Origin of the sequence: Sphingopyxis sp. Root1497 (genome assembly GCF_001427085.1) — a bacterium.
Taxonomy (GTDB): domain Bacteria; phylum Pseudomonadota; class Alphaproteobacteria; order Sphingomonadales; family Sphingomonadaceae; genus Sphingopyxis.
Map to the genome: position 1 here is coordinate 178,498 of NZ_LMGF01000003.1, position 49,736 is coordinate 228,233.

At 67.5% G+C, this 49,736-nt stretch carries 49 protein-coding genes (1 of these 49 running past the window's edge); 31 read left to right on the forward strand and 18 right to left on the reverse strand.

All coding sequences use genetic code 11. The features are described 5' to 3' along the window. Positions 1-859, forward strand: the 3' portion of a protein-coding gene (locus ASD67_RS04370; RefSeq protein WP_056343946.1) for a DUF979 domain-containing protein. It extends 80 nt beyond the left edge of the window; 859 of the gene's 939 nt are visible here — the last part of the coding sequence; its start codon lies off the left edge, out of view; its stop codon occupies positions 857-859. Positions 860-956: 97 nt separating this feature from the next. Then, positions 957-1,946, forward strand: a complete 990-nt coding sequence (locus tag ASD67_RS04375) for a DUF2891 domain-containing protein (protein WP_056343950.1) — start codon at positions 957-959, stop codon at positions 1,944-1,946. Here the strand turns inward: ASD67_RS04375 and ASD67_RS04380 are convergent. Genes ASD67_RS04380 through ASD67_RS04395 form a run of 4 tightly spaced genes read right to left on the reverse strand, consistent with a single transcriptional unit; the run spans position 1,943 to position 6,663 of the window. After that, entirely contained in the window at positions 1,943-3,175 is a 1,233-nt protein-coding gene (locus ASD67_RS04380) for a nucleotidyltransferase family protein (RefSeq protein WP_056343953.1), read from the reverse strand. The two genes, ASD67_RS04375 and ASD67_RS04380, sit on opposite strands and share 4 nt — an antisense overlap. Continuing rightward, positions 3,172-4,902, reverse strand: coding sequence for an ATP-binding cassette domain-containing protein (locus ASD67_RS04385; protein WP_156377567.1), 1,731 nt, complete (start codon positions 4,900-4,902; stop codon positions 3,172-3,174). Before ASD67_RS04385 ends, ASD67_RS04380 begins: the two co-directional genes overlap by 4 nt. Then, complete coding sequence (locus tag ASD67_RS04390) at positions 4,895-5,383, reverse strand: lasso peptide biosynthesis B2 protein (RefSeq protein WP_056343956.1); 489 nt, start codon at positions 5,381-5,383, stop codon at positions 4,895-4,897. The genes ASD67_RS04385 and ASD67_RS04390 overlap by 8 nt, the downstream gene beginning before the upstream one ends. Then, positions 5,380-6,663 carry a cupin domain-containing protein gene (locus ASD67_RS04395; protein WP_056343959.1) on the reverse strand — a complete coding sequence of 428 codons (1,284 nt, stop codon included), beginning with the start codon at positions 6,661-6,663 and terminating at the stop codon, positions 5,380-5,382. Before ASD67_RS04395 ends, ASD67_RS04390 begins: the two co-directional genes overlap by 4 nt. A gap of 195 nt (positions 6,664-6,858) precedes the next feature. On the opposite strand from ASD67_RS04395, the gene ASD67_RS04400 reads away from it, so the two are divergent. The 13 genes from ASD67_RS04400 (at position 6,859) to ASD67_RS04455 (ending at position 17,645) form a co-directional block, all read left to right on the forward strand. Next, a complete protein-coding gene (locus ASD67_RS04400; protein WP_056343962.1) occupies positions 6,859-7,461 on the forward strand; it encodes an aspartyl/asparaginyl beta-hydroxylase domain-containing protein in 603 nt (200 codons plus the stop codon). Continuing rightward, complete coding sequence (locus ASD67_RS04405; RefSeq protein ID WP_056343965.1) at positions 7,458-8,384, forward strand: hypothetical protein; 927 nt, start codon at positions 7,458-7,460, stop codon at positions 8,382-8,384. The genes ASD67_RS04400 and ASD67_RS04405 overlap by 4 nt, the downstream gene beginning before the upstream one ends. Before the next feature lie 6 nt (positions 8,385-8,390). After that, complete coding sequence (locus ASD67_RS04410; protein ID WP_056343968.1) at positions 8,391-9,245, forward strand: sulfotransferase domain-containing protein; 855 nt, start codon at positions 8,391-8,393, stop codon at positions 9,243-9,245. 53 nt (positions 9,246-9,298) lie between these two features. Continuing rightward, positions 9,299-9,589 carry a PqqD family peptide modification chaperone gene (locus tag ASD67_RS04415; protein ID WP_056343972.1) on the forward strand — a complete coding sequence of 97 codons (291 nt, stop codon included), beginning with the start codon at positions 9,299-9,301 and terminating at the stop codon, positions 9,587-9,589. A gap of 130 nt (positions 9,590-9,719) precedes the next feature. After that, the gene (locus ASD67_RS22905; RefSeq protein WP_156377568.1) at positions 9,720-9,863 is read left to right on the forward strand and encodes a hypothetical protein; all 144 of its coding nucleotides are present in this window, start codon (positions 9,720-9,722) and stop codon (positions 9,861-9,863) included. Between the two features lie 160 nt (positions 9,864-10,023). After that, positions 10,024-11,835 carry an asparagine synthetase B family protein gene (locus ASD67_RS04420; RefSeq protein ID WP_056343975.1) on the forward strand — a complete coding sequence of 604 codons (1,812 nt, stop codon included), beginning with the start codon at positions 10,024-10,026 and terminating at the stop codon, positions 11,833-11,835. After that, complete coding sequence (locus ASD67_RS22910) at positions 11,832-12,464, forward strand: hypothetical protein (protein ID WP_056343978.1); 633 nt, start codon at positions 11,832-11,834, stop codon at positions 12,462-12,464. Before ASD67_RS04420 ends, ASD67_RS22910 begins: the two co-directional genes overlap by 4 nt. Beyond that, on the forward strand, positions 12,461-13,306 hold the full coding sequence (locus tag ASD67_RS22915) for a glycosyltransferase (RefSeq protein ID WP_056343981.1): 846 nt from the start codon (positions 12,461-12,463) through the stop codon (positions 13,304-13,306). Before ASD67_RS22910 ends, ASD67_RS22915 begins: the two co-directional genes overlap by 4 nt. Continuing rightward, complete coding sequence (locus tag ASD67_RS04435; RefSeq protein WP_156377569.1) at positions 13,303-14,103, forward strand: sulfotransferase; 801 nt, start codon at positions 13,303-13,305, stop codon at positions 14,101-14,103. Before ASD67_RS22915 ends, ASD67_RS04435 begins: the two co-directional genes overlap by 4 nt. Continuing rightward, positions 14,100-14,858 carry a sulfotransferase family 2 domain-containing protein gene (locus ASD67_RS04440; protein ID WP_056343986.1) on the forward strand — a complete coding sequence of 253 codons (759 nt, stop codon included), beginning with the start codon at positions 14,100-14,102 and terminating at the stop codon, positions 14,856-14,858. Before ASD67_RS04435 ends, ASD67_RS04440 begins: the two co-directional genes overlap by 4 nt. A 49-nt stretch (positions 14,859-14,907) precedes the next feature. Beyond that, on the forward strand, positions 14,908-15,924 hold the full coding sequence (locus ASD67_RS04445) for a LacI family DNA-binding transcriptional regulator (RefSeq protein ID WP_235535567.1): 1,017 nt from the start codon (positions 14,908-14,910) through the stop codon (positions 15,922-15,924). A gap of 98 nt (positions 15,925-16,022) precedes the next feature. Further along, positions 16,023-17,204: a GGDEF domain-containing protein gene (locus ASD67_RS04450; protein WP_056343989.1), complete on the forward strand. Its 1,182-nt coding sequence runs from the start codon at positions 16,023-16,025 to the stop codon at positions 17,202-17,204. A gap of 144 nt (positions 17,205-17,348) precedes the next feature. Continuing rightward, positions 17,349-17,645, forward strand: a complete 297-nt coding sequence (locus ASD67_RS04455) for a hypothetical protein (RefSeq protein ID WP_056343992.1) — start codon at positions 17,349-17,351, stop codon at positions 17,643-17,645. A gap of 33 nt (positions 17,646-17,678) precedes the next feature. Here ASD67_RS04455 and ASD67_RS04460 read toward each other — a convergent pair whose 3' ends face one another. Then, positions 17,679-18,149 carry a MarR family winged helix-turn-helix transcriptional regulator gene (locus ASD67_RS04460; protein ID WP_056343995.1) on the reverse strand — a complete coding sequence of 157 codons (471 nt, stop codon included), beginning with the start codon at positions 18,147-18,149 and terminating at the stop codon, positions 17,679-17,681. A 235-nt stretch (positions 18,150-18,384) separates the two neighbouring features. On the opposite strand from ASD67_RS04460, the gene ASD67_RS04465 reads away from it, so the two are divergent. From ASD67_RS04465 to ASD67_RS04480, 5 genes are all read left to right on the forward strand, one after another. Then, positions 18,385-20,724: a bifunctional diguanylate cyclase/phosphodiesterase gene (locus ASD67_RS04465; protein ID WP_056343997.1), complete on the forward strand. Its 2,340-nt coding sequence runs from the start codon at positions 18,385-18,387 to the stop codon at positions 20,722-20,724. Between the two features lie 132 nt (positions 20,725-20,856). Continuing rightward, a complete protein-coding gene (locus ASD67_RS22565; protein WP_082544840.1) occupies positions 20,857-21,021 on the forward strand; it encodes a Flp family type IVb pilin in 165 nt (54 codons plus the stop codon). A 155-nt stretch (positions 21,022-21,176) separates the two neighbouring features. Beyond that, positions 21,177-23,849 (forward strand): aconitate hydratase AcnA, encoded by a 2,673-nt coding sequence (gene acnA, locus ASD67_RS04470; RefSeq protein ID WP_056344000.1) that lies wholly within the window; start codon positions 21,177-21,179, stop codon positions 23,847-23,849. A 16-nt stretch (positions 23,850-23,865) separates the two neighbouring features. Then, the gene (locus tag ASD67_RS23420) at positions 23,866-24,153 is read left to right on the forward strand and encodes a ribosomal protein L7/L12 (RefSeq protein WP_056344001.1); all 288 of its coding nucleotides are present in this window, start codon (positions 23,866-23,868) and stop codon (positions 24,151-24,153) included. A 49-nt stretch (positions 24,154-24,202) separates the two neighbouring features. Further along, complete coding sequence (locus ASD67_RS04480) at positions 24,203-24,478, forward strand: CBU_0592 family membrane protein (protein ID WP_056344004.1); 276 nt, start codon at positions 24,203-24,205, stop codon at positions 24,476-24,478. Here ASD67_RS04480 and ASD67_RS04485 read toward each other — a convergent pair. Further along, the gene (locus ASD67_RS04485) at positions 24,475-25,929 is read right to left on the reverse strand and encodes an amidohydrolase family protein (RefSeq protein ID WP_056344006.1); all 1,455 of its coding nucleotides are present in this window, start codon (positions 25,927-25,929) and stop codon (positions 24,475-24,477) included. The two genes, ASD67_RS04480 and ASD67_RS04485, sit on opposite strands and share 4 nt — an antisense overlap. A 584-nt stretch (positions 25,930-26,513) precedes the next feature. Here ASD67_RS04485 and ASD67_RS04490 point away from each other — a divergent pair. The 6 genes from ASD67_RS04490 (at position 26,514) to ASD67_RS04515 (ending at position 32,696) form a co-directional block, all read left to right on the forward strand. Continuing rightward, on the forward strand, positions 26,514-27,386 hold the full coding sequence (locus ASD67_RS04490) for a TauD/TfdA dioxygenase family protein (RefSeq protein ID WP_056344008.1): 873 nt from the start codon (positions 26,514-26,516) through the stop codon (positions 27,384-27,386). A gap of 25 nt (positions 27,387-27,411) precedes the next feature. After that, complete coding sequence (locus tag ASD67_RS04495; RefSeq protein WP_056344010.1) at positions 27,412-28,392, forward strand: ABC transporter substrate-binding protein; 981 nt, start codon at positions 27,412-27,414, stop codon at positions 28,390-28,392. Continuing rightward, positions 28,389-29,249, forward strand: coding sequence for an ABC transporter permease (locus ASD67_RS04500; RefSeq protein ID WP_056344012.1), 861 nt, complete (start codon positions 28,389-28,391; stop codon positions 29,247-29,249). The genes ASD67_RS04495 and ASD67_RS04500 overlap by 4 nt, the downstream gene beginning before the upstream one ends. 10 nt (positions 29,250-29,259) lie before the next feature. Then, positions 29,260-30,030: an ABC transporter ATP-binding protein gene (locus tag ASD67_RS04505; protein ID WP_082544841.1), complete on the forward strand. Its 771-nt coding sequence runs from the start codon at positions 29,260-29,262 to the stop codon at positions 30,028-30,030. A gap of 80 nt (positions 30,031-30,110) precedes the next feature. Further along, entirely contained in the window at positions 30,111-30,983 is an 873-nt protein-coding gene (locus tag ASD67_RS04510; protein WP_056344015.1) for a TauD/TfdA dioxygenase family protein, read from the forward strand. 51 nt (positions 30,984-31,034) lie between these two features. Beyond that, on the forward strand, positions 31,035-32,696 hold the full coding sequence (locus tag ASD67_RS04515; RefSeq protein ID WP_056344017.1) for an arylsulfatase: 1,662 nt from the start codon (positions 31,035-31,037) through the stop codon (positions 32,694-32,696). A gap of 26 nt (positions 32,697-32,722) precedes the next feature. Here ASD67_RS04515 and epsC read toward each other — a convergent pair whose 3' ends face one another. The 4 genes from epsC to ASD67_RS04535 form a co-directional block, all read right to left on the reverse strand. Further along, positions 32,723-33,655, reverse strand: coding sequence for a serine O-acetyltransferase EpsC (epsC, locus tag ASD67_RS04520; RefSeq protein WP_056344020.1), 933 nt, complete (start codon positions 33,653-33,655; stop codon positions 32,723-32,725). Positions 33,656-33,984: 329 nt separating this feature from the next. Further along, the gene (locus tag ASD67_RS04525) at positions 33,985-35,178 is read right to left on the reverse strand and encodes an aminotransferase (protein ID WP_156377570.1); all 1,194 of its coding nucleotides are present in this window, start codon (positions 35,176-35,178) and stop codon (positions 33,985-33,987) included. 67 nt (positions 35,179-35,245) lie between these two features. Beyond that, complete coding sequence (locus tag ASD67_RS04530; protein WP_056344023.1) at positions 35,246-36,253, reverse strand: NAD(P)H-dependent flavin oxidoreductase; 1,008 nt, start codon at positions 36,251-36,253, stop codon at positions 35,246-35,248. An 84-nt stretch (positions 36,254-36,337) separates the two neighbouring features. Beyond that, the gene (locus ASD67_RS04535) at positions 36,338-37,321 is read right to left on the reverse strand and encodes a GlxA family transcriptional regulator (protein ID WP_056344025.1); all 984 of its coding nucleotides are present in this window, start codon (positions 37,319-37,321) and stop codon (positions 36,338-36,340) included. 138 nt (positions 37,322-37,459) lie between these two features. Between ASD67_RS04535 and ASD67_RS04540 the strand changes: the two genes are divergently transcribed. Continuing rightward, complete coding sequence (locus ASD67_RS04540) at positions 37,460-38,443, forward strand: phytanoyl-CoA dioxygenase family protein (protein WP_056344027.1); 984 nt, start codon at positions 37,460-37,462, stop codon at positions 38,441-38,443. Between the two features lie 17 nt (positions 38,444-38,460). Here the strand turns inward: ASD67_RS04540 and ASD67_RS04545 are convergent, their stop codons facing one another. Continuing rightward, the gene (locus ASD67_RS04545; protein ID WP_443028005.1) at positions 38,461-39,558 is read right to left on the reverse strand and encodes a DUF7064 domain-containing protein; all 1,098 of its coding nucleotides are present in this window, start codon (positions 39,556-39,558) and stop codon (positions 38,461-38,463) included. On the opposite strand from ASD67_RS04545, the gene ASD67_RS04550 reads away from it, so the two are divergent. Then, on the forward strand, positions 39,455-40,498 hold the full coding sequence (locus ASD67_RS04550) for a phosphotransferase family protein (RefSeq protein WP_056344031.1): 1,044 nt from the start codon (positions 39,455-39,457) through the stop codon (positions 40,496-40,498). The two genes, ASD67_RS04545 and ASD67_RS04550, sit on opposite strands and share 104 nt — an antisense overlap. A 53-nt stretch (positions 40,499-40,551) precedes the next feature. On the opposite strand, the gene ASD67_RS04555 is transcribed toward ASD67_RS04550, so the two are convergent. Genes ASD67_RS04555 through ASD67_RS04580 form a run of 6 tightly spaced genes read right to left on the reverse strand, consistent with a single transcriptional unit; the run spans position 40,552 to position 45,920 of the window. Beyond that, positions 40,552-41,292 (reverse strand): SDR family NAD(P)-dependent oxidoreductase, encoded by a 741-nt coding sequence (locus ASD67_RS04555; RefSeq protein WP_056344033.1) that lies wholly within the window; start codon positions 41,290-41,292, stop codon positions 40,552-40,554. Then, positions 41,289-42,074 (reverse strand): SDR family NAD(P)-dependent oxidoreductase, encoded by a 786-nt coding sequence (locus ASD67_RS04560; protein WP_056344036.1) that lies wholly within the window; start codon positions 42,072-42,074, stop codon positions 41,289-41,291. Before ASD67_RS04560 ends, ASD67_RS04555 begins: the two co-directional genes overlap by 4 nt. After that, positions 42,071-43,027: an SDR family NAD(P)-dependent oxidoreductase gene (locus ASD67_RS04565; protein ID WP_056344037.1), complete on the reverse strand. Its 957-nt coding sequence runs from the start codon at positions 43,025-43,027 to the stop codon at positions 42,071-42,073. Before ASD67_RS04565 ends, ASD67_RS04560 begins: the two co-directional genes overlap by 4 nt. Continuing rightward, on the reverse strand, positions 43,024-43,845 hold the full coding sequence (locus ASD67_RS04570; RefSeq protein ID WP_156377572.1) for a thioesterase family protein: 822 nt from the start codon (positions 43,843-43,845) through the stop codon (positions 43,024-43,026). Before ASD67_RS04570 ends, ASD67_RS04565 begins: the two co-directional genes overlap by 4 nt. Next, positions 43,815-44,771, reverse strand: coding sequence for an acyl-CoA dehydrogenase family protein (locus tag ASD67_RS04575; protein ID WP_056344045.1), 957 nt, complete (start codon positions 44,769-44,771; stop codon positions 43,815-43,817). Before ASD67_RS04575 ends, ASD67_RS04570 begins: the two co-directional genes overlap by 31 nt. Before the next feature lie 3 nt (positions 44,772-44,774). Then, positions 44,775-45,920: an acyl-CoA dehydrogenase family protein gene (locus ASD67_RS04580; RefSeq protein WP_056344047.1), complete on the reverse strand. Its 1,146-nt coding sequence runs from the start codon at positions 45,918-45,920 to the stop codon at positions 44,775-44,777. Between the two features lie 151 nt (positions 45,921-46,071). Here ASD67_RS04580 and ASD67_RS04585 point away from each other — a divergent pair, with 151 nt between their 5' ends. Further along, positions 46,072-47,187, forward strand: coding sequence for a GntR family transcriptional regulator (locus tag ASD67_RS04585; RefSeq protein ID WP_056344050.1), 1,116 nt, complete (start codon positions 46,072-46,074; stop codon positions 47,185-47,187). Here the strand turns inward: ASD67_RS04585 and ASD67_RS04590 are convergent. Next, complete coding sequence (locus tag ASD67_RS04590; protein ID WP_056344052.1) at positions 47,179-47,871, reverse strand: DUF4286 family protein; 693 nt, start codon at positions 47,869-47,871, stop codon at positions 47,179-47,181. The two genes, ASD67_RS04585 and ASD67_RS04590, sit on opposite strands and share 9 nt — an antisense overlap. Before the next feature lie 94 nt (positions 47,872-47,965). On the opposite strand from ASD67_RS04590, the gene ASD67_RS04595 reads away from it, so the two are divergent. Together ASD67_RS04595 and ASD67_RS04600 are read left to right on the forward strand one after the other, a co-directional pair. Continuing rightward, on the forward strand, positions 47,966-48,766 hold the full coding sequence (locus ASD67_RS04595) for an enoyl-CoA hydratase/isomerase family protein (protein ID WP_056344054.1): 801 nt from the start codon (positions 47,966-47,968) through the stop codon (positions 48,764-48,766). An 18-nt stretch (positions 48,767-48,784) separates the two neighbouring features. After that, a partial coding sequence (locus ASD67_RS04600) for an acyl-CoA dehydrogenase family protein (protein WP_082544845.1) occupies positions 48,785-49,736 on the forward strand: 952 nt, incomplete at its 3' end.

The following is a 49,736-nucleotide window of genomic DNA, read 5'->3' on the forward strand; positions in this document are numbered from 1 at the left end:
CAACCCCAAGCGTTTCGGCAATGCCGCCTTCTGGGGCTTGCTCGCGCTGTCGATGCTCGCGGGCGACCGGCTCGGCGACTTCTACAACGGGCTGCTCGTCCTCGCGCTCGTCGCCATCGCCGGCGCCGGCCAGATCGGCCGCGCGCCCGGCGGCGAAGTTCCTGCCGAGGTGCAGGCCGAACGCGCCGCGAAATACAGCAATTTCCTCCTCCTCGTCGCATTGATCATCCCGGTGGTCGCGCTCGTCGGGACTTTTCTGTTCAGGGAAATTCCCGGCCTCGCCGATCCCAAGCAGGCGACACTCATCTCGCTCGCATTCGGCGTCCTTATCGCGCTCGCGGTCGGCATGGCGCGTCTTAAACCGCCTGCACTGCTCCCATTGCAACAGGGCCGCCGCCTGCTCGATTCGGTCGGCTGGGCGGCGATCCTGCCGCAGATGCTCGCCAGCCTCGGCGCGGTCTTCGCATTGGCCGGGGTCGGCGATGTCGTCGGCGGCCTGATCGGCACCGCCATCCCGCAGGGCAGCCTGTTCGGCGCGGTGCTCGCCTTCGGGCTCGGCATGGCGCTGTTCACGATGGTGATGGGCAACGCCTTCGCCGCCTTCCCGGTGATGCTTGCGGCGGTCGGCATGCCTTTGCTCATCAAGCAGTACGGCGGCGACCCCGCGGTGGTCGCGGCGATCGGCATGCTTGCGGGCTTCTGCGGCACGCTGATGACTCCGATGGCGGCGAACTTCAACCTCGTCCCCGCTGCCTTGCTCGAACTCAAAAACCCCTATGGGGTGATCAGGGCGCAGATCGGCACCGCGCTGCCGCTGCTGGCGGTCAACATCCTCTTCATCTACCTCTTCGCTTTTTGATCGTCATTGCGAGGAGCGAAGCGACGCGGCAATCCAGAGTGGCGTAATCCGCTCTGGATTGCTTCGCTGCGCTCGCAATGACGACTATGGGATTGCCATGAACCTCACCCCCGACCACGCCGCCCGCTTCGCGACCGCCACCCTCTCGCACCTCGGCCGCGAATATCCGTACAAGATGGACCATGTCCTCGCCGGCCCCGAGGATGCCCGGCACCCGCGCGATTTCCACCCGATCTTCCACGGCAGCTTCGACTGGCACAGCTGCGTCCATGGCTGGTGGCAGATCCTCCGCCTCGCGCGCCGCTTCCCCGATCTCCCGATCGCCGCCGACATCCGCGCCCGCGCCGATGCGATGCTCGTGCCCGACAAGGTCGCGGGTGAACTCGCTTACCTGTCGCGCCCCACGTCCTCCGGCTTCGAACGCCCTTATGGCTGGGCTTGGCTGCTCGCGCTCCATGCCGAGGCCGAGTGCCATAACGCCCCCTGGGCCGCCGCGCTCGCACCGCTCGCGCTCGCCTTCGCGCAGCGCTTCCACGCCTTCCTGCCCAAGCTCACCTATCCGCTGCGCGTCGGCACCCATTTCAACATCAGCTTTGCACTGACGCTGACGCATCATTGGGCGATGCACCGCGATGGTGACTTGCTGCTCCTCATCGAACAGAAGGCGCTCGACTGGTTCGAACTCGATCGAAATTGTCAGGCTTGGGAACCGGGTGGCGACGAGTTCCTTTCCCCTGCTCTGTGCGAAGCCATGTTGATGAGCCATGTTCTGGGGCGAAACGACTTCATCGACTGGTTCGGCAATTTCCTTCCGGAAGCCGATTGCGCGCGTCCAGGCCAGCTATTTGAACCGGCGTTCGTATCGGACCGCAGCGATGGCAAGATCGCCCATCTCGACGGCCTCAATCTCAGCCGCGCATGGTGCTGGCGGCGGATCGCCGACAGGCTTGGGCCAAATCCGATGACACCGCTTCTGGACGCCACGATAAATCGCCACCTCGACGCCGCCCTCCCGCACGTCACCGGCGACTATATGGGCGAACATTGGCTCGCGAGCTTCGCGCTGCTCGCGCTCGACGGGCTCTAGCCGCCCGTACCCAGCCAGCGCCGCATCGCGCGCATGTCGGCGACCTCGGCGTCCATCGCGTCGCCGCCGCGCTGGACCAGCCAGCGCCAGCCATGATCGGCCATACGCACCGGATAAGCGGGCCACACACGCCAGCTGTCGACCGGCACGCCCGCATAGTGCGCGACGATATGCCGCGGCGGAAAGGCGCGGCCCCAGGCAAAGGCCGCCTTGCCGCGCTTGCCCCCCGCCTCGGCGATCTGCGTCGCGAAACCGCGCTCGGCGCGCGCGCCCATGTCCTGCAGCATCAGCGCCTCGGCCGCCGCGACCAGCCGCTCGGGCAGCGGCGCCGGATCGGGATCATCGACCACCCGCGCCCCCATATATTTCGCCATCAGCGCGAACAGCAACCGCGCGCCACCCGTCCGTCCCTGCGCCGCCGCATCGGCCCAGAAGCGCGGCCAGTCGATCGCCGCCGTGTCGATCGCGGCGGCGAGGTCGCACAGCACCTGCGGCCCGGTGTCGAACGGCTGGCGGCCATAGGCCGCATGGACGACCAGATGCAGCAGGGTGTCGGTCGGATCGAGATAGGCGATCTCGACCGGCCCGGCTTTCGCCCGCACCCCCCGCGCCAGCAGCCCCGCCGTCGTCGCCGCGACCGCGTCGCGATCCTCACCGGGGACCGGGTTGGTCAGCCGCCAGTGCAGTTCGAACGCCACCTTTTGCGGCCCCCAGTGCAGTGGCGGCAGATGCTTGTGATGCGCGCGCGCATAGTCAATCGGCGTATGCGAAACCGGCCCCGGCACCGCCCCGGCCGCGATCATCGCCGCGTACAGGCGCACCGCATCCGCCTCGCCGAGCAGCAGGTCAATGTCGCGCATCGGGCGCAGCGCCGGCTGCGGATAGGCCTGCCAGGCAAGCCAGGCGCCCTTCAGCGCCGCATAGTCCAGCCCCTCGCGCCCGGCCAGCGCGCCCACCTCGCCCAGCGCCTGCTGCATCGCCAGCGCCCGCGCCGCCGCCGCCAGCCATCCGCGCGCCCAGCGCGCCTTCAGCGTCTCGGGCACCGGCCAGTCGCTCCCGCGCCCCGCCATCTGGCGGTGGAGCAGCGACGCCAGCCGGTGCTGCTTCGCCATGTCGCCGATCACCTCCCAGTCGGCGTCGGACAGCGCCGCGAGCGCCGCGCGGTCGGCGCCGCGCACATCGGCGAGCATGTCGAGCAACAGCCGTGCCAGCCCCGCGCGCGCCATCATTCGGCCGCCTCCGCCCGGGGTACGATCCGCCCGTCCTCGATCCGCACCAACTGGTCGGCCAGGTCGAGCATGGCCTGCCGGTGCCCGATGATCACCAGCGTCACCGCGCCGTGCAGTCCGGCGATCGCCTTGCGGATCGCCGCCTCGTTCGCGGGGTCGAGCGCGCTCGTCGGCTCGTCGAGCACCAGCAGTTCGGGCGACAGCAGCAGCGCCCGCGCCAGCGCGATCCGCTGGCGCTCACCGCCCGACAATGTTTGCCCGCGATCGCCGACCAGCGTGTCGATCCCCCGCGGCAGCGCAAAGACGAAATCGGCCGACGCTTTCGCCAGCGCCGCGCGCAACGCCGCCTCGTCGGCTTCCGGCGCCGCCCACAACAGATTGTCGCGGATGCTGCCGCCGAGCAGGAAGGGCTGCTGCTGGACATAGGCGACCGAACGCCGCCACAATTGCCGCGTCGGTCCCGCGATGACGACATCGTCGACGCGCATTTCGCCCGTGTCGGGCGACAGCAGCCCCATCAGGATGTCGGCCAGGCTGCTCTTGCCCGCGCCCGAAGGCCCGACGATCGCCGTCGTCGTGCGCGCCGGCAGCACTAGATCGATCTCGTGCAACGCGGCACCTTCGCGCCCGGCATAGGTGAAACCCGCGCCGCGCAGCGTCACCGCGCGCGCCAGCGCCAGCGGCGGCGCATCGGCGGGCGCGCTGGCTTCCGCCACCGACGCCGTCTCGCGGCGCAGCGCCTCGGTCTCGGCCATCGCCGCCGCGGCGTGCAGCCAGCTGTGCCAGCTTTGCTGAATCACCCCCAGCATCGGCACCAGCCGCGCAAAGACCAGCAGGATCGGCAGCATCGCCGCCAGCGGCAGTTTCAAGACCGCCAACCCGACATAGACGAGCGCCGCCAGCAACGCCCCGCCGCCCAGTTGCAGCGCGGTACGCCCGTGGCTCGCGCTTGCCGCATAATCGATCTGCTGCCCGCGCAGCGTCCTGAGCACTGAGGCAAAGCGCGCGCGCTGGCGCGCCTCGCCGCCCAGCATCTTGGTGATCCGCACCCCGTCGAACCCTTCGACGATCTCGGCCTGCAACCCCTTGTTCGCACCGCCGAGCAAGCGCCCGAGTTGCACCGCGCGGCGCCGGTGCCCGGCAAAGCCGAACAGGATCAGCGCCCCGCCCAGCGTCGCCACCAGCGCCACCTGCCAGGAAAGCAGATAGGCCGCCGCCAGATAGGCGATCGCGGTCACCAGCGTCGCCGCCAGCGTCATCAACTGCTGGAACGCCGCCCCGATCCGCCCGATGTCGGTGATCAACAGGCTGGCATGGTCCGATGCGCGCCGCGTCGCCAGCCAGCGCCACTCGGCCGACACCAGCCCCGCGAACAGGCTCTCGCGCATCCGGTCGACCAGCATGTGCTGCAGCTCGAGCGCCTTCATCGTCTGCGCATGTTTGACATAAGCGCGCAGCAACAGCAGCGCGAGGAAGACCAGCACCACCTGCCCCAGCGACACCGTGCCGACCAGGCCGTGCAGCAGCTCGCCGACCCGCCCCGGCGCGCGCATGCCGCCGGCGTCGACCAGCGCCAGCATCGGCACCAGCATCATGATGCCGACCCCCTCGGTCAGCGCTGCGGCGATCATCAAGGCCATCACCACGACCAGCTGGCGCCGGTCGGCGCTCGCCAGCATCGCGCCGAGCAGCGCGCGGGGCCGGATCGGAGCCACGGGTTCAGACAAAGGCCGCCACCTCGATCAGCGCCGGATCGACCGGATAACCGGCGATCCTTTGCCCCGACGCGTCGAGCCAGGCATGGGCGGGCGGCGTATCGGGATCGATCTTCACCGCCTCGCGGTGGTCGCGCCACACCCCCAGGTGCAGCGTCGCGGCGATCCCCCGGCGCTTCAGCATCGCGCGCGCCGCGATCGCCTGCGGCAGGCACACCGCCTCGACGGGCAGGCGCCCGGCGGCAAAGCGCACTGCCCAGCTCACCATCGTCGCGGCATCGTCGGGGCGTTCGCGCGGCGCCGGCGGTATCAGCGCGCCCGGCGAAACCGGCGTACCGAGCCAGCGCGCGACGCGGCGAAAGGGCAGCGTCGCAACCGCGATCCGCGCGCCGAGCAGCAATACACTCGCCTCGGCGACCAGCAACCCGCGCCGCCCGCCCAGCCGCCACGCGCTCGCCAGCTTGCGCCGCGCAAGGGCGATCCGCCCGGTCATGCGCCGAGGTCGACGAACAAATATCCCGCCGCATTGAGCCGGATCAGCAATTGCTCGAGTTCGCGGCGCGCGGCGTCGTCCAGCCCGGCGGCGAGCGCGTCGAAGGCAACATCGCCGTCGCTCGACAGCCGCCCGAGCACCGCACCGACCGCCACGCTGCACGGAAAGAAGTGCTCGCCGATCTCGATCCCATGGTCGCCGCTCACCGCATCGCGAACCGCCGCGAAGGCGCGCCGGCTCGCGGGGCGCAGCCGGCTGTCGCCGCCGATCCGCGCCATCTTGCCCGCCGCGAACTGCGGCAGGGTGAAGACCGGGCGCGCCACCGGCGCCGCGCGCTGCTCGGCCAGAAAGGCTTCGGGCGGATGCGCGGCGTGCAGCGCCTGCATCGCTTCGCCCAGGTCCCGCCAATAGGCGGCGGTCGCCTCGGCGCCGCGCGCCGTGGGCCAATCAGCGCGGAACAGCGGCGATCCGGTCGCCTTGCCGACCAGCCAGCGCAGATAATCCTGCCCCGTCGGTGGCGACAGCGCGATCGTCAGATGCAGGCTCGGCTCGTCGACCGGGGTCGCGACATGCCACCAGCCGCGCGGGATATAGAGGATCGCGCCCTCTTCCAATATCGCGTCATGGACCGGATCATCGCCCTCCGCGGGCGGCACCACGGTCTCGCCGCGCGCCGGGTGGTCGCGCGTCGGCCGCTGGACCCGCCAATGCTTGCGTCCCGCGACCTGCAGGATGATGACGTCGTGATGGTCCCAATGCAGGTCGAACCCATGGTCGGCGCGCCACCCCGCATACAGGTTGACGTTGCAACGCACGCCGAGTTCGTCCACCATCCGGTCGGCGAGCGCACCGATCCGCGCCACCATCTCGTCGACGAAGCTCAACACCAACGTCGCGCCCTGCGCCAACTGCGCGGTGACCGCGCCGGCATCGAGGCGGCGGTTCGGCCCTACCATATCGACGAATTTTTCGGCCGGCACGTTTTTCCCGGTTTTGACCAGTTGCAGGCGCGGCGGCTCCAGCCGCTGCGTCGCCAGGATATGGTTGATCTCGTCCCAGCCGATCAGCGCCGCGAAGCGCCCCGCCTGCCCCGGCCAGGCGCGAAACGCGCGGTTCCAATATTCCTCGAGGAATTCGCCGACGCTCAACGGGGCGACCAGCGCCGCCAGCGATGACGGCGTGGCATCGACGTCGCCGGATGGCGACAGAGCGCCAACCTCGACGGACGGCGACACGGCACCGGCGTCGCGGGTCATTTGCCCCTGATCCTGATCCGCCATCGAAACACTCCCCCGGGTCCGGCCGTGTCCCCACCGGCACCGCCACGATCTTAGCTAGCGCGCGCCAAAGGTTCAATGCGGCCCTGCGGCGCGAAGCATCTGTGTCCCAAAGCGAAATCGGGGTGACTTTACCCTTGTCGCGGGGCGCAACGCGCGCCAGAACGACCCGGCAATTGCGGGGGCAATTTTCATCCCATGGCCGTCATCGTCACAAAGCCTGCCAATGTCCGCGACCTCGGCCCGGTCGACGCGACCGCGCTCGCTGCACGTGTCGCCGCGATTTCGGAACGCGTCTGGGCCGGCGAGGACGCGCGCAAGGAAAATGACTTCGAGGTCTTCCACCACACGCGCCACATCATCTTCCGTTTCACCCCGGGCAATCGCGAACCCGAAGACCATTATGACAATCCGGCATGGATGGTCTGGCGGCCGCTGCTCCAGCCGGTGATGGACGCCGCGATCCGGCCCTATGGTTTCGCCGATCCCGCCTTTCCAAAGGCGATGCTCGCGCGCCTCCAGGCCGGGCAGAAAATCGACCTCCACCGTGACGGCGCCGGGTCGAACCTGCGCACCCACAAGATCCATGTGCCGCTCATCACCAATCCGGGGGCCTTTTTTCTCAGCGGCCCGAACCGCCACCATCTCGGCCTCGGCCATGCGTGGGAGGTCAACAATATCGCGTCGCACGGCGGGGTGAACGAAGGCGACGCCGACCGTATCCACTTCATCTTCGAAGTGTTCGACCGCGCCGCGCCGGCGCCATCGGGGGCCGGGGCCGAAGCCGCGACGACCGCATGACCCAGGGTCATTTTTACCGCCACTACGGCTTCACGCTGCGCTCGGACCTCGCGCTGCCACACCTGCTGCCCGGCGATGTCGTCGCCCCGGTCGACATCGAGATCCGCCTCGGTCCGATCGCCGATGACCGGCTGGCCGAGGCGATGCATTTTCGCAACTGGCGCGCCGAACCGGGCGAAATCCTGTTTCACGCCTTCGGCATCGGCCGGTTGCTGATCGCCGGCGGCACGTCGATCACCGTCGACCGCGAAGCCGGGGCGACCGATGCGGCGCTTGTCTCGATCATCCTCGGCACCGGCATTTCGGCGCTCCTGATGCAGCGCCGCATCCTGCCGATGCACGCCTGCTCGATCGCCAGCGACAGCGGTGCGATCCTCGTCATCGGACGCTCGGGCGCGGGCAAGTCGACGCTGCTCGGCGGGCTGATGGCGGCGGGCTGCACGATGCTGGCGGACGATGTCACCGGGGTCACCGTCGACGATGCCGGCGCGACTGCGATCCCCGCCTTTCCCGCGATGCGGCTGTGGACCGACAGCCTGTCGCTGCTCGACCGTGACGACGACGACAAGATCCAGGTTCGCGAGGATATCGAAAAATATTATGTCGCGGTCGACCGCTTTCGCAAAGACCCGATGCCGGTGCGCGCGGTGGTGCTGCTTCAATCGCACAGCGGAACCGGCGTCCTGACGCGCCCCGTGCTGATGGGCAACCGGGTCGAAGCGCTCGCCCGCTATGTCCATCGCAAGAAATTCCTGCGCGGCCTCGGTCTCCAGCCCTGGGGTTTCCACGCGGTGGTAAAGCTCGCCGGGTCGATCGACATGGTCGCGATCGGTCGCCCCGCGACCGGCGCGACCCCGGCGGGCATGGCCGATGCGGTGATCGAATATTTCGGCCTCTCCCCCGCGCTTCAGCCGACGCCATAGCGCGTCATGCCCGGCTCGATCGTCTGGCTCGCTTCCTATCCCAAATCGGGCAACACTTGGCTGCGCGCGATGCTCACCCACCTGCTCGCCGCGCCGGGCGATGATGTCTCCGTCAATGCGCTCGCCGGGGCGCCCGAGGGCGGCGACCGCCACGCGCTCGACGACGCCTGCGCCATTTCCTCGGCGGAGATGAAACCCGCCGAACTCTTGCCCTATCGCGCGCTGCTCCACCGCCAGATGGCGGCGGAGAATGCCGCGCCCTTCTTCGTTAAGACGCACGACCAATATGCGCTGGGGCCGGGCGACACCGCGCTCTTCCCCGCCGACGCCAGCCGCGCCGCGATCTACATCGTTCGCAATCCGCTCGACGTCGCCCTCTCCTTCGCACACCATAACCAGCAGGATGTCGACACGACGATCGCGCGGATGGCCGACGCCGATTCGACACTCAACCGGTGGCCCGACCGGATCAGCGATTTCCTGCCCGTCCATCTCGGCCGGTGGAGCGACCATGTCGCGGGCTGGACACAGCAGGATGCGATCCCGCTCTGCCTGCTGCGTTACGAGGATATGCTGACCGACCCCGCAGCCGCGCTTGCGCGCGCCGCCGCCGCCGCGGGCCTCGATGCTGCGCCCGCCGCGATTGCCGCCGCGGTCGCCGCGAGTCGTTTCGACCGGCTGCGCGATCGTGAGGCGATCGAGGGCTTTTCCGAAAAGCCCGCCAACATGCCCAACTTCTTTCGCGCCGGGCGCGCCGGCGAATGGCGCTCGGCGCTGACCGCCGCCCAGGTCACGCATATCGTCGCCGATCATCGCGGCCAGATGGCGGCGCTCGATTATCTTCCCGCGTCAATGGCTTGACGCGTGGCGGCGGCGCTCGCTATCGCATCTGCGGGGATTTTGGGGGGCAGGACATGACGGTCGCACTAACCGGCAACACCTTGATCACGCGCAATCCGTCGATACTCTTCAACGACTTCGACGACGGGCTGATGATGATGGACATCGACAGCGGCAATTATTTCGACGTCGACTCGGTCGGCGGACGGATCTGGGCCTTGCTCGATTCGCCGGCGACGCTCGACACCATCTGCGATTCGCTGGTCGCCGAATATGAAGTCGAACCCGGGACTTGTCGTACCGAAACCATTGGATTCGTCCAAGAACTTGCCGGCAAGGGGCTGGTCACGCTGCGTCCCTCCTAAACCATTGGTAGACGGGCCGTTTACCTTGACTGGTCAGCATTTTTGTCTCATCATGGCCAAGTAAATCGCCAGTCAGTGAAAAGCATCTGCGGGCGAACGGTGGGACCGATATCAAATAGGGGGGATTCTGATGACCAAGACCGTGGAAAAGCATGTGCCGCGCAAGGATTGGCAAAAGCCGGAACTGCGCTCGGTCGTGCCGGCGGCGCGTACGCGTGGCGGTGGCGGCGGCCCCAGCCCCGATCCGGACGATACCTTCTACGACGCGTCCTGATTCGCGCCACTCCAGTTCAGAGATGGAAATAGTGGTTTGGCCCTGCATCGCGGGGCCAAACTGCTTGCGCGTTAACTTGTCTGTGCGCTTGACGCTTTCGTGCGACGGCGGCACGATCGGCGCCGGCGCCCCCGCGTCCTGACGGGATCGACTATCGGCCGTGCATCGCTTCTGTGGCATCATCGATCGTTCGGCGTCCGCCGCACCCTCCATCGCCGATAGCGCCGTGGTTCGGGCCGCGCTCGGGGCGACCAGTGTCGCCAACAGCCTCGCTACGGCAAGCTTCGCCGCGCTCGCGACCGCGAAACGGGCGCGATCCATCGAAGCACTGCATATCGCCGACGACCTCATCGTCGTCGCCGACGCGCGGATCGACGGCCAGGCTGACCTGCGTGCAGCGCTCGCCGATCTCGCGCCGCCCGCCGATGCTCCCGCCGCCGCGCTGATCGCTGCCGCCTGGCGCCGCTGGGGCGCCGACTGCCCGTTGTTCCTCTATGGCGATTACGCCTTCGTGCTGCACGATCGGGACAGCGGCACCAGCTTCGCCGCGCGCGACCATGTCGGCGCCCGCCCCTTTTTCTATGCGCTAACCGGCGACCGCCTCGCTTTTGCCAGCGACCCCGCGGCGCTGCTCGCGCTCCCCGGCGTGCCCGACGACCTCGACGAGGATTTCATCGCCTCGATCCTCATCCATCGCAAATTCCAGCCGATGGGTCGCAGCTTCCAGCGCGCGGTCCGCCGCCTCGAACCCGGCCACCGCCTGTTTCTGGTGGGCGGCGACGCGCGCCTTGACCGTTGGTGGAACCCCGAAAAGATCGCCGTCGACGACCGCGCCGACGACGCCGCGACCATCGCGCGCTATCGCCAGTTCGTCGAGCAGGCGGTGACCGATCGCCTCGCGGGCGCCACCCGGTTCGCGGTGCATCTCAGCGGCGGGCTCGATAGTTCGCTCATCGCCGCGGTCGCGACACCCGAACTGCGCGCCCGCGGCCTCGCCGATCCGCCGGGGTACAGCTGGCATATCGTCGATCCCGACGCCGACCCCGACAGCGAACCCGGCTGGAGCGAAGCGATCCGCGCCCGCCTCGGCCTTCAGCTGTATGCCCCCACCCTCTCGACCGACGAGATGGCGGCGCTGTTCACGCAGGACTGGACCCGCGGCCCCGACATCCGCAACCTGCTCCACGAGGCAGCGATCCAGCGCGACGCCGCGGCGCGCGATGTCGAGGTCATCCTGTCGGGCTGGGGCGGCGACGAAGCCGCCTCGTACAATGGCCGCGGCTATCATCCCTGGCTCTTTGCCACCGGCCGCTGGGTGACGCTCTATCGCGACGCCGGGCGGCCCGGGGTCAGGGCGGGGCTGCGCACCATCTATCACGCCGCGCGCCGCACCGTGCGGACCTTTCGCCCGCAGCTGCCGCTGCGCTGGCGCCCGTTCGCGGGGCACAGCCTGGCCGATCCCGCCTTCGTCCGCCGCGCCCGCCTGCTCCCCATGAAGGTGACGCGCGAGTTCGGCGTCCGCCGCACCCAGCATACGCTGCTCCGCTACAGCGCGACGACGGGGCGGCTCGAGGACTGGGCGATCAGCGGCGCGACACGCGGTATCGACTATCGTTTCCCGCTGCTCGACCGCCGCCTGCTCGAGTTCATCTACAGCCTGCCGCCGCGCATGTTCCGTCGCGGCGCAATGCGGCGCTGGCTGATCAAGGAGGCCAGCGACGGCCTGCTCCCCGACGTCGTGCGCCTCAACAACAGCAAGACCGAGCCGCTGCGCGTCGCCTGGATCGACAAGGCGCTCGGCGAAACCATGGTGCTGATCGGCGACCGCATCCTTGCGAGCGACACCCCGCCCGCCCGCGCGCGCTACATCGACATGGACCGGCTGCGCAAACGCGTCGAACACGCGCGCCGGACCCACTCGGGCCGCGACCCGGCGCTGCGCCTCGCGCTCCAGTTCCTCGACACCCCATGATCCTGTCGTTCAGCCGCCGCTTCGCCTTCGTCGCGATCCCGAAGACCGCCGGCCATGCACTGCGCACCGCGCTGCGCCCGCTGCTCGCGGCGAACGACTGGGAACAATGCACCCTGTTCGACAGGCGCTATTTCCCCGTCGCGCCGCTCGCCGCGATCGGCCACGGTCACCTCGGCTATCGCGACGTCGCGCCCTTCCTGCTCCCCGGCCAGTGGGACGGCCTCACCAGCTTCGCCGTCGTCCGCTCGCCCTTCGACCGCTTCCTTTCCTATGCCCGCTTCGCCGGGCGGAACGGCGACGCGATGGTCCGCGACCCGCTCGGCACGATGAAGGCGGCGCTTACCGATCCCGCGCGCCGCGCGCATATCCTGCTCCGCCCGCAGCAGGAGTTCGTCTGCGACGACGAAGGCCGTGTCCGCACCACGCTGCTCCTCCGCCACGAAGACCTGGCGGCCGAGATGGCAAGGCTGTCGGCCGCCCTCGGCGCCCCGCTTCCGCCGCTCGAGGCGGTCAATGTCTCGCCCGATCGGGCGGGCGCCGCGCTCGACGCCGAACTCGCCGATCTCATCCGCCACTATTATGCCCGCGACTTCGCGCTCTTCGGTTACGATCCGGCCGCCGCGCCATGACCGCAACGACGCTCGTCACCGTCTCCTCGCCCGATTTCCGCATCGGCACCGAAGTGATGCTCGCGAGCTTCCTCGCGCATAATCGCTGGTTCACGGGCGACATCCTTGTCCTTCACAGCCGCCTGACCGGCGCCGACCAGGCCGCGCTCGCCGCGTCTTTCCCGCGCCTCCTCTGCCGCACGGCGAGCCCGCCCCTCGCCGACGCGATCGATACGCTCACCGTCGCGCACCCGCATCTCGCAGCGCGCCGCGACCGTTTCCTCAGCCTCGAAACCCTGCTCCTGCCGGCGACCGGCAGGCTGCTCTTCGCCGACAGCGACCTGCTGTTCCGCGGCGATATCGCGCCGCTGCTGGACAGCGACGCCGCACTCGTCGCCTGCCCCGATGCCGCGATGCTGCGCGGCAATGTCCGCGACGCTGAGTCTCTGGCCGAGGTCGCCGCCGGCGAAACCGCGCCCGCCAGCTTCAACGCCGGGCTGCTCGTCTACGACCCCGTCGCCGCCGGCCCCGGCGTCGCCGCCGCGCTCTGGCCGCTGCTCGATCCCACCGGCTGGGCGCGCATCGCCTCGCAGCACACCGACCAGGCGGTGTGGAACCTGCTGCTGCGCGATCGTGTCGCACTCGCCGGCACCGCGTTCAACCTGATGATCGGCCACCGCGCCGCCAGCTTCGCGCACGAACCGGTGCCGCTCGCCGACGCCCGCGTCCTCCACTTCAACGGCGGCGCCAAGCCCTGGCGCCCCGACCGCCACGCCGACGCGATCGCGCGCGACCCCGAATATGCCGCCGCCGTCCGCCTGTGGGCTGCGGCGCGCGCCGCCTGGCTGCGGGCGCGGCCATGATCGGCGGCGGCGAAGGCGCGATAAGGCGCCACCTCTTCCTGCTCGCCCCCAACAACAGCGGCTCGACCTTCCTCGCCGCCGCGCTTGGCCAATGCGCCCGCGCCTGGTCGCTGCCGCGCGAGGGCCAGCATGTGACGGGGTTCCATGGCCCCAGTTCGCGCGGCACCGGCACCCGCCTGCTGTGGGCGGCCACGCCGGCGGCGATCGCGACCTTCCGCGACCCCGCCGCTTACGACTGGGGCCGCACCCGCCGCGCCTGGCATTTTCACGCCCGCGCGCGCCATGCCGACGCCGAAACGCTGGTCGTCGCCGCGCCGCCCTTCCTGCTCATCGCCGACCGGCTCGCGGCGGCGTTTCCCGACGCCGCTTTCCTGATCATGGTCCGCAACCCCTATGCCGTCGCCGAAGGCATCATCCGCCGCGGCGCCGAAGCCGGTCCGGTGGCGCCGGGCGACAGCCTCGCAACCACCGCCGCGCGCCACATCGCCGCCGCGCTTGCCGCACAGGCGGCCAACCGCACCGCACTCGGCGACCGCGCGACCGTCTTCACCTATGAGGAGATGTGCCGGACCCCCGCCGCCGTCGCGACCCGCATTGCCGGCCTCGTCCCGGCCTTCGCCGACCTCGAACTCGACCGCTCGCTTCCGGTGAAGGGCCGCTACCACGAACCTCTGCGCGATATGAACGCCGATCAGATCGCCCGGCTCACCCCGGCGCAACTGGCTGATCTCAATCGGGTCTTCGACGATCACCGCAGCTTGCTCGGCGGCTTCGGCTACGACAGGATCGGGGCATGACCGACACTCCGCGCCGCCCGCTGTGGATATTCCTTCACGTCCCCAAATGCGGCGGCACGACGCTGAAGGCGCATCTCGAACGCCATTTCGCCATGGACGAGCAGCTGGTCGAATTTTCCAACTGGGGCCGCCGCTATCGTAAGGAACAGGGCCGGCCCGAATTCGCCGACCGCCCGGCCGAGGAGCGTACCCGCGCCGAAATCCTCGCGGGGCACCAGCTCGATTACGGCATCCACCGCCTCGTCCCCGGGCTGCGCGAGCCGCGCTATGTCACCGTCGTCCGCGACCCTGCCGAACGCTGCGTCTCGCTCTATAATTTCCGCTGGAGCCGCGGCCACGCCCCCGACGATTTCGACGATTGGTATATGAACTGGTACCGCCCCGAACAGTCGGACTATATGGTGCGCTTCTTCGCGCAGCGCCTCTATGGCGCCGACCTTCCCGCCGATCCCGAACAGCAGCTTGCGATGGCACAGCGGCTGCTGGAGCTGTGCTGGTTCGCCACCACCACCGATCGCTGGAACGAGGGGCTCGACTTCCTGTCGGCCGCGATGGGCATCCCCGCCGACTGGGACCATTATCGCGCCGCCGGACGTTCGATCGAGCTCCCCGCCTCGCACCCGTCGCAGGGCGAAGTCGTCGCGCGCCGCGTCACCCTCGACGATGCGCTGCGCGCACATATCCATGCCGACTCGCCCGGCGACGTCCGCCTCGTCGACTGGGTCCGCGCCCGACGGTGGCCGCTCGCCGATTGACAGCGCCCGTCGCCCGCGCAACAGACGCGATCAAGGGGAGAATGGGATCGTGACCGCGAAAATGCTGCGCCCGACATCGTTCGACGTCGCCGAGCGCGCGGGCGTGTCGCAATCGACCGTCTCGCGCGCGCTGCGCGGCAGCCCCGGGGTCAATGCCGAAACCCGCGCCCGCGTCTCGGCGGCTGCACGCGAACTCGGCTATGTCGTCGACCGCCACGCCTCCAGCCTGCGCCTGAAAAGCAGCGAGACGATCGCGCTCGTCACCATCTGCCGCCCCGGCGAAGACCGCAGCGCGATCAACCCTTTCTATTTCGCGCTGCTTGGCAGCATTGCCGAGGCGACGTCGGCACGGCGCTTCAACCTGCTCGTCAGCTTCCAGGAAAGCCCCGCCAATTTCCGCGCCGATTTCGTCGCCTCGGGGCTCGCCGATGCGATGATCGTCATCGGCACCACCAGCAACGACGCGGCGTGGGATTATTTCGGCGCCGCGCAGGCCTCGGGACTCGACTTCGTCTGCTGGGGCAGCCCGGGCGATCCCTTCCACTGGATGCGCAGCGACAATGACGCCGGCGGGCGCCTTGCCGCCGAACATCTGATCGCGACCGGCCGCCGCCGCGCCGCTTTCATCGGCCCCGCCGATTCGGCACAGCGCCAGTTCGACGAACGGCGCGAAGGCTTTTCCGCCGCACTCGCCGCGCATGGTATCGACCCGGTCGTCTGGGCGGCCGCGCCCGCCGCCGACCGCCATGCCCAAGGCGTCGCCGCCGCACATGCCTTGCTCGCCGCGCATCCCGACACCGACGCGATCTTCGCCGCCAGCGACATGCTCGCGCTCGGCGTGCTCCAGGGCCTCAAGGAAATCGGGCGCCGCGTGCCCGAGGATGTCGCGCTGATCGGCTTCGACGGCATCCGCGCCGGCACCCTCGCCGATCCCGCGCTCACCACGCTCGAACCCGATCTCGAGGCCGCCGGCGAGGCGCTCGTCGCGATGGCGCTCGAGGATGACGAGCATGTCCGCGACGGCACGCGCGTCCCGGTCCGCCTCGCGGTGCGCGGCAGCGCCTGACGGTGTCAACGGTTCACCGCTTCGTCACTTTCCCACTGCCCTCGTAACGGCTTATTATCCCTGATCTTGTTACGCTGCGTGCGAGAGGCAGTAAGCGTTTGTCGGGTCAGTTTTTCATTTCCCTGCTCAATCCGGGCATCGGCCTGTTGCTGGCGGGCGCCTTCCTGCTGCTCTGGCTCTACCGCCGCGAATATCGCTACCTCCTCGCCGCCGCCGCCGGCCATGCGATCACCGCCGCCGCCTTCCTGATCCAGGATCTTGGCCCGGTGCTGCCGATGGAGTTGCAGCGGCTTCCCGCCAATTTCGGCTATCTCCTCGCCGGTTGCCTGCTCGTCGGCGCGATCATCGCCCATTATCGCGTCGCCGTGCCGCGCCGCACGATGGCGGTCATCTGCACGGTGTCGATGACCATCTTCCTCTGGTTCCTGCTCGTCGATCCCAGCATCGTCGGGCGCATCTATGCGATCAGCTTCGCGCTCGGACTGATCGCGCTGATGATCCCCGTCTGCCTGCGCCGCTTGCCCAAACGGCACATCGTCGACCATATCTTCTTCTGGCTCGGCATCGTCTGGGCGCTCAACTACACGCTGCGACCGTTGCTCGTCCTCGGGGTCACCGGCGACATCGCCAATTATGTCGGCTTCCAGCAGTCGGTCTATTGGACCACCGTCCAGTTCACCCAGGCGATCTGCTCGGTGCTGTCGGCGATCACGCTGATGGTCGCGGTGGCGATCGACCTGATGGCCGAGCTGCGCGAACAGGCCGACGGCGACCAGCTTTCGGGCCTGCTCAACCGGCGCGGGTTCGAGGCGGAGGCGGGCGCCGCGGTGCGCGCCTGCGCCGACCAGGGGCGGCCCGCCGCGCTGCTCATCGCCGACATCGACCATTTCAAGGCGGTCAACGACAATCACGGTCATGCCGCTGGCGATGCGATCATCGCCGCCTTCGGCGCCCATCTTCGCGCGGCCGGCCCTGCCGGGACGATCGCCGGTCGCATCGGCGGCGAGGAATTCGCCCTCTTGCTGCCCGGCAGCGGGATCGAGACGGCACGCGCGCTGGCCGAGGCGGTTCGCACCGGCATGACTATCGCGTGCCAGCCTTGCCTCCCCGGCGCGACGCCGCCGACGACAAGCATCGGGCTGGCGGTCGCCGTGCCCGGCGCCGGCCTGTCGCAGCTGATGCGCGACGCCGACCAGGCGCTCTACGAAGCCAAGCGTGCCGGACGCAATCGCGTCCGCGCCTTTACCCCGGCACCGGTTCGTATCGCCACCGCGTCCTGACACGGCGGGCATCCGCTCGGGTTTCACACCATATGGCACCGGCGGCGGCAAAGCCGCGCTTTCGCGGCGGGCAGTTTTTTGTGCGTTGCACACTAAACTAGCATATACTAATATGACTTAGTATATAGTCGAAAGGTCATTCCCATGCGTATGTTCGTCACCATTGCGCTTCTCGCCGTCGCCACGCCCGCCCTCGCCTTCGAAACCGTCACGCCGCCGGCCGAAGCGACCACCGCGCTCGAGCGCGCGCCGAAGGAAGGCGAAGTCCTGCGCGACACCAGCGCGCGCATCGTCGGCAAGGTCTACAAGGTGCAGGCGTCGGGCAACCTCCTCGCGATCGTCAACCGCGAGACCGTCCGCATCCCGGCGAGCACGCTCAGCATCGTCAACGGCAAGCTGGTCACGACGCTCAGCAAGTCGGAAGCGCTCAAGCAGAAATAATCCGGACCTGCGTCGCCGGAGGGCTCTCCCCTCTCAACGTCGCTCCGGCTTGCAGGTCACGGCTTCGACCGCATCGCCGCCCAAATTGGCGGTGATGCGGTCGAGCATCGCGTGGAGCAGCGCCTGCTCTTGCGCGTCGAAGCCTGCCAGCGCCGCGGCTTCCTCCGCAGCGCCGATCCGCGTCAGCTCGCCGATCAACGGCTCGATCGCGGGGGTCAGCCAGATGCGGTGCGCGCGCCGGTCGGCTGGATCGGAGCGCCGCTCGACCAGTCCCGCCTCGACCAGCTTGTCGATCGATCGGCCGACGGTCACCTCGCCGACCTCCAGCAGTTCGGCGACCTGCCGCTGCGTCGCGCCGGGGCGCCGCCGCACGCAGGCGATCGTCTGCCACTGCGCGCGCGTCAGCCCCAACGGCTGGACACGCCGGTCGAAGCGCAGCCGCAGCATGCGCGACAGCTTCATCACCTTCATTCCCAGCGCCTTGTCGTCGTCGACCGCCTGCACGCGCGCTCCTTCCCCCGATCGCGCGACTGTCGCCGACAAGGCGGCGAAGCGCAAGCGCTGAAGGCAGGAGGGGGCGCCCGTCGCGCGCGGGCAGGATGCCGCCCCGTCGCACCGATTCGCGGGGCCCCTCAGTATTGAATCATTTATTTCTCAACGGGTTTCAGTATCTTCTCCAATAATAATCCAATCTTTACGCCTGTCTGGTCTGATGAGCGCGGGGACCAGGGGGAATTTTATGTTCAGCGTCCTCGAATGCGTGGTGTATCAGCATGACCTGTGGCTGGTCCTTGTCGCCGCGCTCGTCTGCGTCCTCGGCAACATCTGCCTCTTCGTCGTCCTCAACCGCTCGACCTTCTGCATCGAGACGCGCCGCCGCCACTGGCTCGTCGTCGCCGCGGTCGCGCAGGGGGTCGGGGTCTGGGCCACCCATTTCGTCGCGATGCTCGCCTATCGCGGGGCGATGCCGATCCGCTTCGACGTCTCGCTCACCCTGCTCTCGGTCGCGATCGCGATCGCCTTCTTCTGGGTCAGCTTCCGCTGGCTCGGCAAGGCGCCGACCACCGCGCGCTGCGCCGTCGCCGCCGCGGGCGCTGCGGTCGGGGTCGCGGCGATGCATTTCACCGGCATGGCGTCGATCATCGCCCCGGCGCACGTCTCCTATGCCGTCGCTCCCATCCTCGTCTCGCTCGCCGTCTCGTGGCTCTGCTTCTGGGCGTCGTTCGTCGCCTTCGCACGCAGCAGCGGGTGGCGCCGCATCGCCCTGCCCACCAGCCTCGCGGTGCTGGCGATCGTCGCGCTGCATTTCACCGCGATGTCGGCGACCACGCTCGTCCCCGATCCGACGCGCGGCGACGCGCTCGGCGACGCGGTCACCCGCGACTGGCTCGTCCCCGCGATCGTGTTCGCCAACCTCGCGCTCGTCGCGCTCGCGCTCACCGGCTCGCTGATCGACCGCTGGCTCACCGATGCCCACGGCCTCGCCGAAGCGACGCTCGAGGCGCTCGCGATCACCCACGACGGCCGCATCGTCGAGGTCAACCACCAGCTCGGCGATCTGCTCGGGGTCAGCGCCGGCGCGATCCTCGGCAGCGCGCCGGGCGACTGGTTCGTCCGCCTCGACGGGTCGCCCTTCGCCGCCCCCGACGGTCCGTCGGTCGAGGCGCGGCTGCGCGGCAGCGCCGACGAGGACCAGATCTTCGAGATCGGCACCCGCACGATCGAATATCGCGGCCGCAGCTGCCAGGTGCTCGCGATCCGCGACCTCTCCGATCGCAAACGGGCGCAGCGAGCGATCGAGCATCTCGCCTCACACGACGCGCTCACCGACCTCGCCAACCGCACGCAGTTCGCCGTCGCGCTCGACGATGCGATCGCCGCCGACGCCCCCTTCGCGCTGCTCGCGCTCGACCTCGACCGCTTCAAGGCGGTGAACGACATCTTCGGCCACGCCGCGGGCGACGCGGTGCTGCGCCGCGTCGCCGATATCCTGCGCGCCGCGGTGCGCGGCGACGACATCGTCGCCCGCGTCGGCGGCGACGAATTCCTGATCATCCAGCGCGCGGTCTCCGCCCCCGACGACGCGCGCCGGCTGGCGACCCGCATCCTCGAAGCCCTCGCCGAGGAAATGGATGTCGCACGCGATCCGATGGCGGTCGGGGTCAGCATCGGCGTCGCGCTCTTCCCCGCCGACGGCGCCGACGCCGAGACGCTGCAGCGCAACGCCGACACCGCGCTCTACCGCGCCAAGAACAACGGCCGCGGCACCGCCGCCTTCTTTGACCAGGAGATGGACGAGGTCGCCCGCGAACGCCGCGCGCTCGAACACGACCTGCGCCACGCGATCACCCGCGGCGAACTGCGCCTCGTCTTCCAGCCGCTCGTCGCCACCGCCTTCGGCTCGGTCGTCGGGTACGAGGCGCTGCTGCGCTGGGACCATCCCGAGCGCGGCGAGGTGCCCCCCGACGATTTCATCCCGATCGCCGAGGAGATCGGCGCGATCGTCCAGATCGGCGAATGGGTGCTGCGCCAGGCGTGCGATACCGCCGCCACCTGGCCCGACAATATATCGATCGCGGTCAATGTCTCGACGATCCAGTTCCAGGTCCCCAACCTGCCCGGACTGGTCCGCGAGGCGCTGCGCGAATCGGGGCTCGACCCGCACCGGCTCGAGCTTGAGATCACCGAGACCGCCTTCCTGCGCAACCGCCAGAGCGCACTCAAGGCGCTCCACGCGATCCGTGACATGGGGGTGCGCGTCGCGATGGACGATTTCGGCACCGGCTATTCGTCGCTCTCGAACCTCAAGGCCTTTCCCTTCGACAAGATCAAGATCGACAAGAGCTTCGTCTCGGCGATCGACGATGACGATGCGGCGCGCTCGATCGTCCGCGCGATCATCGGGCTGGGGCGCAGCTTCAACATGCCGATCGTCGCCGAGGGGGTCGAGACCGCGGCCCAGCGCCAGATGCTGCTCGACGAGGGCTGCCCGCAGGCGCAGGGCTATTATTTCGGCCGCCCCGCCGAAAACCCCTATGCCGAGGGCACCGCGCCGCGCGAAGCGCAATCGGACGGCTGATCCGCCCGCGCACCCGCCTGCCACACCGCGTAGCTTCACGCCCGTTAGCCCCGTCCTCGAACAGATTGTTCTGACGTAACACTCCAGATTGCCCGGCATCGCCGGGGGCCGATCCTGTACGGGAAATTCACCATGCGGAAAATTCGGCTGATCGACGGCAAAAGGGCCGCGACCGCCATCGAATATGGACTGATCGCGGCACCGATCGCGGTCGCCTGCATCATTGCCTTTCAGATGCTCGGGCTCAGCCTCGCCAATATCTTCACGACGATCGACGATGCCTGGAACGGACGATAACGAGGCATACTCCTCTGCCACCCCCTTGCATTTCCCCGCCCCCGGCGTAAGGCCACGCCAACAATAACCGCGCGCGCGACTCCCTTCGGCCCCGCTCTCCCGCTCGGTCCGTCGGACGGTCTTCCCCCGCCGCGCCTACAGGGGACTGCTGCACCATGACGACCACCGGCAACGACACGCTTGGAACTCGCTCGACGCTCGACGTCGGCGGCAAAAGCTACGCTTATTATTCGCTCGACAAGGCCGCGGCGAAGCTCGGCGACGTGTCGCGCCTGCCCTTCTCGATGAAGGTGCTGCTCGAAAACCTGCTGCGTTTCGAGGATGGCGGCTTCACCGTGTCGACCGATGATGTGAAAGCGCTGGTCGACTGGCAGAAGGACCCGCATTCGAACCAGGAAATCCAGTATCGCCCGGCGCGCGTGCTGCTCCAGGATTTCACCGGCGTTCCCTGCGTCGTCGACCTCGCCGCGATGCGCGACGCGATCGCCAAGCTTGGCGGCGACACGACCAAGATCAACCCTCTCGTCCCCGTCCACCTCGTCATCGACCACTCGGTGATGGTCGACGAATTCGGCACCCCCAAGGCGTTCGAGCAGAATGTCGAGATCGAATATTATCGCAACGGCGAGCGTTACGACTTCCTGAAATGGGGATCGAAGAGCCTCGACAATTTCAAGGCGGTCCCCCCGGGCACCGGCATCTGCCACCAGGTCAACCTCGAGCATATCGCGCAGGCGGTGTGGTCGAGCGCCGATGCGACAGGTGAAACCGTCGCCTATCCCGACACCTGCGTCGGCACCGACAGCCACACGACGATGATCAACGGCCTCGGCGTGCTCGGCTGGGGCGTCGGCGGGATCGAAGCCGAAGCGGCCATGCTCGGCCAGCCGGTGTCGATGCTCATCCCCGAAGTCGTCGGTTTCAAGTTCACCGGCAAGCTCAAGGAAGGCGTCACCGCGACCGACCTCGTGCTCACCGCGACCCAGATGCTGCGCGCCAAGGGCGTCGTCGGCCGCTTCGTCGAATATTTCGGCCCCGGCCTCGCCTCGTTGAGCCTCGCCGACCGTGCGACGCTCGCCAATATGGCGCCCGAATATGGCGCGACCTGCGGCTTCTTCGGCGTCGACGACAAGACGCTCGACTATATGCGCCTGACCGGCCGCAGCGACGAAAATATCGCGCTGGTCGAGGCCTATGCCAAGGCGCAGGGGCTGTGGATCGTCGAGGGCGCGGCGGACCCGGTGTTCACCGACACGCTCGAACTCGACCTCGGCACCGTCGTGCCGTCGCTCGCGGGGCCGAAGCGTCCGCAGGACCGCGTCTCGCTCCCCGACGTCGACGATGTGTTCAACGCCGACATGGCGAGCGTCTATAACAAGAAACAGACGCGCGTTCCGGTCGAGGGCAAGGATTTCGACATCGGCGACGGCGACGTCACCATCGCCGCGATCACCAGTTGCACCAACACCTCGAACCCCGGAGTGCTCGTCGCCGCCGGGCTCGTCGCGAAGAAAGCCGATGCGCTGGGGCTGAAGCCCAAGCCGTGGGTCAAGACCAGCCTCGCCCCGGGGTCGCAGGTCGTCACCGACTATCTGGTCAAGGCCGGGCTGCAGCAGCATCTCGACAATATCGGCTTCAACCTCGTGGGCTATGGCTGCACGACCTGCATCGGCAACTCGGGCCCGCTCGCCGAGCCGATTTCGAAGGCGATCAACGAAAATGGCCTCGTCGCCGCGGCGGTGATCTCGGGCAACCGCAACTTCGAAGGCCGCGTGTCGCCCGACGTGCGCGCGAACTTCCTCGCCTCGCCGCCGCTCGTCGTCGCCTATGCGCTGAAGGGCACGGTGATCGAGGATTTCACCACCACCCCGATCGGGCAGGACCAGCAGGGCAAGGACGTGTTCCTCGCCGACATCTGGCCGACCAATCTCGAGGTCGCCGAGGCCGTCGCCGGCGCGGTCGACCGCGACATGTTCGTCGCGCGCTACGCCCATGTCTACAAGGGCGACGAGCATTGGCAGAAGATCGAGGTTGAAGGCAGCGACACCTATCAGTGGCGTGCCGGGTCGACCTATGTCGCCAATCCGCCGTACTTCGAGGGCATGACGATGACCCCGGCGCCGGTGAAGGACATCATCGACGCCAAGCCGCTCGCGATCCTCGGTGACAGCATCACCACCGACCACATCTCTCCGGCGGGCAGCATCAAGGCGGACTCGCCGGCCGGAAAATGGCTGATGGAACATCAGGTTAACAAGGCCGACTTCAACAGCTACGGCGCCCGCCGCGGCCACCACGACGTCATGATGCGCGGCACCTTCGCCAACATCCGCATCAAGAACGAAATGGTCCCCGGCATCGAGGGCGGCATGTCGCGCTATGGCAGCGAGGTCATGCCGATCTACGACGCCGCGATGCGCCACAAGGCCGACGGCACCCCGCTCGTCGTCATCGCGGGCAAGGAATATGGCACCGGCTCGTCGCGCGACTGGGCGGCGAAGGGCACCAACCTCCTCGGCGTCCGCGCGGTGATCGTCGAAAGTTTCGAACGTATCCACCGCTCGAACCTCGTCGGCATGGGCGTGCTGCCGCTGCAATTCCAGGACGGCGACACGCGCGAAACGCTGGGGCTGACCGGCGACGACATCTTCACCATTACCGGCGTCGCGGACCTCAAGCCGCGCCAGACGGTCACGGTGAACGTCACCCGCCCCGACGGCTCGACCTTCGCCTTCGACACGCTCTGCCGCATCGATACCGCGAACGAGGTCGAATATTATATGAACGGCGGCATCCTGCACTATGTGCTGCGCAAGCTGGCCGCTTAAGGACTAGGCGAGGACGATGGGCGCCTTGATCCCCTTCGTCCTCGGACTGCTGCTCGGGGTCGCGCTGACGCTCTTCCTGATCCGCAAGGGTCAGGGCGACCAGCGCGACCTGACGGCGCCACCACGTCCTGCACCGCGCCCCATGGTCCACGTCGGCGACGAACGGATCAGCGATGACGAAATCCTCGACCTCATCTGCCAGAACCGCAAGATCGAGGCGATCAAATTGATGCGCGAAAAGACCGGGTTGGGGCTTGCCGAAGCCAAGGATGCGGTCGAAGCACTCGAACGGGGCATGCGCTGAACGGCCGTCCCCGAAACAGGCGGCGCAAACGGCCGCGAAGGGACGGGATATGGGCGCATTCAACATCGGCATCGAGATCATCGGCTGGACCGCCGCCGCGATCATTCTCGCCAGCTATATCCTGCTCTCGCTCGGCAAGCTCGAGCCGCGCGGCTATCTCTACCAGTGGATGAACGTTGTCGGCGCCGGCGGCTTCGTCATCAACTCGGGCTATAATGGCGCACTGCCATCGGCGGGACTCAATATCATCTGGGCGGCGATGGGGCTGTTCACTTTGTGGAGCGTCTGGCGTGCGCGCACTGCGGCGCGCGCGACGGTCCACTAGGGCTTCGCGGCGGCATTCCAGGCCGCCACCTTCGCGCGGGTATCGGCGAGCATCCGGTCGAGCGCGGCTCGGTCATGGACGATCCCGCGCATCACCACCGTATCGATCGCGCGCGTCGCGGCGATGTCTTCCAGCGGATTGCGGTCGAGCAGCACGAGGTCCGCCGCCATGCCGGGCTTGATCGCGCCATAACGATCGAGCCGGCCGAACCACGCCGGCCCCGCGCGCGTCGCCGACGCGAGCGCCTGCGCCGGGGTCAGCCCCTTTTCGACGAACAGCGCGATCTCGTCGTGCAGCCCGAAGCCCGGATAATTATAGCTGTTGAGGAAGCCCGCGTCGGTCCCCGCGATGATCGGCACCCCCGCCTCGGCGAGCATCGGCAGGATCGTCCCGACATCCTCGATCTGCTTGTGCCGCGCCGCGATCGCCGCGGCATCGGCCTTCGCCGCGCGCTCGACGCGCCAGTCATAGGTCTTGCGCAGCTTCGGCCCGATATAGGCGAGCCCCGCGTCCTTGCTGTGATCGTCGCGATCGAGATAGGCGATGATCCGGCTGCCGTTCAGCGTCGGGGTGACCGATACGCCCTGCTGCGCGAAACGCCGATAGGCGGCCATCGCGGTGTCACGGTCGAACCCGCTATCGAGGCGGCGGTTGGCCTCGGCGCGGTCGATGCGGCCCGCGGCAAAGTCGGCGGCGATCGCCGCCTCATCCTTCGCCCCGGCATTATAGGCATAATCGAGATGCTCGATCGAACTGATCCCGGCATCGACCGCCTGCCCGGTGGTCAGCGCCATCGGGATATGGCCCGAGGTTTTGATGCCCAACGCCTTCGCCTGTTTCAGCGCGTAGAGGAACAATTCGGGTTTCAGCGTGCTGTCGGTGATCTTGACGAAATCGACCATGTCGCGGTTCTTCAGCCGGTCCAGCGCCGCATCGACATCGGCCTCGCTGCCGACCTCGATCGTCCCCTTCCACAGCGGCGCGATCCCTTCGATCTTCGCGCCCGAGGTGAGCAGGCGCGGGCCGAAGAGCTTGCCCTCCGCAATCGCGCCGCGCCACGCGAGCACCTGATCGACGAGATCGCCCGAACAGTCGCGGATCGTCGTGATGCCGTTGGCGACATAGAGCGGGAAGAGCGCTTCATTTTCCGCGATCAGGTCGGGGCCGCCGCCGAAATGGACATGCATGTCCCACAGGCCGGGGATCAGATATTTGCCCTGGCCCTCGACCCGCTGCTTCGCACGCCACCCTTGCGCGATCGCGGCATCGGGACCGACCGCGACGATATCGTCGCCGTGCAACACAACCGCCTGGTCCTCCACCGCCTTCGCCGCCTCGACATCGATCAGCGTGACATGGCGAATGATGACATCGCCCTGCCGCGGCGCCGCCAGCGCGGGGGTCGCGAAGGCGAGCAGGGCCGAGGTGAGAGTGGCGATCAGGAATTTCATGGGGACGACCTTTTTGCGAAGTTGAAATCCCTTACCGCCGCCATGCCGGATAGAACAAGGATGAAGGACCGTCCCGCCTCCCGCGCGGTCATTCGCGAGACGCGCGCTCGCGAATGTCGTCACCCGGATGACGCCCCCTAAAGGAGCATTCCGTGCCCGGTCGCGACGGAACGCGCCAACCGAGCGACGCTTTGCCGCCTGAAAGCGAAACTAGGCTTGACCATTTCAACTCTACCAATCAAGTTGAATTACCGGCCTGATCCCGACCGGCATCGATTTTCGGGATTCGCGGCTTTTGACCGGGAAGCAGCTTGCTCCGCGTTACCAACAGCTAAAGCGCGCGATGCTCAGGCGACAGCGCCAGGTATCGTGTTCCCCTCATTCGATGAGGTGATACGATGCAATATTCTCCGCCGCGATAGCGACCACATATCCAAAACGGTGCGCCACCTCTAGCCCAGAGCGCGCGCCCATCTCATCAGCGGCGAGCTTACCGCTTCATACGGAATCGCCGCTGCGCGATCGCCGACCTATTTGCGCGCCATTCTGGCGCCCGCCTCCCATTCGACACAAGGAACTTCGACATGACCGTCCAGACGCTCGAGCATGAGACCGCAACCGCGCTCTTCGATGTCACACCGCTCCAGCCGAGCCTCGGCGCGTTGATCACCGGCATCGATCTCGCCAAGCCGATCGACCGGCACAGCTATGACGCGCTCCGCGCCGCGCTCCTCAAATATCGCGTGCTCTTTTTCCGTGACCAGAATCTGACGCGCGAACAGCATATCGCGTTCGGCGCCGCGTTCGGCGACCTGGAGGAGCATCCGGTCTTTTCGCTACCCGACTATCCGCAGATCCTGCCGCTGATTTCGGAGGAGCTGAAAGGCAAATATCGCCAGTCGACCGACAGCAACTGGCACGCCGATACGACCTTTCGCGCCGAGCCGTCGGCGGCATCGATCCTGATCCAGCGCGTTTCGCCCTCGCTCGGCGGCGATACGGTCTTCGCCAACGCCGTCGCCGCTTATGACACGCTCGACGAGGAGACGAAGGCGCGGATCGACGGCCTCACCGCGATCCACGATCCGAGCATCTTCATCCAGTTCCTCGACAGCGAGGAGAAGAAAGAGGCGCTCCGCGCCAGCTTCCCGCCGGTCGAACATCCGGTGGTGCGCATCCATCCCGAGACGGGCGAGAAGGTGCTTTTCGTGAATTCGGTCTTCACCCGCCATATCGTCGGCCTGCCCGAGGACAAGAGCAAGGCGCTGCTCGCGCGGCTCTTCGACCAGGTGAAGCGCCCCGAATTCCATGTGCGCTGGAGCTGGCAGCCGGGATCGATCGCCTTCTGGGACAATCGCGCGACCCAGCATTACGCCGTCCCCGACTATAGCGAGGCGCGCCACATGGAGCGCGTGACGATCGTCGGCGACCGCCCCGTCGGCCCGACCGCCGCCTGACCCAGAACAAACAAAGGCGGTCACCATGAAAACCTCCCTCACCCCACTTCGCGCGCTTGTTGCCGGCGCATTTCTGTCACTCGCCGCGTGCGGCGGCACGGCAGAAAGCGGCACGACGCTGAAGGTCGCCGACCAGCTTCACGCGCTCAAATCCTCGCTCGACGTCGCGGGCGAGGGTCAGCCGACCGACTACAAGATCGAATGGGCGAACTTCATCGGCGGCCCGCCGATCATCGCCGCGCAGACCGGCGGATCGATCGACGTCGGCTGGATGGCCGAAACCCCGCTGATCTTCGCGCAGGCCGCGGGCAGCCGGGTGAAGGTCGTCGCGGTCAGCCAGTCGGCGAAGGCGGGCGGATCGGCCTATGCGCTCGTCGTCAAACCCAATTCGCCGATCCGCACCGCCGCCGATCTGAAAGGCAAGTCGGTAACCTTCATGAAGGGCACCGTGCTGCACTATTTCATCGCGAACCTGCTCGAAAAGCAGGGCCTGTCGCTCAAGGACATCAAGCAGGTGCAAGCGACCGGTTTCGGCACCGGCCTGCTCGACAAGGACGCCGCCGATGCGATCATCCTGACCGAACCCTTCCTGACCGAACTCGAACAGGCGGGCAAGATCCGGATCATCGCCAATGGCGCCGACTTCACGCCCGGCTTCAACTATCTGGTCGCGTCGGACGCGGCGCTTGCGGACCCTGCCAAAGCCAAGGCGATCGGCGACCTTGCGGCGCGCGCCGCGCGGGCGCAGCGCTGGCAGCGCGAACATGTGAAGAAGGCCGCGCCTGCGCTCGCGAAGCAATATAATGTCGACATCGCCATCGCCGAGAAGATCATCGAGCGATCGCCGTCGAAATACACCCCGATCGACAACAGCATCATCGCGGCGCATCAGGCCGAAGCCGATCTGTTCCTCAAGGAAGGGCTGATCCGCAAGAAGCTCGACGCGTCACAAATCTTCGACAAGCGCTACGACAGCATCGTCGCCGCGCAGGAGGCGGCGAAGTGAACGCCCCGACGCCGATCGCCGCGTCGGGGCCGACCGCCTCGGGCGATCCCGGCCGGCTCGTCCAGCCGGTCGTCCGCCAGGCCGGCAACCACTCCGAAAAGCTGTCCTTTGCCCGCCGCGCCATCGGGCCGCTGATCGTCGTCGCGCTGTGGGCGATTTCGACGAGCGCGGGCTGGATCGACCCGTCGATCCTCCCCTCGCCCGCCGGGCTGGCCGCGGGATGGCAACAGCTGTGGACCGAGCAGGCCCTCGCCACGCAGATCGCAACCTCGCTCACCCGCGCGCTCGTTGGCGGCGCGGTGGGGATCGTCTTCGGGCTGGTATTGGGCACGATCGCGGGCCTGTCGAAGCTCGGCGAGGAATTGTTCGACGCGCTGCTCCAGATGCTGCGCACCATCCCCTTCCTCGCACTCGTCCCGCTGTTCATCGTCTGGTTCGGGATCGGCGAGGCGCCCAAGCTTCTCCTCATCGCGCTCGCGACGATGTTCCCGATGTACCTCAACACCTATGCCGGGGTGCGCAATGTCGACCGCAAGGTGATCGAGGCGATGCGCAGCTTCGGGCTCGGCGGTCGCCGCCTGATCCTCGAAGTCGTCCTGCCGCTGGCGCTACCGCAGATTTTCACCGGGCTGCGCTTCGCGCTGGGGGTCTCGGTGCTCGTGCTGATCGCCGCCGAGCAGATCAACGCCTCGGCGGGGCTCGGCTACCTCCTCAACAGCGCGCAAATGTATCAGCAGGTCGATGTCATCCTGATCTGCATCGCGATCTACGCCGTCCTCGGCCTCAGCGCCGACCTGATCGTCCGCTCGCTCGAACGGCTGTTCATGCCGTGGCGCGCGGGCATTGCCGTCCGATAGGAGATTTTCGATGAGTGCGGTCCTTTCGATCGATTTCGCCGCCGCCGAGCGCGTCGCCGAGCCCAGTTTCCTGCATCACCCGGTCGCGGTCGAGGCCAGCGAAGTGAGCCGCAGCTTTGCGGGCAATAGGGTCCTCGACAGCCTCGACCTCACGATCCACAGCGGCGAATTCGTCGCGCTGCTCGGCGCGTCGGGCAGCGGCAAGACGACGCTGCTGCGCATCCTCGCCGGCCTCGATGCCCCCGATGGCGGCGAGGCCTGGGTTCCCGAAGCGCGCACCGTCGTGTTTCAGGAGCCGCGCCTGGTCCAGTCGAAAAAGGTCTGGAAGAATGTCGTGATCGGCCTGAGCGGCAAGCAGGCGTCGCGCGAACGCGCCGAGGCCGCGCTCGCCGAGGTCGGCCTCGACCATCGTACCGACGCGTGGCCCGCAACGCTATCGGGCGGCGAAGCCCAACGCGCCGCGCTAGCCCGCGCGCTGGTGCGCGAACCGCGGCTGCTGTTGCTCGACGAGCCCTTCGCGGCGCTCGACGCGCTGACCCGGCTCAAGATGCAGCGGCTGATCGGCGAGCTGTGCCAGGCGCACGGCCCCGCGACGCTGCTCGTGACGCACGACGTCGAGGAAGCGATCCTGCTCGCCGATCGCATCCTCGTGCTCAAGGAGGGCCGGATCGGATACGACACCCGCGTCCGCCTGCCGCACCCGCGCCGCGCCGGCGGCAAGGAATTCGACGCGCTACGCGACACGCTGCTCGCCGAACTGGGCGTGCCGCAGACCCACTGATCGCCCCACCCCATCCATGACGGACCGACCCTCCTGCCAGTCGACAGCGACAGCAGCCCCCTCGCTATCAGGAGAATGACATGAACGCCGTTACCAGCATAATCACCGCCGAACGTCCCGTTTCCGACCGTTTCGAAGTCGTCCGCGTCGAGGCCAATCTGGGCGCCGAAATCCGCGGTCTCGACCTCACCGGCCCGATTACCCCGGCACTCGCCGACCTGATCCGGGGCCTGCTCTGGCAGCATCAGGTGCTGTTTTTCCGCGACACCGGCATCGACGACGCCAAACAGGCCGAAATCGGGCGTATCTTCGGTCCGCCGGTCGCCGATTCGATCCTGAAGCGCCGCGGGGTCAAGGACGAGGACATCATCCCTTTCAACTCGGGCCCCTATTCGAACAGCTATTACGGCACCCCCTGGCACGCCGATGCGACCTATCTCGAAACGCCGTATCAGGTGTCGATCCTGCGCAGCGTCATCGTACCCGAACTCGGCGGCGACACGGCCTTTTCGAGCGGTATTTCGGCCTATGAATCGCTGCCCAAGGACATCAAGGACAAGATCGACGGGCTGAGCGCGATCCATCGCCCGACCGGCAAGGCGTATAACCTGATCGAGGACAAGGCCGACCTCGACGACTATCTCGCCGAATATAGCGGCGTCGCGCACCCGGTGGTGATCACCCACCCGTTCAACGGCAAGCCCGTGTTGTACGTCAACGAGGGGTTCACCAAGGAAATCGTCGGGCTACCCGAGCAGGAGAGCAAGGAGTTGCTCACCTTCCTGACCCGCCAATTCTATCGCCCCGAGAATATCGCGCGGTTCAAATGGCAACCGGGCTCGCTGGCGATCTGGGACAACCGCGCGGTCCAGCATTATGGCGTCGCCGATTACGGCAATGTCCCGCGCCAGCTCGTCCGCATCGTCGCAGCGGGCGACCGTCCGGCTCGATAGCCTGCCCGGACGGGCGACGGCCCCAGCTCTCCCATATTCCAAGGAATCCTTATGACCGACACCCGTCCCAACGTCCTGCTCATCGTCGTCGACGATATGGGCTTTTCCGATCTCGGCACCTTCGGCAGCGAGATCGACACCCCGCACCTCGATGCGATCGCCGCCGAAGGCGTGCGGCTCACCGATTTCCACTCGGCGCCCGCCTGTTCGCCGACGCGCGCGATGCTGCTGTCGGGGGTCGATCATCATATCGCCGGGATCGGTTCGATGATCGAGACCGTGCGTCCCGATTTCCAGGGCGCACCGGGTTACGAGGGCTATCTCAACGACAGCGTCGCGGCGCTTCCCGAGCTGCTCCGCGACGCGGGCTATCGCACGATCCTGTCCGGCAAATGGCATCTCGGCCACACCCTCGACCGCGCGCCGCACGCACGCGGGTTCGAACGCAGCTTTGCGCTGCTTCCCGGCGGCGCCGACCATTTCGGCGGCGGCCCGATCGACCGCATCGCGGCGCGCGGGCCGATCTACGCCGAGGACGGCGAATGGGTCACCGACCTGCCGACGCCCTTCTATTCGACCGACTATTTCACGACCCGGTTGATCGAATTTTTCGAGGAGGCAGACACCGCCGGCGACCATCGGCCCTTCTTCGCCTACCTCCCGTTCTCGGCTCCGCACTGGCCGCTGCAAGCGCTCGACGCCGACATCCAGAAATACCGCGGCGTCTATGACGACGGCCCCGATGCGCTGCGCGCGCGCCGGCTCGACCGGCTGAAGGCGCTCGGCCTTGTCGCGCCCGATACGACGATCGCGCCGGTCGTTGCCGAGGGCGAGGCCGAATGGGCCGACCAGACCGCCGAGCAGCGCGCGCATTCGGCGCGCACGATGGAAATCTATGCCGCGATGGTCGACCGCATCGACCAGAATGTCGGACGGGTGATCGGCCATCTCAAGCGCACCGGCCAATATGACAATACGCTGGTCATCTTCCTCTCCGACAATGGCGCCGAGGGGGCGATCGTCGAGGCGATGCCGATCATGGGGCCGGTGTTCGCCAAGCTGATCGCCGAGCATTGCGACAACAGCCTCGACAATCTCGGCCGCCCCGGCTCCTATGCCTGGTACGGCCCGCGCTGGGCGCAGGCGGCGACCGCGCCATCGCGGCTGGTCAAGACCTACACGACCGAGGGCGGCATCCGCGTGCCGACGATCATCCGCGCGCCGGGCGGCCAGCGTGCGGGCGAGATTTCGGAGGTGTTCGGGACGGTCAAGGATGTGACGCCGACCTTGCTCGAACTCGCCGGCATCCGCCATCCGGGAGCCAGCTACAAAGGCCGCGCGATCGCCGAGCCCTCGGGGCGCAGCTTCGCCGCCTGGCTTGATGGCGCCGAGGCGATCCATCCCGCAGGCACGACAACCGGCTGGGAATTGTTCGGCCGCCGCGCGCTGCGCAAGGACGACTGGAAGGCGGTCTATGTTCCCGGCGCCGACGGCATTTCGCAATGGCAACTCTACAACCTGTCGAAGGACCGCGGCGAGGTCCACGACCTCGCCGAAACCCACCCCGACAAGCTCGCCGAACTGCTCGCCCACTGGCGCGACTATGTGCGCGACAATGGCGTCATCGAGGAAGCGATCAGCTTCTTCGACAGCGACCCGGCGGCGTTCGAGGCCGGCTGGATTTCGGATCCGCGCGAGCGGGAGACCGCCTGACCGGGCATAGCGCCGCGTGGGGCCGTCTACCCGCCGCTTATGCTGTTCTGCTCACGCGCCTGGATGACACGGCTCTTCGGCGGGACGTCATGCGTCAGCCACACATTGCCGCCGATTTCGGATCCCGCGCCGATCGTGACACGGCCGAGGATCGTCGCGCCGGCATAGATCACGACATCGTCCTCGACGATCGGGTGGCGCGGAATGTTGCGCACCATCACCTCCGCCTCGTCGGCGGCGAAGCTGCGCGCGCCGAGCGTCACGCCCTGATACAGTCGGACGTTGCGCCCGAGGATCGCGGTTTCGCCGATCACCACCCCCGTGCCATGATCGATGAAGAAGCTGTCGCCGATCTGAGCGCCGGGGTGGATGTCGATCCCCGTCTTGTCGTGCGCCACCTCCGCGATGATCCGGGCGACCAGCCTTGCGCCATCGACATGCAATTGATGCGCGAGCCGGTGATGAATAATCGCCAGCATCGAGGGATAGCAGATCAGCACCTCGTCGACGCTGCGCGCGGCGGGATCGCCGCGCCACGCCGCCTCGACGTCGGTATCGAGCAGGCGGCGGAGCGCCGGTAGCCGCTCGGTGAAGGTCCGCACGATCGCGGCCGCGCGCGCATCGACGGCATGGGTCGTTTCGTCGGCCATCGCGTAGATGAGTTCGAGCCGCACCTGCCCGTAAAGCCGCGCAAGCGTCGTCTGCAGCGTCTGTTCGACGAACACATGCTCGTTGTGCGGCCGCACGAAATCAGGACCGAGCCGCAGCGGATAGAGCGCGCCGCACAACGCCCCGACGATCTTCAGCAAATCGCCGCGCGACGGGAAGCCCTCACTGCCATATTCCGCATTGTGACCATAGGCGTCGCGCCATTCGCGGCGAATCTCGGCAAGTTCGGATGCGATCGCCGCGACACCGTCGGTCAGTTCGGGCCGATCGGCGTCGGCTGTCCCGATCACAGGCCGAGCCGCTGCCAGAATTCCTGCGCGCTCACGCGCCGCCTGTCCGCCGGATACGGCAGCCAGGACGGATGCGGGAGGGGCTGCGACAGGGTCGATTGACGGCGACGGGGACCTTCTTGGCGCCGGACTCTCATATTCGTATCTCCTTTACAGAAGCACGAATCCGACGTGTCGCCAGGTCTTCGTGCGCTTTAGCCGTTGGTGACGCGGAGCAAGCTGACAGCTATCAAAAGCCGCGAGATCCGGAGATCTGCAATTTATCTACTTATTTGATTGAGATATGTCGCGCGAAGCTTTCTTGGCCGCGCGAAAGCAAAAGTTTCGCCTCAGCGAAGCCCCGCGCCATCGGCCCCTTCGGCCGTCAGCCCGTCACGAAAGCGCGCGAGCCGCTCCACCGCCTCGTCGAGGATGGCGGCGTCCTTTGCGAAGCACAGCCGCACGATATGGCGCGGCCCTTCGCCCTCGAACAAGGCGGAGACCGGAATCGACGCCACGCCCGCCTCGCGGACCGCGCGCTCGCTAAAGCTCCGGTCGTCGATCGCGATCCCCGACGCCGCGAGGTCGATGCAAAGGAACCAGGTTGCCGCGCTCGGCAGCACCGCAAAGCCGGCATCGGTCAAACCCCTGGCAAGCCGTTCGCGCGACGCCGCCCAGGCCGCGCGTTGCGGTGCGAACCAGCTGTCGGCCCGATCCAGCCCCTCGGCGACCGCCCACTGCAAGGCCGGCGGCGTGGTGAAGGTCAGAAACTGATGCGCGCGGCCGATGGTCCGGGCGAGGTCGGGTGACGCGCAGAGCCAGCCCGTCTTCCATCCCGTCAGCCCGAATATTTTTCCTGCCGAGCCGATCTTCACCGTCCGCTCTTCCATGCCGGGCATCGACCAGAGCGAGCGATGCGGCACGCCGTCGAACCGGACATCTTCCCAGACCTCGTCACAGATCGCGACGAGGTCGTTGCGCCGACATGCTGCGGCGATGAGGGCGAGTTCAGTCCCGGAAGCGACCTTGCCCGCCGGATTGAGGGGATCATTCAACAGGATCAGGCGGGTGCGAGGCGTCATCGCGCGATCGAGGGCAGCGGCATCATAGCCCCAATCGGGTGGGCTGAGGTGGACCGAAACCGGCATCCCGCCCGCTCGCCGGATCATTGGCGCATAGCTGTCATAGGCGGGCTGGAACAGGATCACCTCGTCGCCGGGCCTGACGAGAGCCAGGATCGAAGCCGCGAGCGCCTCGGTCGCGCCCGACGTTACGACCACCTGGTCGCGGGCGATACGCAGCCCCTGCCGGCGCTTATAGAAACGACCGATCGCGTCGCGCAGCTCCGGCAGGCCGAAAGCAGGCGGATATTGGTTCGATTTCTCACGCAGGGCCCGCGCCGCGGCCTCGATCATGTCCGGCGACTGGGCCTCGTCCGGAAAGCCTTGCCCGAGGTTTATCGCATCATGCGCAATGGCGAGGCCCGACATATATTCGAATATCGTCGGTTCCATCGCTTCGTAAATGGGATTCAGGCGGGTCACGACACACTCCGGCAGCGCATTGGGCACGGATTGTCGCGCATCGGAGCCATCGCTGTAAAGGCGGATGCTAGTCCTCGGCGGCGTCCAGCGCCTGATCGACGAGCCGCGCGACATCGGCGAAACTGGGTTGCGCGCAGGCCGCCAGATATTCGGCGCGCAGGCGGAGCACAAGATCGCCGATAGCCGGAACGTCACCGATCAGGTCGATGCCCTGACCCGCCGACCACAGATTTTTCCAGGGTTTCACGCCTTCGGGCAAATGATCGTGGCTCATGCCGGGACCGGTGGGTGCGGGCAGATTTTTGGGGTCGAGGCCCAGCCTTTCCATCGAAGGCCGCAGCCAGTTCGCCGCCACGCCGCCGATCTTGGGCGTGAACATCAAATCCTCCGAATGGCATTCGACCAGCATGCGGGCATATTCGGGATCGACGCCGGCCTCCTGCGTCGCGATGAATCGGGTCCCCATATAGGCGAGGTCGGCGCCGAGTATCTCGGCCGCGCGGATTGCCGCTCCCGTCGAGATCGACCCCGCCATCAACAGGGTGCCATCGAAAATCTTACGAATTCGCGGGATCAGCACGAGGTGACCGACGCTGCCCGAATGGCCGCCGCCGCCCGCGCCGACGCAGGTCAGCCCGTCGACGCCCGCCGCGATCGCCTTTTCCGCGTAGCGGAACGACACCACGTCGTGGAATATCTTCAACCCCGCATCATGGACCCGGCGCGTCAGTTCGGCGGGGTTGCCGAGGGCGCTGATGATGATGTCGGCGCCATAGCGTTTGGCGACTTCGAGATGCCGCTCCGCCTCTGCGGGGTCCATCCGCGAGGCGAGGTTCACCGCCAGCGGACCGACCCGCGCACCGGGATGGGTCTCAGCATGGCGATCGAGGTCTTCGCGAATATCCTTCAGCCAGGATTCGAACATTTCGAAGCTGCGCGCATTCTGACGCGGGAGGGCGCCCATGATCCCCGCCTTGCACGCTTCGCGGACCATCGCGGGGTTGCTGACCAGAAACATCGGGGCGCAGACCGCCGGAAGGACCATCCGGTCGCGCAGTGCAGGTTCAAGCGCCATAAGAAATCCTCCCGTCCTGTCGCCTCCGCGACATTTACAGTTTAATTATATATATGTTTTTAGAACCGCAAGCGCGAGCGCTTGTCAAGCGCCCTCTGGCCGCGCCGCGCGATGCGCGCGGCGATAGGCGGCAGGCGACATGCCGACCGCCGCGAAGAAAACGCGGCGAAAGGACGGGATGTCTGTGTAGCCGACCAGCTGCGCGATTTCGGTCACCGAACGGCGGGTTTCGGTGAGCATGATCATCGCCGAATCGACCCGGGTGCGTTGAACGAATTCGCGCGGCGTCGCCGACCCGACGGCCCGAAAGCGGCGGATCAGCGACTGGTGGCTGACGCCGAGGTCGCGCGCCAGGTCGCCGATCCGGAACCGGCGGGTGAAGCGGTCACGGATCCACAATTGCGCGCGGGCGACGAAGGGGTCGGCGGCGGACGCGAGTGCCGCAGCCAGCGGACCCGGCGGTTCGCGCGCCGCGATGCCGCGCCCCACTGCAATCGAATAGGATTCGGCGAACAGGCGCGCCACCAGCGCGGCGCTGTCGGCGTCGCGGCTGCAGGTCCAGATGTTGCCTGCGTGGGTGATAACATTGTCGGGATCGACCGACACACGCGGAAACAGCCGCCGCATCGCCGGCACCAGCCGGGCGCCCACGGCGCCGGCGCGGCCGTCGAGAAGCCCCGCCGCGGCGAGATGGAACACGCTCGCCCCGCAGGCGCCGATATCGACGCCTTTGGCATTCTGCTCGCGGAGCCACGCATGCAGGGGTGCGAAGCCCGACGGCAGCCCCGCCATCGCATCGGGATCGACCAGCTGGAACGAGGGCAGGAAGATGAAGCGCGGGTCGTCGGTTTCCGCGAGGGTCGCGTCGGCGGCGAAACGCCGCCCGCCGACCAGCGCGATCGGACCGGGTTCGGCCGCGAGAAGCCGCAGCTCGGTCTGCATCCGGGCATAATCGCCGAGCGCCGGATTGGTCGCAAAAACCTCCCCGAGCCGCGCATGCGCGTCGATGATCGCGCCGAGGGTGGCGATATAGCTGGGGGAGGTGACGACCGCGGCGATGTAAGACATGCTCGGCTTTCGGAAAAATGCCCTCCTATTATGGCAAAAAGGCCCCTTGTTGTCGAGACGGGCTTTCGCTCAAATCATCGGCGATGCTGGAGAGCCGGTCGATACCGGTCGCGGCGGAGAGGATCAGAAAGGAAGCTCATGGCCGTGCAATCCATCTCGATGCCCGATGCGAAGGATCTCGATGTCCTGAGCGTCAAGCCGGTGCAGGAACTGCAATCCTGCAACCATCTGCTCGACGATCATGCCGCGCTGATCCGCTTCCATGACGAGGAGGGTTATATCCTGCTGCGCGGCGTCCTCGACGCCGCTTCGGTCGAAGAGGCACGCCAGGCGATGTTCGCGGTGATGGAGAAGCACGGCCTGATCGAAGCCGGCGCGACCGAACCGGTATGGACCGGGACGCCATCGCCGGGCGGGATGGAAGAGAGCCCCGAATTTTCAGGCATCGCGCGCAAGCTGATCGAGCATCCGACCAATATGCGGCTGATGGAACAGATCCTAGGCGAACCCGCGTGCATCATCCCGATCGTGCAATATCGCGCCTATCCGCCGGGCGGATCGGTCACCGGCGTCCATCAGGACGGATTTTTCAGCCCCGGAATCAAGAATTACAAGCCGGTGTGGACCCCGCTGACCAATTGCGAACGCGAGGTCGGCGGGCTGATGCTGGCGGTGCGCCAGTGCAACCGGGGATTTTTCCACAATATCGCCAAGACGCCGAGTTCGATCCCCGAAGGTGTGATCCCCGACGACAGCTGGGCGACGACCGATTATTTCCCCGGCGACGTGCTGATCCTCAATCCCTGCACCCCGCACGCCAGCATGCCTAATGTTTCGAACCGCTGCCGCGTGACGATCGACACGCGGGTCCAGTCGGCGGCCGACCCGCGCGTACTGATGGCCGATATCGTCGAAGCGACCCCCGATTCGATCCGCGTGCGCACCTTGGACGGCAAGGAACGCGGTTTCGCGGTCGACGACCAGACCTTCATCCGCATCGAAAACCCCGGGGTGCGCCAGAAGCGGTCCGACTATGTGCCGAGCGCGGCGCCCGGCAAGCGGATCGTCGTGGTGTTCGACGGCGACCATGCCGAAACGCTGCGCCGCGCGTCCGAAAACTGACGCGGTCGGTGCGCTGGCTAGGGCGATCGCCGGCTGAGGCCGTCGGCCGCATTGGACCCCAGGGTGCACAAGGGCGCGGCATGGCCGCCAGCGGCGTTGGTGCTGACCTCAAGGTTCGACATGCCGCGCCGTCCATCCAGCGTCGCGGTGCCGATCGTCTCGACCGCGGTATAGCCGCGCACCTGCATCAAGATGGCGTCGGCGCGGTCGCACGCGACGCGCAACACCTCGCCGGTCGCCAGATGCAGCACCGCTTCGCCATGCCGCGGCGTCAGCGCGTCCGATTCGAGCCCGACCACCAGGTCGCTGTCGACGATCGGGATCGTCGTCCCGTCGCGCCAGACATAGCCGACCTTCATCACCCGTCCCGCGTGAACGAGATGGATGATGTGGGTCGTGAGGTTGGGACCGAAGACGCAGGGCCACCAGCGGGTGCCGCGGCTCTGCGACCAGTCGCGCCGCCCCCACGAGCGGTCGCGATAGCCGAGCGCGTCGATCGCGATCTCGCGGTCGCCGATGCGGACCGTCCCGGTCATCCGCCCCGACACCTCGAAATGATGCGCCGCACCGGTCAGTTGGCGCCCCGGCATGGCGACCGCATGATAGTCGAAACGCGGGTGGAAGTCGGTGAAACGCAGCGCCGCTTCGCAGTCGGCGAAATCGGCGACGATCGCCGCGTCGCCGTCGAACGATACGCGAAGATGCGGACCCCAGCCCATATGCGCCTCGCCCCGGTCGGCAGGATCGAGCGCCGTGCCGGTGACATTCGATCGAAAGCGCAGTCCGTCATGGGTGAAGAGGCCGAAACAGCTGTTGACCGCGCCCGCGACGGGTTCCTGGCCCAGGCGCCAGAAGCCGCCGACGCCGGCATCGAGGTCGTGCCAGACGAACAGGCTGCTTTCCTGCCACAGCGGATCGTCATCGGGCCGGTGGGGGCGGTCGTCGGCTTCGGAAAAGATATGCATGGCGCTATCCTTGTTGGCGTCGTGACGAGCGCGAAAGGGCCACGCGATGCCGCACGCTGAGCGCAGCCCGGACGACCTGCGCCGGCGCCTCGGCGACTGGGCGAAGCGCCGACTGGCCCGATTGGGAGGCGTCGAAATCGGGGCGATCATCGCGGCGCAGGGCGGGGCGTCGAGCGAAACCTGGCTGATCGACGCCTTGGTCGGCCCCGATCATCGGCCGGCCCATTGGGTCCTGCGGATCGAGCCGCGAGGCCATCAGGTCTATCAGGACCCGTCGGTCGCGCGCCAATATCGGGTGATCGAGGTGCTGGCGGGCGAATCCGGCCTGTCGATCCCGACGCCGATCGCGCAAGAGGACGACCCCGACATTCTCGGCGCGCCCTTTTTCCTGATGGCGCGCGCGCCGGGGGTGGCGCCGCCGAACGACTATCATCGCGAGGGACTGCTGGCGACCGCCACGCGCGCCGAGCGCGAGGCGATGTGGGCGCAGGGCATTGCGTTGATGGCGCGGCTCCACCGCCTCGATCCCGCGCCGTTCGCCTTTCTCGCCCCGCCGGGAATCGCGCCGGGTGTCGACGGCGTGGCGCAGGAACTGGTGCGGTGGGACCGCTATCGCGGCTGGGCTGCCATCCCCCACCTGCCGCTCTATGACCATGCGCGGCGGTGGCTGGAGGATCATCGCCCCGCGCCGCGCCCGCCGGGCTTTGCGTGGGGCGATGCGCGGCCACCCAATTTGCTGTTCGCCGATGGCCGCTGCACCGCGCCGCTCGATTGGGAAACCGCCTCGCTCGGCGGCGCCGAGACCGACCTTGGCTGGTGGCTGTTTTACGACCGGATGATCTGCGAAGCCGCCGGCGTGCCGCGGCTCGACGGGATCGGCGACGCCGAACGGACCGTGGCGCTGTGGGAAGCCGAGGCCGGGCGCAAGGCGCAGGCGATGGAATGGCACATCGTCTTCGCCGGCTATCGCTTCGCGCTGGTCAGCGAGCGCGCCCGCGCGCTGGCGATCGCCGCCGGACGCCTGCCGCCCGAAGCCTGCGGCGCGGCCAATCCGGCGGTGCAACTGCTCGGCGAACTGATCCCCGGCTAGGCGCACGACGCCCGTCTTGCCCTCCAGGGAAAACATCGCGCGCTCCTTCGGTTTCAGGTTCCCGCCGCGCCGTCGACCAAAACGACCGACCCGTTGACGAAGCTCGCCGCGTCGCTCGCCAGAAAGGCGATCATCGCGGCGATTTCGTCGGGCCGGGCGATGCGGCCCTGCGGGATCATCGCGACGATCTGATCGAGATGCGCCTTGGGCAGGCCGTCGAGGATCGCGGTGTCGGTGACCCCCGGCGCGACCGCGTTGCAGCGGATGCCGTCGGCGGCATATTCCTTGGCGGTCTGCTTGGTCAGCATGATCACCCCCGCCTTGGAGATGCTGTAGGGGCCGACGCGCGGCACCGCGTGCATGCCGGCGGGCGACGCCAGATTGACGATCGCGCCGCCACCCTGCGCGATCATCAGCGGCAGCGCTGCGCGCGTCAGCGCCAGCGGCGCGCGCAGGTTCGCGGCCATGACCGCGTCATATTCAGAAAGGTCGAGCTCGTGCAGCCGCTTGGTGCGCGGGCCGCCGATGCCGGCGTTGTTCACCAATATGTCGATCCGCCCAAAGGCCGCGTCCAACGCGGCGAACAGGCTTTCGACGCCCTCGGGCGACGTGATGTCCGCAGCGTGGACCCGCGCGCCCGATATGTCCGCCGCCAGTCGTTCGAGCCCCGGCCCATCGACGTCGGTCCCGAGCACGCGCGCGCCGTCGGCGACGAGGCGGCGGACGACCGCGCCGCCGATACCCCCGGCCGCCCCGGTAACCAGCGCGACCTTGCTGTCCAGCGCACCGCTCACAGGCGCGCGGCCATCGCATAGCTCGACATGTCGGGCAGCATATGGCCGCCATCGACGACCAGCGCCTGCCCGGTCACGAATTGCGAGGTCGGCGAACAGAAGAACATCACCGCATTGGCGATATCGCTGGGCAGGCCGGCGCGTTGCAGCGGGATGTTCGGCACGATCTTGTCGCGCGTGACATCGTCCATCTTGGGGCTGCGATCGTCGATGACGAGGCCCGGTTCGATGACGTTCACCGTCGCGCCATGCTCCGCGAATTCGAGCGCGAGGTTGCGCGCGAGGCCGTTCATGCCGCCCTTCGATGCGGCATAGCTGTCGAGCCCGGCGAGCCAGGCGTGGTTTCCGATCAGCGAGGAAATGCCGACGATGCGGCCGTTGCCGCATGCCTTCACATAAGGCAGCGCGGCGCGGCTCAGCCACATGAAGCTGTAGAGATTGGTCTTGAGGACGCTGTCGAACTCCTCGTCGGTGACCTGTTCGAACGGGGTGAACGGAAAGATCGCGCTGTTGTGGACGACGATATCGAGCCCGCCAAAGGCATCGACCGCCGCCTGCACCGCCGCATCGCATGCCGCGCGCGTCGAAAGGTCGAGCGCGACCAGTTCGACCTCGCCGCCCGTCACGCGCAGCTCGTCTGTGACCTCCTGCCCGCTGGCTTGCGTGCGGGTGGCGATCATCACGCGCGCGCCGTTCTGGACGAGCTGCGTCGCGATGACGCGGCCGATGCCGCGCCCGCCGCCGGTGACCAGTGCGACTTTTCCGGCAAGATCGATCTTCATGTCCGTCCCTTTCCCTTGGTGGCCGCGATCGCGTTTTCGGTCCAGGCCCAGAGCCGTTCGGCGGCATCCGGATCGCGCGCCCAGGCTTTGACCCCGTCGCGCCGGCCTTCCCGATTGGGCAGCGCTTCGTTGCAATCTTCGAGATAGAGCCCGCCGCTGCCGTCGAGTTCGCGACCGAGCGCCGCCCAGACCGTCGTCGCGCTGCCCTGTTCGACCGTCTTCCACCTATATTGGCTCGCGCTCGCCGGATCGACGCCGAGCCGTTGGCGAATCTCGTCGGTCATATGCCGCCCAAGCGAGGTGTGAATCCCGCCGGGCATCAGCGAAAAGGCGCGAATGCCATCGCCCTGATAGCGGCGATCGAGTTCGAGCGCGAACAGCGCGTTGGCGGTCTTCGACCGGCCATAGGCGGCGAGCGGATCATAGTCGGTGCGTTCAAAATTGGGGTCGTCGAAATCGAAGCCGCTCCACAAATGCCCGCTCGACGCCACCGCGACGACACGCGCGCCGTTCGCGGCCTTGAGCGCCGGGAGCAGCAGGCTGGTCAGGTGGAAATGGCCGATATGATTGACCCCGAGCTGCATTTCGAACCCCTGCGCGGTGCGCATCAAAGGGCAGGCCATGATCCCGGCATTGTTGATCAGCAGGTGCAGCGGCGCCCCGCTGTCGGCGACGGCAAAGGCCTCGACCGAGCGAAGGTCGGCGAGATCGAGCGCGGCGGCGCTGGCCTTGCCGCCTGCGGCCTCGATCTCGGCGACCAGCGGCGCGGCGGCAGCGGTGTCCCGGACCGCGAGCACGACCTCGGCGCCGCGGCTGGCCAGCACGCGCGCGGTTTCGACGCCGAGTCCGGCGGTCGCCCCGGTGATGATCGCGCGCTTGCCCGACAAATCATGGCCGGCGGCGACTTCGGCGGCGGTCGATTCCCAGCCGAAGGGGGAGGTTATGCGGCTCATTCACTTTTCCTTTTGTCCAGGAACAGGGTCTGGTGGGCGTGGCCCAGTTCGCCCTGTTCGTCGGCGAGTGTGGAATGGACGATCGCGATGCCATTGCCCGCGCTTCCGGTTTCGGCGGCGATCCGCACCCATTCGCCCTGCGGCATGCGGGTCAGGTGTAGGCTGATGTCGACATTGGCGAAGCTCCATTCGCGCCAGTCGACAAAACTCGACGTGCCGCTGCCAAAATCGGCCGCCATCGCGAGTTGGACGAAGGGTGAGATCGGCACGCCGGGAAGGATCTCGCCGGTCATCCGCGCCCACACGACCCCCGGCCCCGGGACTTCGAGCCCGCCCGATTCGAGCCGCGTCTCGTTGATATGCTGAAGCGGCGAGCGGCCGCCGTTGAGGCTCGGCAGGTCGGCGGGCGGCAGCGGGTGGCGCGGCGCATCGGTGGCCGGGGATTCTCCCGCCCGGATTCGCAGGGCCGAGGCGCGCGCGGTGGTGGCGCCGTCCTGTATCAGTTCGACGTCGAGCAATTGCAGCCGCTTGCCCTCGCGCAGCACCGAGACCCGCGTCTCGACCGGCGCCATCAGCGTCGGCTTCATCATGTCGAGCAGCAGGCGGCTGGTGACCATCGGCACCGGGCTGGGCGCCTGTTCGATCAGATGCGCGATCAGCGCGTTGAGCACGACCCCGCTCTGCAGGCGGCGGTCCCACGGCCCGGTCGCAAGCGCGGTCGGCGCATAGGCACCGTCGACCAGATCATAGATATGGCGCACCAGCGGGCGCGAAACCTCCGCGTTCATCAGCCGGCTTTCCGAAGGGCGTCGGGCCACGCCAGCTCCGAAATCTCAGCCACATGGGTCCGAAAGCCGCCCATCTCGCCGACCAGCCAGCGCAGGCGAAAGGTCCACAGGTGCAGCGCATGCTCGAGCGTCATACCGAGCGCGCCGTTGAACTGGTGGACGTCGTAATTGACCTGCGTGATCGCGCGCTGCGCGTGCAGCGCCGCCAGCGCCGCGTCGAGCGGCTGGCCGCTCCACGCCGCCTTCATTGCGAGCCAATAGCTGCCCCGGCATTTTTCGGCGTCGGCGGCCAAGCGGTGCTGCACCGCCTGGAACGAGCCGACGGGCCGGCCGAACACATGGCGCTGTTTCACATAGTCGGTGGTGAAGTCGGTCGCCGCCTGCATCGCCGCGGCGATTTCGAGCGCCAGCGCGAGCCGCCATAACCGCCGCAGTTCGGCCGCCTTGCCGGCGCCGAGCCGCCGCGCGGCGGTAAGATCGGGCGGCGCGGCGAGCTTGCCGAGCGGATAGGCATAAACACCGTCGAGTTCGGTAACCGCCAGCCCGGCCATGTCGACCACCGCGACATCCTCGCCAAGATCGATCAGCAAGGTCCGCGCGTCGCCGAGGAAACGGACGCCTCGGGTCAGATCGGCCAGCCGGGCGATCGCGACCGGGCGCGGCAGCGCTTCGCCGGTCAGCAGCGGCGCAACCAGCGCCGAGGCGCCGACCTCGAGCACCAGCGGCGACAGCGCGCATTCATAGACGAGCGCCGCCGCATCGACGGCGCCGCAGCCGGGTTCGAGCGCAACATCGAAAAAGCCGCCGGTCGCGAGCGACACTTCGAGTGCAGCGGCACGATGCAAGGTCTTTGGCTCGACGACATTGCCGGTGCGCGGCAGGTCGCGGTTGTCGGCAACCATCCGCATGATCGTTTCGCGCAGCACCCGCTGGTCGGCGGAAAAATCGAAATCCATCGCTCAGGCTCCCCGCGGCAGACCGAGATAGCGGCCCGAAATCATGTTGAGCTGAACCTCTGCCGCCCCCGCCGCGATGCCGGCGGTGATCGCCGAGTTGAATTGCGCGCGCAGATGACCGTCGGCGCCATCGACGAGCAGGTCGGGCAAATAGGTCGAGGTGAGGTTGGCGACCGCATGGTCGGCCTGGATCATCGCATAGCGCGCGAGATAGGTTTCCGCGCCGGGGTCGCTGTCCTTCGCGCGGCCGTCGATGACCAGATAGGTCTGCAGGCGCGCAGCCTCGACCGCGGCGAGCGCGATCGCGCAATCGGCGCGCACCACCGCATCGTCGAAATCGCCGCGCGCTTTCAGCACATCGACGATATGCGCGAGGCCGCGCGCTGCCTTCTCATAGCGCCCGGCACCAATCCGCTCATAATGGATGATCGCCTGGACGATCTTCCAGCCATGGCCTTCGTCGCCGAGCAGCGCATCCGCCGGCACGCGCGCGTCGGTGAAGAAGATTTCGTGAAAATCGTGGCGCGAATGGACGCCGGGGATCGGACGGATTTCGATGCCCGGGGTGTCCATCGGCACGATGAAGCAGCTCACCCCGCCCTTGCCCTTGCCGCCGACGCGCGCGAGCAGGAACATGATGTCGGCGCGCGCCGCGTAGGAGGTCCAGATCTTCGACCCGTTGATGACATAGTCGCCGCCATCGGGTTCGGCGCGCGTCTGCATATTGCCGAGGTCGGTCCCCGCTTCGGGCTCGGAAAAGCCCTGGCACCACAGAAGTTCGCCCGCCGCGACCGCCTGCAGATAGCGTTGCTTCTGGGTCTCGGTACCGAATTTCATGATCGCCGGACCGGCCCAGTTGGTCCCGAGGTAGAGCGACGAGCGCGGTTCGCCGATCGACCACATTTCCTCGCTGATGATGATTTGTTGCCACGCACTGGCATCGGAGCCGCCATAGTCTTTTGGCCAGTGCCGGACGATCAGGTCGCGTTCGGCGAGCCGTGCATTGAAGGCACGGGCATGCTCCATCAGCTTGGGGCTGGACGGCCCGTGCGGCGCATAATTCTCCCACCAGTCATCGGGCAGGGTCGCCAGCACCTCATGGAGTTCGGCCCGATACGCCGCCTCCGAATCGCTCCAGGCAAATTCCACATCGCTCTCCTCGCTTAACTGGTATACTTATTCCGCGCATCGTTCGCTTGTCAAACGAGAGGAAAATCACGAAGTGTCGGAAGGCGAGAGGGGACGTACCGTCCCGGGGGGCAGATCGAAGATGGTGGGCGCGAGCAAGCGCAGACGAAAATTGGGGGAGATTGTCGCCGAACGCATCATCGGCGAGATCATCCGGCGCGGCTGGAAAGAGGGCGAGGTGCTGGGCACCGAGGCCGATTTCATGGAGATGTTCCGCGTCTCACGCGCGACCTTCCGCGAAGCGGTGCGCCAACTCGAATGGCACGGCGCGGCGGGGATGCGGCGCGGCGTCTATGGCGGCCTCGTCGTCAAGGCGCCGCCGCGCCACGCGATCGTCTTTGCCGCCAAAACCTATTTCGAGCTGACGAAGGTCGAACGCCCACTGCTCGACGACACGGCCGCGATCCTGCGCGCCGCGCCGCGGCTGCACGCCGACGCGGACAACCTGGCGATCGAACTTTTCCTCGAGGCGGTCGACCGGCGGACGATCACCGATCTCGCCAACGAGCGCATGGTCGCCGGCTCGGTGCCCAAGCTGAGCGAGACGATCGCGCTGCGGCTGGTCCAGGATATCGAAAATGCCGGGGCGAAGCGCGGCACCAACCTGGGCAACGAAGGCGAACTCCAGCGGCGCTATGGCACGAGCCGCGCGGTGATGCGCGAGGCGCTCCGGCCGCTCGAACTTCACGATATCGTGCGGGTCAAGACCGGCGCGCAAGGCGGCGTCATCATCCGCGAATGCGACCCGGCCTATACGATCGAACTGACCTCGATCTTCCTCACCTACTCGCGCATCCCGCTGTCGCATCTGTGGGAGGCGCAAAGCTGTCTCGAGATCGCGGCGGTCGAGAAATTCGTCCGCCGCGCCGACGCCGAATCGCTTGGCGCGCTGCGCAAGGCGCTGGTGCGGCTCGACCAGGCGTCGGCAGGTCATTATCTCGCCTCGGCGTGCGAGTTTCACCAGATCATCGCCGATCACAGCGGCAACCGCGCGCTCGCGCTGTTTGTCGGGGTGGCGCTCCGATACGGCCTGACGGTGATGCCGATGCCCGACGAGAATTTCCTGCCCGAGCTCAAGATGCAGCACGGCCACATGGTCGATGCCATCGGGGCCGGCGATTGCGATGGCGCGATGGCGTCGATGCGGGCGATGTTCGATCATGCCCGCCGCTGGATCGCGCGAATCGAACGCAAGCAGGAACGCCGGGCCGCCGAATTGTCAGACTGAGCCAAGGCAAATGCCGTCCACCGCGAAGGGCGCAGCGGCGACGCCGGACCGGTCGAGCGTCGGCGACAAGACCATGCGTTCGGTCCCGGCCCGCGCCGCGAGTTCGGCGAGCGCGGCATCGGCCTCGCCCGCCGCGACTTCATAGATCGCCAGATAGCGATAGGGATAGGGGCGCAGCGCCGGATGATCGACCAGCCGAAAATGCTGGGCGGCTACGAAGCCCGGCACCGCGAGGACGTCGGGCAGATGGGTGTGATTGTACCAGTGGTTGAAGACGTCGTCGTCGCCGGGCGTGGCGTTGGTGAGGACGATATAGAGCAATCGGTCCTTGCCCCCGGCGTCGGGCGTGACGGTCGACCGCCGGCGTTCGGTCAACGCCTCGGCGATCGCCATCATCATCGATTCGCCGTCGAGCGTGTCGCTCATCGTCCAGTCGCCGCTGCCGGCGCGGGCGAATATTTCCATCAGGATCGCCGCCGGGTCGCCGTCCAGCCAATAGGCCGCGGCGTTCGACCATCGCGGGCTTTCCTCACCCTCGGCAACGCGGGAAAATTCGCCGCGCAGCACCCCGGACACGCCGCAGACATCGGGAAGATGATGCGCCAGATACCAGTCGCGGTGGGCCGTTTCCCGGCCTGATTTCGGGTTCTGCAACACGAGCATCATCGCCTTGGCTTCGGTCATATTCGCTCTCCGTCACGCGCCATGTCGAAATGGGGCTTGCCGCGAACCGTGGTTCGATGCAAGTAATATGGTATACCAGTTAGGAGGATTGAGGGTGCCAGCGCGATATGCGAATTATTCGGCCATCAAGGTCGGGCAGGACGGCCATGTCCTGACGATCACACTCGACAACCCGCCGCTCAACGGCATGACGCCCGAGGCGCATGAGGAGTTGACGCGCATCTGGGCCGACGCCGGGGCCGACCCCGGCGTGCGTGTCATCATCTTCACCGGTGCGGGCGAACGCGGCTTTTGCGCTGGCGGCGATCCCAAAAGGATGATCGACAATTGGGGCAATCGCGAGCGCTGGCATGTCGGAATTTTCGAAGCGCGCGCGATCATCGTCGGCATGCTCGAATGCCCGAAGCCGGTCATCGCCCGGATCAACGGTCATGCGATGGGCATGGGCGCCAGCCTCGCGCTCGCGGCCGACATCACCATCGCGGTCGAAGACGCGCTGATCGGCGACCCGCACGTCAGCGTCGGTCTCGCGGCGGGCGACGGCGGTTCGCTGCTGTGGCCCAATCTGGTCGGACTGGTCGAGGCGCGCCGCCATTTGCTGAGCGGGGATCCGCTGCGCGGCAAGGACGCCGCCGCCAAGGGACTGATCACCGAATCGGTGACCCGCGACGATCTGGATGCGGCGGTCGCCAAATGGGTCGCCACCTTCCTCTCCAAATCGCCGAGCGCGCTGCAGACGACCAAGCAGGCGCTGAACCTCGACATCCTCGACAAGGCGCGGCGCCACATGGGGGAGATGCTGCGGCTCGAAACCCGGTCATGGGAATCACCCAATCACCGCGAGGCGGTGCAGGCGATGATCGACAAACGCCCGCCCGATTTCATCGACGAGTGAACAGAAAGCCCACGCACCATGTCCGATGACATCGACCTCGGCGTCCTCGCCGAAAGCTTTGCCGAAATGCTCGGCGCCGAATGGCCGCGCGAGCGCGCCGTCGCCTGGTCGCGGGCGCCGGCGCTGATGGCCGACAGCTTATGGGAACAGATGGCGGCGCTCGGCTGGACCGCGCTGACCATACCCGAAGCGCATGGCGGGCTGGGACTCGGCACCGAGGCCGCGGCGGCGCTGCATTCGGCGCTCGGCGCCGCAGCAGCCCCCGTCCCCATGCTCGGAACGACGCTCGCCGCGGCGCTGGTCGCGGCTGCAGGCAGCGACGCGCAGCAGGCCGCGCTGTTGCCGCGGCTCGCCGACGGATCGCTGCGCGCCGCCGTGGCACAGCCTGGCGATGCCACCGTGGCGATAGACGGAAATACCGCGAGCGGCACGGTGGCGGACATGGTCGACGCGCCGTCGGCGAACCTCCTTTTCCTTCGCGGCGACCAGGCGGGCCGGGCCTGCTGGCTCGCGATCCCAAGCGACGCGGCGGGGGTATCGGTCGCCCGCGATGCGCTGACCGACGCGACCCGCACGCTGGGCACCGTCACGCTCGACGGCGTGGCGCTTGGCGATGATGCCATCATCCTGCCCGGCGATCCCGGCGCGCTCGACGATCTGTTGCTGCGCACGGCGGCGGTGGCGATCGCCGCCGACGCGATCGGTGGCGGCGAAGTCGCGCTGGCCGGGACGATCGACTATATGAAGATACGCGAGCAATTCGGCGTCGTCATCGGGTCGTTCCAGGCGCTGAAGCACCGGGTCGCCGATCATCAGGCGGCGCTGGTCGCGGCGCGCGGACTGGTCGAGCATGCGGCGGGACTGGCGGCGGACGACCCCAACGCGCTGCTCGACGCGCTGTCGGCGAAACAGCATGTGACGCGGATCGTCGCGGAGATCGCGCGCGATTGCATCCAGCTTCACGGCGGGG

Coding starts and splice junctions, on each gene's coding strand:
- ASD67_RS04550 (WP_056344031.1), top strand. CDS start 39,455: ATGCCGCACGCTGAGCGCAGCCCGGACGACCTGCGCCGGCGCCTCGGC.
- ASD67_RS04395 (WP_056343959.1), bottom strand. CDS start 6,663: ATGGCGGATCAGGATCAGGGGCAAATGACCCGCGACGCCGGTGCCGTG.
- ASD67_RS04390 (WP_056343956.1), bottom strand. CDS start 5,383: ATGACCGGGCGGATCGCCCTTGCGCGGCGCAAGCTGGCGAGCGCGTGG.
- ASD67_RS04540 (WP_056344027.1), top strand. CDS start 37,460: ATGGCCGTGCAATCCATCTCGATGCCCGATGCGAAGGATCTCGATGTC.
- ASD67_RS22565 (WP_082544840.1), top strand. CDS start 20,857: ATGCGGAAAATTCGGCTGATCGACGGCAAAAGGGCCGCGACCGCCATC.
- ASD67_RS22910 (WP_056343978.1), top strand. CDS start 11,832: ATGATCCTGTCGTTCAGCCGCCGCTTCGCCTTCGTCGCGATCCCGAAG.
- ASD67_RS04410 (WP_056343968.1), top strand. CDS start 8,391: ATGCCCGGCTCGATCGTCTGGCTCGCTTCCTATCCCAAATCGGGCAAC.
- ASD67_RS04545 (WP_443028005.1), bottom strand. CDS start 39,558: ATGATCGCCCCGATTTCGACGCCTCCCAATCGGGCCAGTCGGCGCTTC.
- ASD67_RS04505 (WP_082544841.1), top strand. CDS start 29,260: ATGAGTGCGGTCCTTTCGATCGATTTCGCCGCCGCCGAGCGCGTCGCC.
- ASD67_RS04380 (WP_056343953.1), bottom strand. CDS start 3,175: ATGATGGCGCGCGCGGGGCTGGCACGGCTGTTGCTCGACATGCTCGCC.
- ASD67_RS04480 (WP_056344004.1), top strand. CDS start 24,203: ATGGGCGCATTCAACATCGGCATCGAGATCATCGGCTGGACCGCCGCC.
- ASD67_RS04510 (WP_056344015.1), top strand. CDS start 30,111: ATGAACGCCGTTACCAGCATAATCACCGCCGAACGTCCCGTTTCCGAC.
- ASD67_RS04375 (WP_056343950.1), top strand. CDS start 957: ATGAACCTCACCCCCGACCACGCCGCCCGCTTCGCGACCGCCACCCTC.
- ASD67_RS04515 (WP_056344017.1), top strand. CDS start 31,035: ATGACCGACACCCGTCCCAACGTCCTGCTCATCGTCGTCGACGATATG.
- ASD67_RS04440 (WP_056343986.1), top strand. CDS start 14,100: ATGACCGACACTCCGCGCCGCCCGCTGTGGATATTCCTTCACGTCCCC.
- acnA (WP_056344000.1), top strand. CDS start 21,177: ATGACGACCACCGGCAACGACACGCTTGGAACTCGCTCGACGCTCGAC.
- ASD67_RS04405 (WP_056343965.1), top strand. CDS start 7,458: ATGACCCAGGGTCATTTTTACCGCCACTACGGCTTCACGCTGCGCTCG.
- ASD67_RS04415 (WP_056343972.1), top strand. CDS start 9,299: ATGACGGTCGCACTAACCGGCAACACCTTGATCACGCGCAATCCGTCG.
- ASD67_RS04535 (WP_056344025.1), bottom strand. CDS start 37,321: ATGTCTTACATCGCCGCGGTCGTCACCTCCCCCAGCTATATCGCCACC.
- ASD67_RS04575 (WP_056344045.1), bottom strand. CDS start 44,771: ATGGATTTCGATTTTTCCGCCGACCAGCGGGTGCTGCGCGAAACGATC.
- ASD67_RS22905 (WP_156377568.1), top strand. CDS start 9,720: ATGACCAAGACCGTGGAAAAGCATGTGCCGCGCAAGGATTGGCAAAAG.
- ASD67_RS22915 (WP_056343981.1), top strand. CDS start 12,461: ATGACCGCAACGACGCTCGTCACCGTCTCCTCGCCCGATTTCCGCATC.
- ASD67_RS04560 (WP_056344036.1), bottom strand. CDS start 42,074: ATGAAGATCGATCTTGCCGGAAAAGTCGCACTGGTCACCGGCGGCGGG.
- ASD67_RS04565 (WP_056344037.1), bottom strand. CDS start 43,027: ATGAGCCGCATAACCTCCCCCTTCGGCTGGGAATCGACCGCCGCCGAA.
- ASD67_RS04485 (WP_056344006.1), bottom strand. CDS start 25,929: ATGAAATTCCTGATCGCCACTCTCACCTCGGCCCTGCTCGCCTTCGCG.
- ASD67_RS04490 (WP_056344008.1), top strand. CDS start 26,514: ATGACCGTCCAGACGCTCGAGCATGAGACCGCAACCGCGCTCTTCGAT.
- ASD67_RS04530 (WP_056344023.1), bottom strand. CDS start 36,253: ATGGCGCTTGAACCTGCACTGCGCGACCGGATGGTCCTTCCGGCGGTC.
- ASD67_RS04495 (WP_056344010.1), top strand. CDS start 27,412: ATGAAAACCTCCCTCACCCCACTTCGCGCGCTTGTTGCCGGCGCATTT.
- ASD67_RS23420 (WP_056344001.1), top strand. CDS start 23,866: ATGGGCGCCTTGATCCCCTTCGTCCTCGGACTGCTGCTCGGGGTCGCG.
- ASD67_RS04400 (WP_056343962.1), top strand. CDS start 6,859: ATGGCCGTCATCGTCACAAAGCCTGCCAATGTCCGCGACCTCGGCCCG.
- ASD67_RS04590 (WP_056344052.1), bottom strand. CDS start 47,871: ATGACCGAAGCCAAGGCGATGATGCTCGTGTTGCAGAACCCGAAATCA.
- ASD67_RS04455 (WP_056343992.1), top strand. CDS start 17,349: ATGCGTATGTTCGTCACCATTGCGCTTCTCGCCGTCGCCACGCCCGCC.
- ASD67_RS04465 (WP_056343997.1), top strand. CDS start 18,385: ATGTTCAGCGTCCTCGAATGCGTGGTGTATCAGCATGACCTGTGGCTG.
- ASD67_RS04435 (WP_156377569.1), top strand. CDS start 13,303: ATGATCGGCGGCGGCGAAGGCGCGATAAGGCGCCACCTCTTCCTGCTC.